Below are 57,671 nucleotides of genomic sequence, written 5' to 3' on the forward strand. Positions count from 1 at the left end.
ATCAACAGTCATTTTATTACTGAGTTTATAAAGTTCGGAAGAGAAGAAAAGTACAGCGATAATACCTTATACCGTACCATTCATTTTGTCAAGACTATTTTAAATTTTGCAGAAAGAAGAGGTATCAGAACCAACATCAGGGAGATTGAAATTCGACGCGAAAAGCAACAGAAAACCATGACAACTCTCAATGAAGAGGAAATCACGACGATTAAAAAAACAAAGGTTCCGAACAATTTGCAAGCTGCAAAAGACTGGTTACTAATCAGCTGTTATACCGGACAACGTTTTTCTGATTTTATTACCTTTGACCAGAAAAAATTAATCACAATTAACGAAAAGATCTGCGTTAAATTTATTCAGCAAAAAACGAAAAAAGAGATCATTCTACCTCTGCATCCTATTGTCATGAACATCCTCAAAAGAAATCAAAATTCTTTCCCAAAAACAATGGATATTCAGCAATACAACAAAGAGATAAGGTTGGTTGCGAAAGTGGCTGAGTTAAACTGTACAATGAAAGGAAAAAAACGAATAGGACATCGTGTAGAAGAACTAATACTTGAAAAATGGCAACTGCTCAGCAGTCATATCGGAAGAAGAAGTTTTGCCAGTAATTTTTACGGAAAAATTCCAACACCCCTATTAATGGAAGCCACCGGACATAGTAGCGAACACATGTTCCTGAAATACATTAACCCGGCAAATAACGAACGTATTATGAGTTTGTCGTCTTATTTTGAGAGCAAGTAGGTATTTGAATTCAATTACGTAAAAACATAAAAATATACCTTTTTAATTTTCTAATTTTATGTATCCAAAAATTTAAATTACATAAATTGGACGCATTAACTGTATTTTTAATCGTCAGTAGGAATAGAAATTGAATTTACTGAACTTCAATACACAAAGAAAAGCTATAGTATTTTAAAATTTGAGCGATTAAAATCTACATTTTCGCGACGCGAAATCTGTCAATGTACTGTTTAGAAGCGTAAAATATACCGTGATAATCGTTGAATCATCATTATTCAGTTCTTTTATGCTTCACTTTGTAAATTAATTTATAAAGTTGTTTAAATTAGTTATATCTTTGGAAAATACTAGGGACAAGATATTAAATCTTGATTGTTTACAATTGTATTCTTTATATTACTTTTTTTAATTCACCGGTTGACGTAGTCAATTTAATTAACTTTTGTATTTCTAAAATATATTCTTGTAAGATTTAGCTTATGTTAAATATGTTTTAGAATCAAAATTCTATTCTTCTCTAGATTTTAAATCAATTACGTACTTATTTAGTTCGTAAAAAAGTTATTCTATAATTCCATATATGGCAGATTCAACATCTAAAAAAGAAAACAGCAAAAAAAAAGCTTTAAAAAAAATTGAGAAAAGAAATAAAAGAGAAACTAGAAAAGACAATAACAACAAAGGAAAATCTTTAGAAGAAATGATTGTTTATGTTGATGTGTTAGGAAACTTTACAGATATTCCTCCTCATTTACAAAATAAAGAAGAAGATTTATTAAATAATAAACGCTTACAATCGGAAAAAGATGCGTATATTGAAGGCGTTGTAGATGTTTACAATGAGTCAAAGGGTTTTGGTTTTATAAAAGTCGCCAATTCAACCAATAAAATATTTTTCCATTTTAAAGAATCAAAAGAATTACTTAAAGTTGGAGATAATGTCCGATTCAAAAAAGAAATTACAGAGAAAGGCTTCAGAGCTATTCAAATAACAAAAAAATAATTAATTAAATATATACAAATGCAAGAAGGAACAATTAAATTCTTCAACGAATCAAAAGGTTTTGGTTTTATTTCAAATGCTAACGGAGGTGAAGACATCTTTGTTCATGTATCAGGATTAATAGATAAAGTATCTGAAAATGATAATGTTACTTTTGATATTGAGAAAGGTAAGAAAGGTCTAATGGCTGTTAATGTAAAAAGAAAGTAATTTCTTTTAATTTGCTAAAACAACGTTAGATAATCAATGAATACAGACAGATAAAGAACACTTCATTATGAATGTTCTTTTTCAATCTTCTATTAATATGGTTATCTAACATTATTTCCTTTTAACGGAAATACGTTATTTCAAATTAGGGCATTGCCCTGTTGATATAAAGTACGCTAGAAGCAAGAAATAGTGCGGCAGTAAAGATGATACAAATCTCTAGTTGTAGATCAGATTATCTTTCTACCTAATTTCTACTAGAAAAATATTGATTATTTTATATAAAAATTTATTTTATTTTCTTGATTACAAACTGATTTCAAATAAATGATCAGTTATTTTATTCATGTATTTTCAAAATCAACAAAAAGCTCCTTTTCGGAGCTTTTATTTTTTTAAATTATAAATGTCTTGGCATCAAATTTAATACGGTTGCATGCCTTCTTTTTTTATTTTCAGGAAATTTGACTTGAATAAATTTAGGACTACATTAATTATAAATAAGATACCCAATGACAGTCAAATTCCATCATTGGGTATACTAATAGTTGGTTTAAGTTAAAAAATTTTCCTATTTTATTTCCAATAGTTCCAATTTGTTCCATCAAATACAGCGAGTGTTTTACTCACTGTATCATAACACATCATTCCAGCGTACGGACTTTTGACAGTTAAATGAGGATTCGTAATTTTTGGCAAGATCATCGCTTTATCCGTAGCCTCTAATACTAAAATGCCTGTTGCTGCAGAAGTTTCAGCACCCATAATGACCCCATTTCCTATATCATTGGACGTATTTGAAATAAGATTTGATGTACTTCCTGCATCACTCAGGTCTTTCCATACATTATTTTCAACCATGCGTACTTTTTTTGTATTAATGTCAAAGACAAATGTTCCATTGGTTAGTGCAACATTGGTTGCATTGGTTACAGCAGGTAAAATAATGCCTTTTGAATTTGTTGGACTTTGATCAAAATCCAACAAAGTGTTTGATCCTACTACGGCTGTTTTTCCTATCGCTATTTGAGCTTGAGAAAAGCCACTCAAAACTAAAATTATATAAACAAGATTTTTCATAATTAAAACAGTTATTCGTTACAAGATTTTGCAATACATTTCCAAGTCGCCCCATTGTACAATTTGATACAACTCGCACTGGTATCATAAATTAACATTCCTTCCTGTGGCTGCAGTACATTTGCCGGATTAGATACTCTCGAAATGACAAAACCTTTATTCTTAGACTCTAATACAACAAAGCCATTTGGTACATCCGCAGGCCATGTTGATCTTGGAGAGGCTAAAGACGATATTCCTACACTTGTAGACGGTATACCTGCAGTTGAAAAATCCCCTTGTTTAACACATACATTATTTTGGCAAATTAGATTTCCATCGTTCGCAGTCGGATTACTTGCATCTATTTTAAGATTATACACTTTGATGTTATTAAAAGCACTTATCAAAGAAAAGACCTCAAATTTAACCTCATCAAATGGCTTAGTCGCACGGAATCCATAATTTCTTTTTCCTGTTCCAATTGATAATATAATCGATAAATCCAGTAAACTTGCATCATTTGCTACCTCTTGCAAAACACCGTTTAAATATGTTTTAACAAAGAATCCTTCCAAAACATCTGCCTGAAGAAGATAAGGCACATCTTCTATCGTAAATCCTACGAAAGTACCACTCGGGTATCTGTTCGTTAAATCCAATACGCTTATTCCTACTGTACCTCCGGCTCCAACATTCATGTTTAACGTAGCATAATCTGTAGCTGACGGAGTAATTAAATTCTGAGCGTTATCAACGCCACACAGTGCACAAGCAAGTCCTTCAGGTCCTGTTTTAAACTGATTAATAACTACCGGATGAGTAGGTGTATTCTCAATCGGATGATTGGTACTACAATCCATTGGATTTTGACATGGATTCATAAGATATAGATCGTATATCTTAACAGTTCCCAGCGAAATTCCTACTGGTTGTTCATAAATTAATTGTATTTCATCGAATACAGCAGGCGCTTTAAATCCTAATGTCTTTCGGATGTTTGTTGCGACATTTGCTCCCAACAGGAAATTACTTCCCTCTATTATGCCAACTTGTGCGTTATTTCTTAATAATCGAAGTTTGAACTTAGGCAGAACAGCTACATTAATGAGACTCGTAAACTCTACATCAAAAGAAACATAAGTTCCTGCATTAAAAGGTGTCAATTGTTTGTGTATAGCTATAGTCGCTGTACTAAGCGCTCCTACCGGAATATTAATACTGGCATAGGTTAAAGGGTTATTATCTAAAATATGATCAATATCTACGATATTACCGACTGTTGCAATACCTGTAACCCCTGTATTATTACCAATACTAACCGGATACTGATTCTTCCCTATTAATGTATTCGTATTACATGCAAATGCCGGCCCTTCACAGAATTGTTTGACAATCATATTATAAATTCTTGTCTCACCCAACAGATCAACACTCAATAACGTTGACATTCTAAATTGAACCTCATCAAATGGTTTGGTTGTAACAAAACCGACAACACTGCGTGGCGCACTACCTAAAACACCTACATTTAATAATAACGTATTTGAATTTGATGTTTCTTGCTCTACTCCATTTAAATAAGTTCTGATTGAAATCCCTCCTAATAGATTAACATTTAACAAATTTGCATTCGAGATTTCAAATCCCGCAAAATGCCCTGCATTAAATTGCTGACCACTTGTCGCTACAGATAAGGTTGCTGTACCTGCTAAAGAAGCTGTTACGTTAATTGAAGCATAATCACTTGTGTCACTATTCACAACATTATTTGAATTGCTTACTGAAGCAACAGATACTCCTCCCGTACCTGTACGAATTTGTTGAACAACCGCCGGATAGGTAGGAGCTATAATTCTAGTATCTACATTACAAGCCGGAGCTGGTCCGTTACAATTACGTTTTACCACCAAATTATAAATCTGGGTTGATCCAAATACATTAAGTCCTAGCAGATTTGTCTGTACATATTGAACCTCATTAAATGGTTTGGTTGTCGTGAATCCTACTTCAGCCCTGTTAGCACCTCCTAATAAAGACAAACTAACGAGTAAGGCATTGCTATTCGAAGTTTCCTGTAAAACACCATTCAAATAGGTCACGATTTTTGTTCCATTTAATAAATCTACATTGAGCAGATTAGTGTTCGAAATCTCAAATCCCGCAAAAGATCCTGCATCATATGTTTTATTCAAATCTTTTACCGATACTTGTGCCGATGCGCCTACCGCAACCCCTAAAGACATTGTAGCAAAATCGGTTGTATCGCTATTGACAATGTTTCCAAGATTTGTAATGTTGCCTACTGTTAGCCCGCTAGTTCCTGTTCTGTTGTTCTCATAATTAACGACAGCGGCAAAATTATTTTCTATAATTCGAGTACTTGTATTACAGACTAAAGTCTGCGGAGTTGTACAAGGTGTAATGGTATAAACATAATAAACTGACGTCGTTGATATTCCTAACGCTGTGACTGTTACCCTTATTTTATTAAACGGTTTAGTTGAAGTTACTCCAAGGTTTCTATTAAAAGCAGAAACCGCTGCTATAGGTACAGTAACTTCTATATGATCACCAGTCGCAACAGTATTTAAATAGGTTTCTACTCGGTAAGTTGTTGATAAAGCAACCGTACTTGTTTCAGATAAAACAACACCGGCATAAGTACCGGCAGGATATGAAGCTGTCGTAGTATTTTGTACTTCAATGTAAGCACTTCCTGCAACAAGTGCTGACCATGAGGAAGCATTTGTTAAATCGTTATCTGTTAACCTGTTTTTATTCGCAAAATGATCACCGAGACCTTGCGATGAATTTACAGTAAGCGCATTTGGTGCAAAATTATTATTCGTCCAGGTAACCGGAGAATTACATGTTCCTTGTCCGTATGCCCAATTAAACAGGCAAAGAGATAGGAACAGAAAAAAATTCTGTATAATATTTTTCATGTTTATAGTAGTTGTTTAATTAATAAATCTTTGGTTGGCAGTAGAAATATTAATTAACTAAATAAACATGGAAGGTGAGCGTATTTCTAAATGAGACAAGCATATTGCATAATCGCAAAAAATATAATGATAATATGTTTTTTTGTAATGAATAGTATGAAGCATTAAATTCTTAACAGTGCTGAAAAAAACTGCAGCATGCGTACTAAATACTTCATGAAAGATACCTGAAATAGCAGGTTTATATAAATTAAAATAGCTTTGTGGTGTATAAGGTAAATAAGTAAGGTTCTTTTGTTTCTGAATAAGTTTAGGTTGATGCAAGTGTTTTATTTTTTTTGCTTCTACCTTATTTTTAAGTTTTTTTGAAACATTCTTTTTAATATCTTCTTTTTCATGATGCCCACGAATATCTGTTGCTTTATTTTCTTTTATGTTTAAATTTTTGGTCGTGGTATTTTCAGAAATATAAAATATGGTATGCTCTTTTATTGTTACGATAGAATGTTTAGAAGAAGGCAAAGAATCTTTGTTGCTCTCTAGAAAATCAGTACTAGAAGCCCAAGCAGAAGTTGTAAAAAAAACAACTAAAAAAAATAGGTATGTAGATTTAGTATGATTGAGATAAAGTATAAAATATCCTATCGTCATCATAGTAGTGGTTAATCATGATAAATATACATATTAAAATTTAATTTTTATTATTAATTTCTTCAATTTCAAAAAATAAAACGTTTTTACATGAAAAAATCCAGGTTATTCTTAACCTGGATTTTTTTCTTCATAAAACTAAAACTTATAAACCTGAAGATTGTTTAATGATCGGATTTACAACTGCTTCATTACAATTTTTTAATTTTACTCTTAAGTATTGTGGATTTCCATAATCTTTTCCCTGACGTTTTGTTTGTACTTTTACCAAGATTATTCCTTCATTTTCAAATTCGGTGTACAATCTATCAATCCTATAATACAATAAATTTGCACCGTAATGACTAAACATAAGGTCAGAATTCGGAATATCTTCTACTTTCGTAATGGTTTTTATCGGGTTACCATCTGCATCCAATAACGGCGTATCATCTTCATTTTTATACGCTTCTCCAAATTCGATTACTTTTGCAAATGAAATATCATACGTTGTACAATAATCAGGGCTCTGAATAGCTAAAAAGTCTGCCGCACAAATCGTGGTAACATCTTTCGAATCATTTTGTCCTTCAAATAACATCATAGGCGCAATTCGAATATCATGTATATGCAAACCATCTCCCAAGTTAACATTTACGGTATTAAATTGTTCTATCTCGAACGAATCAAAAGGAATCGTAATCGGTCTTGAAATAACCGCTCTACGTTTATCTTTAAAGTTAAATAAACCAATATCTAATATTCTAAATTTCTCCATTCGTTCTTCACCTACTTTTGTATCTCCTAAATAATAAACGATTTTAAAATTCCCCAGTTGTAATAAACTTAGGTTTAAAACATTAATATTTGGATAAGCCAAGGTCACTTGAACCTGATCTCCCGGACGAGCCGGCTGTTTTAAATGAGTGCGAAGAAATTGTTGATTCAATACGCCAGCCGTAGCATTAAATAGAGTATAACTATCATAATTATCATCAACGGCATAATACGGATGAACTACAGAAGCCAAACCACTTGCTACATTCAACACTGCCGAACGATTTCCCCATGTTACATCATGTGTAAATTCGTTCAATTTTATATTCTTATTCTCAATACCTGTTAACTTCGTTCCGTCAACATCTCGTTGCTCTGTTGGATATAAAAGGGATGAAGGTGGACTTACGACAATATCTCCTTCGGGTATAAAATTAGGATCAGTCGTTTTTTCTTCTTCTTCAATATAAGCATGGAAAACTGTAGCTAAATCAGCTACTCCCAGCAAAGATCCTAACTGTATACGAACCCCATTAAAGTCCGCATCTTTTCCTGCTCCATCTTTCGGAATAAAAGAATATTCAAATACATTATCACCTTTTAACAGATCTAACAATCCTCCCTTTACAGCTTTAAAACTTCCTGAATTGGACGAATTTAAAAGTGTAATATTACCGGCTGTAACTCCAGCATTTGTCTTACGACCTACCACACTTAACCCTCCGGCAAGTTTTAATCCAGAGTATTGTTCTCCTAATTTTATTGTAATCTTTTTTCCTTTCAATTCTGAAGAAGAATATAATACACGGGGCGAATTTGGATTATTCGGATCTGATAATTTTGTAAAATACAAATCAATTCCAACCGTTCCAATTCCTAAGATGACTAATCCTCCTGTTATGGTTGCATAATTTCCTCGATTTCCATTTACAGCATTCTCTTTATTAGCAACACCACTCGCTCCTGAAGTCCAACTCACTACATCTGTAGCAAAAATCTTTTTCGTGACAGTATTACAGTCTTCTAAATCATATACAATTAATTGAATTGTTGTAAACGTTTCACAACCAACAAGAGGTGCACCAGCAGTTGTAGTCGCTTTTATTGTATATGAGTATTGTCCTTTTTTTAAGTCTGATATTTTATTTTGAACCTGATTACCTTCAGCATCAAGAATTGTAATTGTCGAAGGAAATTTTGTAGAAACGGTCGGAAAAGTAAAACTCTTCCCCTTTTCTACAGCAAAAGAATTTATATTATCCGGCAAAGAAATACTATTTTCTTCTGTAGGTTTCACTAAAACAGGCGCAGTATAGGCATAGCGTGATAAACCTTTTGTCTTTGCTTGTCTTCTTACTAAAATAGATTTCTTTAGTCCGTTGATTATTAGTTTATCTCCTTTTTGGATCACAACATCTCCTAAGGATGATTCGTCTCCCTCTCCTGAATTTTCATCATCCGAAAGATTTCCAAAATCTTGCCATGTCGCTCCATTATCTATACTTGCCTGCCAGTTGTATGACATGAGGTACAACAAATATTTGGCCTTTTCCACATTCATTACATCAATAGAACCATTGTAACACGTTTCCCCGTTCGATGTAATACTTCCTGGATAAAAATCTCCTTCATCACCTAAAAATGTGACCTGTACATCCTGACATTCACCTGCCATATTACAAAGAGTGTAATAAATGGCAGTCGTTGGTTTAACAATTTCTTTATCCACAACAATTTGTCCTAAAGTATTAAGTGATATTCCAGCAGGCCATGAATCTTTCATTGAAATCATCATATTCTGATTTGGACCAGAAAAAATGAAACCTTCTCCTTCCTTTCCTCCATTGTAACTGTCATTTGCGATAATATCAAATGTTTGTGCAGCAGAAGAATTCCAGTAATAACTGTCTATTTTTCCTAAAAACGGAATGCCTTTATCTTTTTCCAAAATTATTTTTGCAGAAGTACATACACCTAATAAATTACAAACTTGGTAGACAAGTGGAACAGTTGGCTGGGGTGTATTGGGAGCAATGACAAGAGCTCCACTCTCATTTAAACTAAAACCTACCGGCCATTGCCCTACAGCTCCAATCGTTGCATTTTTATTGTTTCCAGAAAATATAAAATGACCTTTAACCTTATTCAGTTCATCATTTGAGGTAATGGCATAGATTCCTCCTTTTGATGTAAAAGCATATAGATCATCAGTCGCTTTTATAAGCTCATCGAAATTGGTATTCTCATTGTTACAATCAATTACCGGCGCATTTGGATTGATAACTTCTTCTAAGACAATATCGTCAAGATAAATATCATTTCCATCTACAATCGGATAATCATTTCTTATTGAAATAGCTACATTCGTAGAACATTCTGTAGAAGCTGGTGTTCTGAACGTATATTCTTTTTTCTCCCATACGTTATGTTTGATTACACTTAATTTGGAAGAAGTTCCTAACGATTTTTCAGAGATAATGTTTTGTACTTCAATTTTTGCCGCAGATAATACACTACTATTGGCATTTCCTGAATTACTCATTACATAATAAGAAACTTTGTAAGCTGTATCTCTCTTTAAATTAACTGCACGGCGATAAAATTGATTGGTTATTTCTCCGGCATTAAGAATAAGCGCTGCTCCATTTGTATCATTTGGGGTATGATCTTCTACTTTTTGCCACCATCCTCCTGTTGAACCTAAAGAAGCTTCCAAATGTTGAGGATCGATAACGACATAATAACCATCGCTAATGTTTTTTAACCAGCTATTGTAACTTGAAAGATTTGAACCATTGCAATTTGGCATATTTTCAGTTGTATACAACTGGAGTGCTGCCCTGTAATAAGAGGTACAACTGTAAGGAGATTTTTTTAACGTTAAATCCTTACCTCCTTGCGGTATATACTGAGATGCCCTACGAACTGTAGACTGTCCGAAGTCTTCATGAAATACTACTTGTGCATTAGCTTGCTGCAAAACAACCAAACACAAAAAACTGTATATCTTCTTTTTTATATTGATTTTCATATTGTAATTTTTAAAGATTTAATAAATGATTAACTTCTGTTAATTACTTCACCTTTAATACAATATTCATAAAAGAACCATTTCTTATTATTGCATTTGGAGCAGTTTTATAAGTAAGAATTCCTGTCGAATTAATTTTAATATCTGTAAACACTGAATTGTCCGCAAAGGTTACAAAATAGTCATATTTATCTGAGTCTAAAACAAATTCTTTTAAACCAGATATAGATGAACTAGATGCCACCGGAACATTAAATTGAGCTTTAAACAAGTCGTATAATTTTACTGTATAGATGGCGGAAACCGCATCATAAGAATAGGACAAATTACTTGTATCTAAAATTCTCGCATCATTACTTATGGTCGGTAAAACAATAGAAGGCATGTAGAAAAAACCCGGAGTACTATTCCCAGATGATATTTTCACCCAAACTGTACCGTCAAAATAATAAAACCCTTCCGCATCTATATTAATCGCAGTTTCAGTCTGAGTTCCTGTTGTCACTTCATCCACATAAATCATTGTTGATTTTTCAACGTTTCTCATTGATCGAGCTCTCTCTCTATCAACTCTTGGTATTAAAACTCCTTCTACATTGGCACTTGTTCCTTTTGGCTGAACTGCTGTAACGTCTAAAGTAGCTTTTGGATTTTCTGTTCCAATCCCTACTTGAGCTTTAACATGAACAGTACTAATTGTTAATGTTAAGGCGAATAAAACTTTTTTCATAAATTTTCTATTAACTAAACCACAACAAAGGTAGTAAGTTATTTAAAAAATCATTGTTTTCTAAAAAAACAAGATTACAAAATAGTATATAAACAGCTACTTATCCGTTTTTTAAATAAATAATTAACTAACTATAAATACTTAATAAGATTTATTGTTTTTTAAATGATTTAAGTCATTTGAAAAACATGTGTGTTCTATTTTTTTATGAATTTAATTTTCAGTATTGTTATCCTCTCAAATTATTTTGTTAATTATTTCTAACATTATAAGACATTAACTACCTAAAAAAACAAAACCATAAAGTCCTATATTTTTCCTATCATAATTCTAAAATACAAAAATCGGCTAATCATGAAAGATTAGCCGATTAACGGTTAAGTTTTAAGTTTAATTAGATTATGCTTCTTATCAAAAGAGCCTAAATTCTTTATATTATATATAAACACCTATCGTGCAAATTATCACACCATCTATCTAAAAATTATGGTTTTTCTAAGACCAAAATTACAGATGAAGTCTTCGCCATTTCGTTATTTAGATTAGTAGTGATAATAGGTTTACCTATATTTAAGGTAGTACCTGTTGGTATATTTCTCTCAGCACATGCAAATTTTATAGTATGCTCTCCAAGTGCCATATTTGAAAGCGTCGCATTCAAATTCAATGTTCTATAATTACCTACTCCCGCATTTACAGTACCCAATCGAACAAAATCTAATTTATCATCTAAATATATTCCACAGGCAAAACTACCGTTCTGGCTACTTGTTTGAATTAATGTTTGAATAGAAACCGTTACCAAGTTCACTGATTTTGATATTTTAATTTTCTGATTTAAATCCGAAAGCTCTTTCCAATGTGAAGCCATTGCTTGTCCTTTAGTATATGGTACAGCAAGTGTACCGGAATTGTTTGTTCCGGGAAAACTTACTCCATTAAAGGTTGAATTAACATAAGATCCGGTTAAAACCATTCCTTCCAAAAAACCCTCAGGTAAATCAAAATTCTTCCAGAAATTGTTATTTAAGGCATTTCCTGAAATTAAATCGCCTTGTTTACCAGCTGTTCCAATTTTTGCATCTGTTCCGTTGAATCTGATTTCTTTGGAAACATTTGTCGTACCATTTATATCCAACGTGGTATGAGGTTTCTCAGTTCCTATTCCTACCTGAGAAAATAAATTTGGACTGATTGCGACTAAACAGATAAATATCTTATTTTTCATAATGGGTTAATTGTTAGTTATAAACAGGTTCATTATTATTAGGATCTGGTATTTCCAATACTTCTACTCTTAAAGTTGACTGCGCCATAAAATCGTTAATATTTGAACGAACGGCTTTTCCAACTCCAAAAGTACTTGTTGTAGTATTTGTGAATCCACCTATAGAGGCTCTTCTTCTACAAGCAACTTTTGCCGTATATTCCTTTTTAGGAAGATTCTCAGCTGAACCAAGTAAAGTAAATGTATAAAAAGGTCCTACAGAAGCAGTCGGTTGATTTAATGTAAATGTCCTTACTCCTTTTAATTGATCGTCCACAAATACCCCGCACGCAAAATCAACACCTTGATTTGTTGCTGATGAATTGATATGAACCACCGTTTCAAAAACTAACCCGACTTTATTCACAGAGTTGTTTACTTTGAATGTTTTTGTTAATCTATCAATTACTCCACTACTATCCGCAGAGCTTCCTAAGAAATTGGATAAAGGCATATTTTTTGTGTACAGTGTTCTACTCTCTGTATTATTATACTTTAATTCCAACCCAACATCAGTACTAGACGCCTCATAGTTTATAAGATAATACGTTTCAGGCTTGAACTCAGGTCGTCTTAAAACTTTCCACGTCGGAGGTTGGTTCGCTCCTTGAGAGACTAAAACCGATCCTACTTCTCCTAATTTTCCAATAGTTGTTTCGTCTCCTCCCAAATAGATTTTACTTCTAATCCCTAAATCTCCCTGAACATCCAAAGTCGTTCTTGGTGTATTGGTATTGACACCTACTTGAGCAAATAAAGAAGAACTAATAAATACTAAATTTATTAGTAGTATTTTACTGAATATTTTCATACTTAATTATCTTGTTACTTTTACTAATTCGCTCACATCAAATTTCAATACAGATTGTAACATAAAATTATTTGTTACTGCTGAAGCATTCAATGCGCGCCCTATTACTAAATCCACATTAGTACCTGATGTAGAAATTCTTCTACATCCTACTTTCAATGTATGTTCACCGGTAGTTACATCATTTACCGTATAATTTAATGTATAAATAGACTGATTGCTGGCTCCTTTACCAGGAATTCCGTCAATTTGGTCCGCTCTTAATGCAACCAAAACATTATCAATAAAAATACCACACATAAATTTTATGTTTTGATTTGCAGAAGTCCCAGTGTTTCCTGATTCAACTCCTGTCTGAAACATAATGTTGACTTTATTTTTTGGATCATCTACAGTAAATTTTGCGCTTAAATCGGATGACAATTCTTTCCACTTAGATGATGTTGTCACTAATAGTTCTCCTAAAGAGCTGGTCGCGATGCCATCGTTGCTATTCGTATCAAATAACAGCCCATTCTCACTTGTATTGATAAAACTACTCGTGGTTCTATATTCACCATCTTCATAAAATCCGACTTTAGCATTTTTCCATAATGGAGCATTGCCATCCCCCTGAGATACAAGGATGTCATTGTAATTACCGGCATTACCATCAGTAGTTTTTGAACCTCCTACCTTTAGTTCTTTTCTAAGCATAATATTTCCATTAACATCAAGAGAAGATTGTGGTGTTCCGGTTCCAATTCCTACTTGTGAAAACACAAAGGTTGACATGGAGAAAAGTAAGTAAGAAACTTTTGACTTTTTCATTGTTAATTATTAAATAGTTGATAATAAGGTGGTAGTAAAAAGGGACACAAATGTATACTCGCATATTTATACATGAAATGATATCCATCATATTTAATTAATGTTATTTTATCATACTCCAAAATAATTACTTAAAACACACTTAAATAATTGTAAAACAATAATTTAGTATTTAATGTTAAATTTCTATTTTTTTTATAAATGGCTAGCTGATAAAACACATATAATCCTTCAAAAACTTTAAGAATATGCTTAATTTGGTGATTCTTAATTATCTTTAACACACTGTAAGTAGAAACATGAAGCATACCATCCAAAATAAAGTACATATAGAAAATAGTTGGGGACTATTCGTTGGAGAATTAAATGATAATATATTGCATCGGCATTATGCCTTGCAGATTACAGTTACTTCAAATCAAGAATTCAGAATTACAGATAAAAATAACAAACAAAATTCTTACAAGGCTTGTTTCATTAACAATAATATTGAACATCAACTCAATAGCAGTGAAATATCTTTAATTATTCTCATAAACCCTATTAGCTGTATTGGACATCAGTTTCACAACAACTATAAAAATGCTAAAATTGTAAGTTTAAAAGATGATTTTCATCTGCTCTCGAATATGTTAGATGAGTATTTACAGAACAATTCTGATTTTGATCATCTCACTAAAAATATCAACCGTTATCTTACAAATTTTAAATGTCAATGTGAACGAGAAAATCATTTTGATGACAACCGAATTTATAATACTATCGCATATTTAGAAAGAAACAGTGATCGTGTTGTATCTCTAAAAGAAATTGCAGCTTTTTGTTTTCTTTCGGAAACTCGTTTTTTGCATCTTTTCAAAGAAAAAACCAATATCAATTTCAGACGATATCAATTGTGGAACAGGCTGATTAAGTCACTTCCTTATTTAAAAACGCATTCCATTACTGAAACTTCACATCAATTTGGGTTTACAGACAGTTCTCATTACAACAGAACATTTAAAGAAACATTTGGACTTTCTCCTAAATTTTTATCTTCTCTAAAATAGCCGGTTTATACAAGTTTGTCTTTACAAAGTTTTTCATTTTTGAACTGAAAAAAAATCAAACACTTTTTACTTCATTTAATAATAATGATTAAACTAAATTTAAACACAGACGATATGAACAATTATCTTGTAGAAACCCAACTCCTTGATTATTCTCATCCATCTATACAAGAGTTAATAAAACAACGACAATGGAAAAAACTTGACACAACTGAAAGAATAAAAGCGATTTACAACTTTGTTAGAGATGAAATAAAATTTGGGTACAATATTTCAGATGATATTGCTGCTTCATTAGTATTGAAAGATGGCTACGGACAATGCAACACCAAAGCTACCTTATTAATGACTCTACTAAGAGCAACAAAAATCCCAAGCCGTCTTCACGGTTTCACTATTGACAAAACATTACAAAAAGGTGCAATTACAGGTATAGCCTATTTACTTTCGCCACAAAATATTTTACACAGTTGGGTGGAAGTTTTGGTGGAAGAACAATGGTATTATCTAGAAGGAGTTATTTTAGATAAATCATATTTAATCAAATTGCAACAAAAAAACAACGATTGTAAAACCACTTTTTGTGGTTATGGTGTTTACACTGATAATTTTGGCAACCCTCCTATAGAATGGGATAAAAATAATACGTTTATCCAGAATAAAGGAATCAATCAGGATTTTGGTTTATTTGCTACACCCGATGAATTTTATACCAAGCATCAGCAAAAATTAAATCCTTTTCAAAAGTATATTTTTAGAAAATTTGTGCGGCACAAAATGAATAAAAATGTAGAAAATATAAGGAACAACAATTAAATATTTTGCAATTCTGTTCTGTATCCAAAAATAGGCTCCTTTAGGAGCCTATTTTTAATTAATTCTTTTCTTTTTTAATTATTCATGTGTGCTTTCTTCTTCATAACCTTCTTCTTCAATCTGGAAGGTTGTATGAGTAATCTTAAAATTATTCATTGTTTCATCTGTAAGAATTTTCAGCAGGAGATTATAATTAGTTTCTTTATCTCTCACAATATGCACACTCATTGCATTCACACCTGAGGTAAGTGACCATACATGCAAATCATGAAGACTTTTTACTCCGGGAACCTGCTGCAAAGCATGACGCAGTTGATGAATATCCACATCTTTGGGCGTACTTTCAAGCAATACATTAATTGCTTCTTTAAGGAGACGCCACGTTCGTGGAAATATTAATAATCCAATCGCCGCAGAAATAATAGGATCAGCATAATACCAATTTGTCATCAACATAATAATCCCTGCTATCATGACCCCAACAGAGGTAAGCATATCCGACAATACTTCAAAATAGGCTCCTTTCATGTTGAGACTTGCTTCAGAATCTTTTCTCAGAATCATCATTCCGACAATATTTACCAATAAACCTATTCCCGCAACAATCAACATCGATTTGCTTTGTACTTCCGGCGGATTCAGAAATCTTTTATACGCTTCGAAAAGAACATAAATGGAAATTCCTAATAAGATTACTGCATTAATTACCGCAGCTAAAATTTCCGTCCGATAATATCCATACGTCTTTTTAGCATCTGCTTTTCGCTCACCTATTTTTATTGCTATGAAAGCTAAAAGTAAACCCACTACATCAGTAAGCATATGAGCAGCATCTGCAAGCAAAGCCAAACTATTGGTGATAAGCCCACCGATAACCTCAGCGATAAGGTAGGTTCCGCTTAATACCAAAACAATAAGAAGATTCTTCTTGTGCTTACTTGCTGCCGAAAGTGTTTGATTATTCTTATTCATCATTACTCAAAATTGTGTTAAACTTGTTACATTTCGTAATACAAGGGATTTTCTTTTTTCAACGGAACGTTCTGCTCTCCAATCATTTGTCTCAGGTTGATTTCTATGGTTTGTGCCAGAGAAGTCATCGGAGTATCCACAGGAGTATTTTCAAATGGATCCTGCATAATGATTGAAGTTCTCTCAATCGCAATGAATAAAGTAGGAACCAAAATGGTGATGACTACTTCAACCACTAACTGGCCATCATCTAATCCAAAAGGTAATATCGCAGCAAATACATAAATTAGAATATGTACCAAAATACTATAGGATCTTGGGAAAACTGTATTTTTCAGTCGTTCACATTTTCCCATACTATCACAAAGCTTAGTGATAGCTTCATTCAGCTGTAACTGCTGAAACTCTGAAATTGATTTTAAGGATGACAATTCCTTTACCTGCTTAGAATGTTCGTCCAAAAGTGCATTGGGAATATTGAATGCATTTATAGAATGTACATCTAAATACCTCTGTACTTTTTCCGAAAATGGCACTCTTCTCAATGATTCCCCCAATGCAAACGTCCATACAATCTGCCTTGCGGCAAATTCCTTCGCTTCCTCCTCTGGTAAAAACTGTAGAGCCAGCCTTATCAGTGTACGTGAATCATTGACAATAGCTCCCCAAACAATTCTTGCTTCCCACCATCTCTCATAAGACTGCGAAGTACGGAAAGCCAATAATAAAGATACTGCTGTACCTACCAATGCAGGTATATTCAATGGCAATGATATCTTGCGAAATCCGGGAAGTAAATCTAAAATTCCCATGCATATAGCAAATATAAAAATGAAAAAAACCTGAGATTTTATTTCATTGATGAAATACCAAATAGAGACTCTTTTATTTAACAACATAATTATTTTCTTTATTGATTATGACCTTTCATTCTCCAAGTAAGTTGTCTTCATCTTCATTATTTTAAGGATAATATAAATGAACATCGTAACAACAGTCCCATAAATGAACCATAAATTATAATCCGAATGATTTTTCATCCACTCTCCCAATAAATCGAACACCATAAAAACCAAAAACATGGCAAAAAGACCATTCTTTTCTTTCTTTAATACCTTTCTTATACTAAAAGGAAGTTTGTTCTTTATAAATAACTTTAAGTTAGGAATAAAAACCGGTACTTTGGATGCCCATATCCGGTATTTTTTCCCGAATTTCTTTTCTAAAAACTGTTCTTCTGCATAAATAATTCTTTCATAATAAATCCAGTAAAAAAGAATAAATGCAACAATAAACCACAGGTTCTCTGTAAACATTGCCGGCCCCAACCACATGAAAAAGTTGCCTAGATATAATGGATTTCTGACAATACTGTAAATTCCTGTTGTGTTCAATGTATCTGCTATTTGTCCTTCTGAAGTATTTCTTCCTGATGTATTTTTAGGAGTATGACCTACTGTATAGACTCTGATTCCCAATCCTAACAGACTCACCAATAAACAACTTAACTCATAATAAAACGTACAGTTTGAGGCTGTTTTCATTAGACTGGTCTGAACAGAAACTATTAATCCTATAACTAAAATTCCTACCGGTAAAACACTTCTGTATTTAAACAGCCAACTTCCTTGCTTTTCAAGTTCTTCTTTTAAAGCCATTTGTTATTTTTAATGATTAATGCGAGTGATCTTCTGTATTACTCAATTTAGCATTAATAAAGAAAGCTCCTTTTATCACTATTTTTGCTCCCTCCGGAATATCTTTAACAAGCGTTATCGCTGTGTACCCCATATCTGTTGTACCTTTTACCACTTCTATTTTCTCAAAATTAAGATCTTGAGCTTGTTTTTTTGCATGATCAGCAGCTTGTTTCTCGTTCTCATGTTGATGTTCTGTTTCACCTTCATCATGTGCATGTCCGTGATCGTCATCAGCAGGTTCCTTACTATGATCTTCTGCTTTTTTGTTGGTTTGTACAAAAATGTAGAATTTACCATCCGCCTCAACAATAGCATCATTAGGAACTGCTTTGGTTAAAACATTTGAAAGGCTAACCTGTCCAATCACATTCATGCCATCTATCAATCCAACTTTATTCCCTATCACTTTACTATGAACAGAAATAGTTTTACTGCTATTTTCAAAAGACGAACCAATACTATAAACTTGTGCCTGGTAAGATATTTCGGGATTATTCGTTAATCTAAAATTGATGATTTGCCCAACTTTCATTTTAGGTAAATCTTTCTCAAACACGTGTAAGTCTAAGTGAATAGAACTGTTATCAATTATCTCAGCTACAGGCGTTGAAATATCAACATAACTTCCTATTTCTGTTGTAATACGGCTTACAATTCCGCTAATAGGCGATGTAATTGCCATCCCATTTCTTAAATTCTTATTCGAAACACTACCTGGATTAATTCCCATCATCTGCAATTGACGGACTAACGAAGCTTTTTGAGCTCTCAGCGTTTTTAATTCTGCTGAAGCAACTTGTAAATTTTTCTTTGCTCCGGCGTCATTATCGTACAATTCTTGTTGTCTTCTACTCTCTTGCTCAGCATAGGTAATTCGACTTAAAACCGTTAAATATTCTTCTTGTTTTAAAATATAATCCGGGTTTGAAACTGTCGCAATTACTTGTCCTTTTCGGACATAGTCACCTTCTTGTATACGTAAAGTTTGTATAATTCCTCCAAACATAGCCGCAACACTCGCTTTACTATTATTCGGAACACGCAGCAACCCATTGGCTTTTATACTAGAAGTCAGCTCTTTCATCTCTATTGTGCCTAACTGTAAACCAATAGATTTGATTTGTTCTTGGTCTAATGTTGCAATGTTAGAAGGAGTTTCTTCGTGTTGCTCTTCTTTCTGTTCAGGAGTTTTTTGCTCTTCTGTTGTTTTAGAACAGCTAAAGAAAACAGTTAAAGAGAAAATGATATATAATGCTATTTTAAAATTTTTCATTATTATTGATTGATTATAAAGTTAATAACTACAACGGATTGATTGACTTGTTGTATCGATTCTAAATACTTTAATTGAATGTTGGTTGCAGTTTGCAATGCAAAAAGATATTCAACATAAGAAATTTCTCCCGTTTTGTATCCTAATTGTGCTGCCTTTACAATTTTTTCAGCATTCGGAATTGCCTGGTCAACATAATAATCGTATTGGCTTTTATCCTGTTGATATTGTTTTATTGCGTTGTCTAATTGCGTTTGTAGCTGTTGCACTTGATACTTCGCATTAATTTCCGCCGCTTGTTTATCATGGTCTAATGCTTGGATACGTGCTTTTGTTGCACCAAACGTAATCGGAATCGCGACACCTACATTAACCGAAGTGAAACGATTCAGTCCGCCATAATATTTCTCAACACCGTTGACATCATAATTCCCTCTTATAGATTGATTAACAACCCCTAAAGTAAATTCAGGTAATCCTTGTGCTTTTTCTACTTTTTTATTCTTTTCAGCAATTTCCATGTCTTGATAAAATGCCTGAACCAATGGATTATTAGCCAATGTAACACTGTCCATTATAATATCCAGATTAAGAGGTTTGTATTTATTCTCTTTTACAATTTCCAAATCTTCCGTTGTATTCAGCAATACTTTCAAATTTTTATAAGCATTTTCCAGATACACATTGTTTTGTCTTAAAAGCAAATTAATTTCACCCTGTTGCGTTTCAGCTGTATTAATCTCTATTTTTTTGATATCACCCGCTTTGTAGCGTATGGTAGCAATACGTATAAAATCTAGATAGAGATTGTCCAAATTCATTAATTGATCTTTGTTATATTGCAAATACTCTATTTGATAATAGTATGTTCTCACTTGCCTTAGGAGCTCATTTTTAGAGATTTCTTTGTTTATTTCTTTGCTTTTAACATTCGCCTGTAATAATTCTTTTCTTGCTTTAAAGATTGTTGGAAAAGGTATACTTTGGGCAATGGTAAATGAATTATCAAATTTTGGTCCTCCATTTTGACCAAGTTGTGCTTCAAAATTTAACTTTGGCAACTCGCGATACGTTTTCACCAAAGATTCGCTTGATAAAACTTCTTGGTTGTTCGACTTTAATAGAAGGTTATTTTCAATTGCCATATTTTGGACTTGGAATAAATCTATTGATTTAGTCTGTCCTTTTACCATCTGTCCTAGAGAAAGTACACCTAGAATTAATAAAGGAGTTATTTTTCTTGGATTAAATTTTAATTTTGTTGAATTGAAAATTAAATATAACATAGGTAAGACAAATAAAGTTAAAAATGTTGCTGTTATTAAACCTCCTATCACCACTGTTGCCAATGGTTTTTGTACTTCTGCTCCTGCCCCTGTTGAGATTGCCATTGGTAAAAAACCAACAGATGCTACAGTAGCTGTCATCAATACAGGTCGAAGTCTTATTCTTGTACCATTGATCACACGACGAAACATATTTTTCTCTCCTTCTTTTTCTAATTGATTAAATGTTCCGATTAATACAATTCCGTTCAATACAGCGACTCCGAATAATGCAATGAATCCAATACCGGCACTAATACTAAACGGCATATCTCTGATCATTAATGCAAAGACTCCTCCTATGGCACTCATTGGTATAGCAGTAAAAATCAAAGCAGCTTGTTTCGTTGAATGAAATGTAAAATACAACAACATAAAGATTAAAAATAAGGAAACAGGAACTGCTATCATCAAACGTTTACTCGCCGCTTGCAGATTCTCAAATTGTCCGCCATAAGTATAATAATACCCCGAAGGTAATTTTACCTCTTTATCTAATTTTTGTTGAATATCTTCTACAACAGATTGTACATCTCTCTCTTTGACATTGAACCCGATTACAATTCTACGTTTTCCCTCTTCACGGCTTATTTGAGAAGCGCCTAACTTGTAATCAATATTCGCCACCTGAGATAATGGAATCTGAAAACCTGTATTTGTCGGAATCATAAGATTTCTAATATCATCAATATCCGTCCGATGCAAACTATCTAAACGAACAACCAAGTCGAATCTTCTTTCATTCTCAAAGACCTGTCCTGCTGTTTTTCCTGCAAATGCCGTACTCAAAATATCATTCACATCTTTTACATTCAAACCATAGTTTGCCAATCTTATCCTATCATATTCCACATTAATTTGAGGAAGACCACTGACACGTTCTATTTGCGGTGAGGTAGCTCCATTAACAGACTGTATTACTTTACTTGTTTTATCGGCATAATAAGCCAAGGAATCTAGGTTTTCTCCAAAAATTTTAACTGCAACATCCTGTCGAATACCTGTCATCAACTCATTAAAACGCATTTGTATCGGCTGATTTTTTTCAAAAAATACACCAGGAATAACTTCTAATTTTTCCATGATTTCATTGCCCAATTCTTCATAAGACTTATCAGTTTTCCATTCTTCTTTAGGTTTGAGAACAATGATCATATCTGTTGCTTCCGGAGGCATTGGATCTGTAGGGACTTCAGCAGATCCCGTTTTTCCAACCACCATTTTCACTTCATCAAATTCTTTGATAATACGAGATGCTTTCATTGAAGTTTCAATGCTTTGTGATAACGAGCTTCCTTGTGGTAAAATACAGTGAAAAGCAAAATCACCTTCTTGCAACTGGGGTATAAACTCACCACCCATGTTTTTGAACATAAAAATTGTCAGTGCGAATAAAGCAACTGTTCCTCCAACTAACCAGTATCTGATTCTGATTGCTTTCTTCAAAAGTGGCTGATAAATTTTATATAATTTATTCATTATTTTATCCGAAAAATTTTCTTTAGTCGCTACTTTCTTCGATAAAAATAAAGCGCTCATCATTGGAATATAAGTTAAAGAAAGAATCAATGCTCCAAGAATTGCAAATCCTACAGTTTTTGCCATTGGTGTAAACATTTTACCTTCAACCCCTGATAAGGTAAGAATCGGAATATAAACGATTAGAATAATGATCTCTCCAAAAGCAGCACTATTTCTAATTTTTGAAGCGGATAGAAATACTTCTTGATCCATCTCTTTTTGGGTTAACCTTTTTTTAGATTTTATCATACCCAAATGATGCAAGGTGGCTTCGACAATAATCACCGCTCCATCTACAATTAATCCGAAATCTATCGCTCCGAGACTCATCAAATTGGCACTCACACCAAAAACATTCATCATACCTAATGCGAATAGTAAGGATAATGGAATTGCTGAAGCCACAATTAATCCCGCTCTCAGATTTCCTAAGAAAATTACCAAGACAAAAATTACAATTAAAGCACCTTCTATCAAGTTTGTTTCAACTGTACTGATGGCTCTGCTTACTAAATTTGTTCTGTCAAGAAAAGGTTCTATTATGACATCATCCGGTAAAGATTTTTGTATCGTCGGAATTTTTTCTTTGATGTTATCTACAACCTCGTTGCTGTTTGCTCCTTTTAACATCATCACAACTCCTCCTACGGCATCAACTTCTCCGTTGTATGTAAGTGCTCCATATCGTATAGCACTACCAAAACGTACCTCTGCAATATCTTTTATATAAATAGGAATAGTTCCTGTATCGTTCTTTACCGGAATAGCTTTAACATCCTCTAAAGAAGTCACCATACCAATACCTCTAATAAAATAAGCATTGGGTTTTTTGTCTATATAAGCTCCTCCTGTATTTTGGTTATTAAGCTCTAAAGCATTGAAAATATCCGTTACAGTAATGTCCATTGCTCTAAGTTTATTAGGATCTATAGCGACTTCATACTGCTTTAGCTCTCCGCCAAAACTATTAATTTCTGCAACACCGGGAGTTCCGTTCAACTGCCTCCTTACAATCCAATCTTGCATTTCGCGTAATTGCTTGGCATTGTATTTTTTTTCACTTCCTTTCTTGGCATGTAAAATATACTGATACACCTCTCCCAGCCCTGTACTCACAGGAGCTAATTCCGGTGTTCCAACTCCATTCGGAATTTCTTCCTCCGCTTGTTTCAATTTTTCAGTAATGAGCTGCCGTGCAAAGTAGACATCGACATCTTCATCAAAAACAACTGTAATAACAGATAATCCAAAACGAGATATACTTCTTATTTCTTCAATATCAGGAACATTTGCAATACTTTGCTCTATTGGAAAGGTTACTAATTGTTCCACTTCTTGTCCTGCTAACGTTGGACTAACGGTAATGATTTGTACTTGATTATTTGTAATATCAGGGACTGCATCTATTGGAAGTTTTGTTGCACTCCATACACCCCAGATAATCCATAACACTGTAAATATCCCAATAACAACTTTGTTTTGGATACTAAATTTTATGATTTTATCTAACACAGATTTTATATTAATTGTATGAACAAATGCATCTATTTTTTTGAAGAAAAATAAACGCAATATTATATTCTACTTTACTTTACAGTAAAGCATAAGACCAAAAGCCTTATCCTGCAATTAATATTTTTGGAGGTTGCCAAATATCGGCATACAACTTATTCTGAAAAAAATCTTTTCTCAATAGTATTTTTTCTGAAGAAAAAATTTCAATAAGATTTGGTGTTGTAATGATTTGAGGAAATACGATGGAAGAAATTGTAATTTGACAACAATTACAACTACATAAAGGACTACAAAAATCTTTATGAGACGAATTTTCTTTTGTATGAGAAGCTTCTATTTGTTGCACACCAACATTGCTTACTGATTCGATGTCTTTACAAGGAATTACAGAAAGAATGATAATGTAGACAGCTATCAAATAAGTTAATATCTTCATACGGCACAAATATAGCAATTTTATCAAAAATGTACAAAAGAATTCGCTTCAAAACTAATTATTTTTGTACACAATACCTCTACTTTCCCTTTTTCAAACTTGATGATTCAGCCTTGAGTAAATAATTTAGCTCACCAATGCAATATTTTGATAAAGTGATAGTTTTTTAACCTAACAATAAATAAAAATAATCTTTCAAATAAATGAATACACAGCGAATCTCTTTTTTAACTTTTGTCTGCCTCCTATTCTTTCAAATTTCAAACGCGCAAAAAATTTATACAACTGATGTTTCTAATTTTTGGAAAGCATACGATAGTATTCAAAAGAATCCATCACATAAAAGTGAAATTATTGATCATCTTTTTTTAGACAAGAAAACAGCTGGATTGAAATCATTTATGGACATTAAGAAATTCGGAAAATACGACTATTTAACCCTTATCGAAAAGTACCCTAAATTCTGGAATTCTATTCGTCAAAACACCATAATTGATCAAAAGAAAATTAAACCCATTACCAAAGCATTCAAGAAATTTGGAAAACTTTATCCTCATACTTCTAAAGGACGTATTTATTATACCATTGGAGCTTTAAAATCAGGAGGAACAACCAATCATGAAGATTTGCTTTTGGGCATTGAAAAAATAGTTGGAGATAAGAATACAGATGTAACCGAATTTGAAAATGAGAATGCAAAAAAAATGTTTTCATTTACAACTCCTTCGTTATTGGAACACGTAACGGTACACGAATTTATCCACACATTTCAAAAAGAAGGTGAAATTAATGTTTTATCAAAAGCAATTAAAGAAGGTTCTTGTGATTTCATTGCAGAATTAGCACTAAACAAGCCATTTACCTCGCACTATATTGAGTATGGATTCAAGAATTATGACCACGTAAAACTAGAATTTAAAAGCGAAATGTTTAGCCAAAACTTTTCAAATTGGTTTTATAATAGCCATGCCAAAAATCCTGATCTTGGTTATTTTGTGGGATATGTGATTTCTAAAAAATATTACGAAAACTCAACAAACAAAAAAATAGCAATTAAAAATATCATTGAATTGGATTTTAATAATGAAATCGAAGTCCTTCAGTTTTTTGCAAAATCAAATTATTTTGAAGACAACAAAACAGCTGATCAAATCCTCGTGGATTATAAAGCAAATCGACCAAAACTGAGACGAATTGTTGAATTTGAAAATGGAAATCAGAATGTAAATATCAATACAAAGAAAATACAACTTATATTCTCAAAACCAATGCATGACAATGTTTCTATTAATTTTTCTAAAAATGGAAAAGAACATTTTCCTTTGAAAAACATTGCTGGTCTAGACAATACAAAGACTGTCTTAACATTAGAAACAATCGATTTACAACCCGATACAACGTACGATTTTTATCTTACAGACAGAGTTACAAAATCAACTGATGGGTATCCTTTTGCAGAAACAGAATATAAAATTTCATTCAAAACCGAAAAATAATTAGAAGAATCATTCTATTTTAGAGAAGCTGTTATTCGTGCATACCATGAATAATCGTAAATGTTTAAGATATAAAGTTTACATCTACACTATTTATAATTTTATGAAAAAACGGCTAAAATAATTAGTAAATTTGTTTCTTCTAATTCAGCTCAAGAGTGGTTAAAGTACTTATAATAGACGATGAAGAAAAGTTGAGAAATTTACTTTCAAAAATCATCAGTTTTGAAGGATTCGACGTTTTCCAAGCATCCACTATCAAGTCGGGATTGCAACGATTGCACCTAGACGATATTGATGTTGTCATCTGTGATGTTAAACTACCGGACGGAAGCGGTGTGGAAGCAGTTAAAGTTATAAAGGAAAAGTACTCTGAAATAGAAGTTATTCTTTTAACAGCGTTCGGAAATATTCCGGATGGCGTTCTGGCAATTAAAAATGGCGCTTTTGACTACATAACCAAAGGTGATGACAACAATAAAATCATCCCGCTTTTGTATAAAGCAAGTGAAAAAGTGGCTTTAAACAGAAAGGTTCAAAAATTAGAGCAACAATTGGGTGAAAAACATTCGTTTGATAAAATCATTGGGAAATCCAAAAACATTCTTCAAGCAATTGAATTGGCTCGAAAAGTAGCCAATACAGATACAACTGTTTTATTGACAGGAGAAACCGGTACAGGTAAAGAAATTTTTGCACAAGCTATCCATCAAGGCAGTCAGCATGCTAGCCATAATTTTGTCGCTGTAAATTGTTCCGCATTTAGCAAAGATTTATTGGAAAATGAATTATTTGGACACAAAGCAGGAGCCTTTACAGGTGCGATGAAAGATCAAAAAGGATTGTTCGAAGAAGCACATAACGGTACTATTTTTTTAGATGAAATTGGTGAAATGGCGCTGGATTTACAAGCTAAAATTCTGCGTGTATTGGAAACCGGAGAATTTTTGCGTGTTGGAGATGCTAAACCTATAAAAGTAAAGGTACGTATCATTGCTGCAACGAACCGTAATTTGGAAGAAGAAATAGAAAAAGGACATTTCCGAAGCGATCTTTTCTACCGATTATCTGTTTTTAGTATTCATCTCCCGGCTTTAAGAGAGCGTCCCAAAGATATTCGGTTATTAGCAGAACATTTTGCAGGAATATTTGCTTTAAAATCAAATAACAAACTTATATTATTGACTGATGAATACATTACCGCTTTGGAAAATAACACATGGAAAGGAAACATTCGTGAATTGAAGAATGTGATTGAACGAAGTGTTATTTTAGCAGATACCGAAATATTGAATTTAGAAACATTGCCTGTAGAATTTCAATTCAAACAAAACGGATCAAAATTACTTTCTGCATTTTCCATGGCCAGTGCTGAAAAATTACACATTCAGAAAATCCTTAATCATACCAATGGAAATAAAGCAGAAGCCGCCAGACTTTTAGAGATTGGAGTGGCAACGCTTTACCGAAAAATTGAAGAATATAAAATAAAGTAAACCACTATTCTGATTTGCTTTTTGCAAACTTCTGCAAATCTTCGTTCGCCCCATAAATTACAATGATATCATCACGCTGAAGTACAGTTGTCGGTTCGGGAATACCCTGCACATTTGCTACGGTTTTACTTCGACCTAAGAAACTTTTTTCTTGTGTATCACGAATAATAGTCAGAATCAACACATTATGATCTTCACGGAATTTTACTTCTTCAATGGTTTTTCCTATATATTTTTCAGCAACAACAATCTCTACAATGCTGAAGTTCTTATTCAGTTCAAAGGAATCAACCACTCCTTTTAAACATAATTTTTTTGCCCATCGTTCCGCAGTTTCCTCTTCCGGACGTACTATTTCATTTACTCCGAGAGCTTGTAAAACATTTTCGTGCAATGGATTAATCGAACGACTGATTAACCTTTTTACTCCTAAATTTTTAAAGTGAGCTGTCACCATAATATTAGCTCCTTCATCTTCCCCTATACAAACCATTACAATATCTGTATTTTTTAATGGAAGATGTGTAATCGCAGATTGATCTGTTGCATTCATACAAACGGTGTGTGATAATTTATCTTTTAAAGCAACTACTTTTTCATCACGTGAATCCACACCTATTACCTCGTTTCCTTGCTGGGTTAGTTTTTCAGCCAATGCTCCGCCAAAGTTTCCTAATCCTACTATAATAAATTTCATTTTAACTTCTTTTTTAATTGATTAATATTTCGTCTGAAGGGTAATGATAATTTGCTTGTTTTACCTTCTTAAAAAATGCAATGAGAATAGTCAACATACTTACTCTCCCGATAAACATAGTTGCGACCAGCACCATCTTGCTTTCACTACTCAAATCTCCGGTAATACCCAAACTTAATCCTACAGTACTGTAAGCCGAAAAACTTTCGAACGCTATATCCAAAAGCTTTACATGTTTATCATAATGTGAAATCAGAAAAACGCTGGCTCCTATTATTAATAACGATAAACTCATTACAGCAAAAGCTCTTCTCACAGAAATATCGGCAATTTCCCGACGAAAAACTTCTATCTTACTCTTTCCTCGTGCCAAGCTCAGATAATTCAAAGTGGCAATGGCAAATGTACTCGTTTTAATTCCTCCTCCAGTTGATGCCGGAGAAGCCCCAACCCACATGAGAAAAATAATGATAATAATTGATGAAAAATGTAACTGACTAAAATCGATTGAATTGAAACCTGCTGTTCGAGGTGTAGTAGCAGTGAATAATGCCGTAATAACTTTTCCAACACCTGCATGACCTTCAAGAACATTATAATATTCTTTGATGTAAATAATCAATGTTCCTGCAACAATTAATATCGATGTAGTCAACAGATTTATTTTATTACTTAATGTCAAAATCCATGGACGATAATTATTTCTTTTTTCTACAAATCGAAGAATATATCGTGCGATAAGATGCTTTAGGTACCGAACAGAATTAATTACAATCGGAAATCCTAATCCTCCAAATACAAAAATAACTACAATGATAAACTGTAATGGATAATTGTATACATAACCCGATTCCATCATTCCATTTGGTAAAGTTGAAAAACCTGCATTACAAAATGCAGAAACCGAATGGAATACAGAAAAATATATTCTGTCGTAAAAGGATGGAATTAAAGATTTATCTAAACTGAAAAAGATAAGTATTGCTCCTATGGATTCAATCAAAAAGGTAATGACTAAAATCCGTTTTACTGTAGTAAAGACTTCTCCGATTTTTTCTGAATTAGTCATATCGCTCAATGCCAATTGATTTTCGTAAGTAGAACCTCCTTTGAAAAAATAACTAAAGTAGCTGGCAAATGTTAAGATACCTAATCCTCCAACCTGAATCAGAAGCATAATGATGGTTTGTCCAAAAGGTGTAAAATAACTACTTGTGTCAACTACAATGAGACCTGTTACGCAAACTGCACTGGTAGAAGTAAACATTGCATCTACAAAACTAATCCCTTGATAGGTTGCTTTTGGTAACATTAGAAGTAACGTTCCTATTAATATTAATCCCATAAAACTAATGATGAACAATTGCGCAGGATTCAGTAAAGATCGTTTATAGCTCAGCCTAGGGCGCGTGAATTCCCTTATCAGTTTCAAAAAAACCGCTAACCTTATCCAATGTGTAATTTCTGATAATCCTCCTGTAGATAGTTGTTTACATAAACAATAAAGCACAAAAAGGACACTTAGAACATCAAAAATAAAAACACTTAAGATGAATTCTTTTCGATGATAGTAATATTTTAGAATGGTAAAACAGACACCTATTACCAATACAAAAATGTACAAGGTCATTATACTTGCGAGTATATTTGGAGTTAGTGTAAAACCATAATCTACGACAAGTGCCGTAAGTGCTGCCAAATGCAATAGAACAACGAATTGCTGTACCCATTTTGCATATAAAAACTCTTTCATTTTTTATTCTCTTTCTGACTATTCTGTCTGTGTATCTTGCACAAGTAATGTGTTCTTGACATTAAGCCGTTCATTCAGCCATTTCTTTATCTTTGTTTTATCCGGCTCTTTTGTTCCTTTTTCCAAATGATATAATACCAACCATTCTACTTTGGCACTATCAGTTCCTGTCATTTTTTCTATCTTACCGAGAGAAACATCCTTAAGCTCAGGAAACAAAACATTCAACTCTTTTACTAAACCTGGTTCAGTTACTTTATATTTATTGAGTTCCTGTCTCAGATTATTGATTGCAACATCTTTTTCAGATAGCGATACATCTTGTTTATTCAATTCACTGAGAATTTCCGATTTAAGATCTGCATCATCCTGTCTAAAATTTAAAGTTGTATTGTGAATCCCTTTTTCTTCCAGTAATCTATTGTACATCTCCATTTCTTCTTTGTTCAATTTTTTGTTCAAAAAAGCGATATCCACATTTTTAGGATTTGCATTATAGTTCAGTTTTTTATATATTACGGTATATCCTTTATTATTAAACTCCGAATTAATAAATTCTTCTACTGTCTTCGTGAATTTTTTTTCTTCAAAAAGATTATACGCTAAATAAAAACTAGGGACAATCATTACCATCATTAAACAGGTAATACTATACCGTATTCGTTTTTCCTTCTTCGAATCAATTGCGGATGATGCAGGATATTTTAGGTATTTAATGACTAAAAAAGTAGCAATACAAATAAAGAAGCAGTTAATCGTATACAAGTAAAATGCTCCAAAAAAATAACTAAAATTAAAGGTCGCTAAACCATACCCAGCGGTACATAAAGGAGGCATCAATGCCGTAGCGATTGCGACACCTGGAATTGGGTTACCTTTTTCTACCCTTGTAATGGCGATGACTCCTACTAAACCTCCAAAAAATGCGATGAGTACATCATAAATATTGGGAGAAGTACGGGCAAGCAGTTCAGACTGAACATCTTTGAAAGGACTTATATAAAAGTAAAAAGCAGATACCAATAAACTGACAACTGTAGCGATTAATAAATTTTTAATGGATTTTCGTAAGAGCAAGAAATTATAGGTTCCCAATGCAAATCCTGCGCCCAAAATAGGTCCCATTAAAGGGGATATTAACATCGCACCGATAATTACAGCAGTAGAATTTACATTTAGCCCCACTGATGCTATAATAATAGCACAAGCCAATATCCAAAGATTAGACCCTCTAAAAGATATATTAGCCGTTACATTTTCTAAAACCTTTTGTCTATCCTCTTCTCCATTGTGCAGGTTGATAAAATCCCATAATTTTTTGCTCACCATATGCTTATAAATTAAGGTTATTTTTTCACTTCTTTGCTCAAGACATAATACCCTAATATACCTCCTATAATAGATGCTACAAAAATTCCAATTTTAGCCTGTGTCATATATTCTTCATTTGAGAAGGCTAAAGATGTAACAAACAGTGACATTGTAAATCCAATAGATGACAATAACCCCAAACCAAATAAATTTCTTACATTCATTCCTTCCGGAAATGAAGCCACTTTCAGCTTTACAAATAACAATGTAAAACCTACCACACCTACTACTTTTCCAACCAAAAGCCCTAACGCAACTCCAAGAGCCACATTCGTATTGAATAAATTTTCTATATCAATTGCAAGAGAAACACCCGCATTAGCCAATGCAAAAATCGGAATAATCAAAAAAGTCACCATCGGATGCATGGCATGCTCTAATTTTTGTAAGGGTGGAGTTGCAGCTACAACACTATTTTGAATTCCTTCCAAAATATGTAATTGCTCATTGGTTAGAGTCGGTTTACTGTTATCCGGATCAATCCCATTAAACTTGTCTAACAATCTTTGGATATTATTACTCAATATTTTTTCATTGATTTTCACATCAGCCGGAATCGTAAATGCAGCTAATACCGCAGCAATAGTAGCATGTACTCCAGACAGTAAAAAAGTTGTCCAAACTCCACCTATTCCTAGAATAGCGTAAAACAAAATACTTCTTACTCCCATTTTATTACCAATATACATCGCTAATAATACTGAAGCTCCGATAATTAAATGAAACATCGAAATTTCGGACGTATAGAAGAAGGCAATTACCAAAACTGCTCCCAAGTCATCCACTATTGCTAACGCAGTTAAAAATACTTTCAGAGTAAGCGGAATTCTATCTCCTAACAAATAAAGAACGCCTAAAGCGAAAGCAATGTCTGTCGCCATTGGAATTCCCCAACCACTATGTACTTCTCCGATTGGATTTAAAAATAAATATATCGCTGCCGGCACCACCATCCCTCCAAGGGCTGCTGCAATAGGTAACAATGCTTTACGTGGATTGGATAATTCGCCTCCAACAATTTCTCGCTTCAATTCCAAACCGACTACAAAGAAAAATACAGCCATTAACCCATCATTAATCCAATGATGTAAATTATATTCAAAATAAGTATTTCCGTCTAATTGAAATCCAAATTTATGCTCAAGAATATGATGATATTCTTCTGCTAAAGGTGAATTCGCAAATATCAATGCAAGAATCACGCTAATTCCCAACACAATTCCACCCGATTTTTCCTGCTTAATAAAGCTCTGAATGGGTGATACAATTTTTTCAATAGGAGTTTTCTTTACTGTATTCATTTTTATTTGGTTATCTTTTTTTTGTTGCCTTGAAGAATAAGTTAGAAAATACTCATTCTTTAACTGATAAAGTACAAAAGTATAAAATTCAAAACGATTCTCCTTATTCATCAAGGTAATATCATCCAATAAGAATCCTTCTTTTTAAAGAACTGCAACAAGCTATCATTATGATAATAACCTTATCAAAATGATACACTTTTCCATTTTTAAAAATAACGAAAAAACACTTAAAAAACTGATTTACATACCCTCACTAAAAGTTTACTTCTACTGGAATAAATTTTGGCATGTTGAATTTTAAATAATTCGTAAATGAAAAAAACAAATGCTGAATACAAACAAAGAAAAAAAACATCACTTCCAAAATGGCTAAAATCCTATCATTTATTGCTATTTGCACTAGTCATCCTATTCATTTTTGGTGCTTTTATGAAGCATCTAAGTTCACTTTAAAAAACAAATAAAAATGATAACAATAGTTTTAGTAATTGCAGGTTTGGCCTGTTTTGTTTTGTTCATAAAATCAATTGACTTTTTTGAGAAAATTTAAAAAAAGATGAAAACAAAAATCATAAATACGATACAACAATGGATCCCGGAAATCGTAAACTTTTTCCCGGATATTGACAAGTTGGATGATACGCTCGCAGACTATCAGCTGCTTCACAAATTAGGAGAAATATGTATGAGTAAAATTTGTTCCGGATTAGAAGATGAGCTGGAACGCGTACAGGAAATCGTTAAAGTAATCAATTTACTTTATCAGGGAGGAAACCAATATACCCGAAATGCGATTGAAAATGAATTTTTAACAACATTATCACATGAAGAGAGTCCGGGAAGTCTAAGAACACATCTTCACCTCTTCCCTTCTGAATTAAGAAAAGGATATATCAAAATAATTTTAGAGAATTAGTTTATGGGGATAAAGTCAGAAGTGAAAAGCCACCTTACCTCTAACCTCTTCCCAAAATAAAAAAGAAAATTTATGACAGCATTATTCATCGTAGCCATAGGTGTATTTGTTTACATCTGCTACGTATTACTTAAACCGGAAAAATTTTAAAATAATAATGGGGAGGAAATAAGAAGTGAAAAATCATCTTACTTCTTACCCAAGAAAACAAACAACAAATGAGCACAGAAATTTTAGGAATAATCGTCATGTTTACTTTATCGGTATTCTTAGCAATACCATTGGGTAAATACATTGCAAAAGTCTATGGTTGTGAAAAAACGCTGCTTGATCCGATTTTTAATCCCATAGAACGGATCTTTTACAAAATCAGTGGTATCAATCCACAGTCGGAAATGAACTGGAAAGAACAAATGGTCGCATTGATTACCATTAATATGGTCTGGTTCCTATTGGGTATGCTTATCCTGATGACCCAGGGGAGTCTTCCATTAAATCCGGATAAAAACCCGAGCATGTCGGCAGACCTTGCATTTAACACCGTCATATCATTTGTGGTAAACTGTAATCTGCAGCACTATTCAGGAGAATCAGGTTTAAGCTATCTGGGGCAATATTGGTTAATGTTCTTACAGTTTGTAAGTGCCGGAACCGGAATGGCAGCAGCAGTCGTATTATTCAGGGCATTCAGAGATAAATCAGCTGATACCTTGGGCAACTTTTACAACAATTTTGTAAAATCATGTACCCGTATTTTACTTCCTATATCATTTGTAGTCGCGATCATACTTACGTTTGAAGGTACTCCGATGACTTTTGAAGGAAAAGATACGATTACGACTTTACAGGGAGATTCGGTAGAAGTGTCAAGAGGACCGGCAGCTGCCTTTATAGGGATCAAACATATAGGAACTAATGGAGGTGGATTTTTCGGAGTCAACTCTGCCCATCCCTTTGAAAATCCATCCTATCTGTCCAATATGGTCGAAATGATTGCCCAACTGATTGTACCATTGGCTATGGTTTTCGCTTTTGGCTATTTCATTAGACGAAAAAAACTTTCGTGGATAATATTTGGCGTAATGACAGTAGGATTTTTAATGTTGACCATTCCAAATATACATATGGAAATGAACGGAAATCCTGCCATTGCAGCCATGGGTATCGACAATTCATTGGGAGCTATGGAAGGAAAAGAAATCCGTTTGGGAGCACCGGCATCGGGATTTTGGAGTATCGTTACTACCGTGATTTCTACAGGTTCAGTGAACTCCATGCATGATAGTTCGATGGCGTTATCCGGAATGAATGAATTGCTGGCGATGATGATCAATGCATTTTATGGCGGTGTTGGAGTCGGTTTATTAAACTTCTTTATTTTCATCATACTAGCTGTATTTATCAGTGGATTAATGGTAGGAAGAACTCCCGAGTTCCTAGGCAAAAAAGTAGAAGCAAGAGAAATGAAAATCGCCATGATTATTGCCTTGTTACATCCGTTCCTGATACTCGTTGGAACAGCATTGGCAACTGCTTTGCCTCAGTATACTGCTGATTCTCTCAATAACCCGGGATTTCACGGACTCAGCGAAATACTTTATGAATATACTTCATCATCAGCGAACAATGGTAGCGGATTTGAAGGACTTGGTGATAACACGCCTTGGTGGAATATCAGTACGGGATTTGTACTTCTCCTTTCACGGTTCTTACCGATCATAGGTCCTGTGGCAATTGCGGGCTTATTGGCACAAAAAAAATTCGTACCGGAAGGAGACGGAACATTAAAGACCGATACAGCTACTTTCGGACTGATGATTTTTGCCGTAATTGTTATCATAGCTGCTTTGGCATTCTTCCCTGTATTGGCATTAGGTCCGATTGCAGAATATTTTTCACTTTATTAAACTGATTAAAGAATTTTAGAAATGAACAATAATACATCATTGTTTCAAAAAGATATGGTTCAGGAAGCCTTGAAGCAATCTTTTGTGAAACTCAATCCGAAAATCATGTTCCGCAACCCGGTTATGTTTACTGTATGGATAGGTACACTTGTCATGTTAATTGTCAGCCTGTGGACATTGTTTGGTGCACAGGGGCAAGGAAGCTTTATATACAATCTCGTTGTATTCATCGTCCTTTTTAAAACACTGTTGTTTGCTAATTTTGCAGAAGCCATTGCCGAAGCAAGAGGTAAAGCACAGGCGGAAAGTTTACGTAAAACAAGAGAAGAAACTCCGGCAAGATTAAAAAACGGGAAAACCATTTCATCCGCCGAGTTACAGAAAGGCGATGTTTTCATCTGTAAAGCAGGCGATATCATTCCATCTGACGGAGAAATTATCGAAGGCCTGGCTACTATAGATGAAAGTGCCATTACCGGAGAATCTGCTCCTGTGATCCGTGAAGCAGGGGGCGATAAAAGCTCCGTAACAGGTGGTACCAAAGTTTTATCAGATAAAATCGTGGTACAGGTAACAGCGCAACCCGGTGAAAGTTTCCTGGACAAAATGATTGCTTTAGTAGAAGGTGCTGCCCGACAAAAAACACCGAATGAAATCGCTTTAACGATTTTATTGGCAGGGTTTACATTGGTATTTATTATTGTCTGTGTAACGCTGAAACCATTTGCTGATTATGCGAATGTTAACATCACAATCGCATCCTTTATCTCTCTGTTTGTCTGTCTGATCCCTACCACTATCGGAGGCTTATTGTCAGCCATCGGGATTGCAGGGATGGACAGAGCCCTGAGAGCGAATGTAATTACCAAAAGTGGTAAAGCAGTTGAAACCGCTGGTGACATTGATGTTTTGTTATTGGATAAAACAGGAACAATTACCATCGGTAACCGTAAAGCAACCCATTTTCATTCTGCCAATGGTATTGACGAGAAAAAACTCATAAAAGCCGCTGTACTAAGCTCCATGGCCGATGAAACACCGGAAGGAAAGTCGATTATCGAACTTGCCGGAGTTAATCCATTAAGCTATGAAGCAAGAAATCCTCAATTCATAAAGTTTACGGCGGAGACAAGGAGTTCAGGTATAGACTATGAAAACACACGTATCCGAAAAGGAGCAACTGATGCCATTAAAAATATCGTTACACGAGCAGGCAATGCGTTTCCAAAAGAAGTTGAGGAAAAAGTTAAAATTATTTCTTCAAATGGTGGCACTCCGTTGGTTGTATCAGAGAATGAAATCGCTTTGGGCGTGATTGAATTACAGGATATCATTAAACCCGGTATCCGGGAACGTTTTGAACGTCTGCGTAAAATGGGTATCAAAACCGTTATGGTAACAGGAGACAATCCTTTAACTGCAAAATTCATTGCTGAAAAGGCCGGTGTAGATGATTTTATAGCCGAAGCTAAGCCTGAAGACAAGATGAACTACATCAAAAAAGAGCAAAGTGAGGGCCGTTTGGTTGCGATGATGGGGGACGGAACAAACGATGCGCCAGCATTGGCTCAGGCTGATGTAGGCGTTGCAATGAATTCCGGTACACAAGCAGCGAAGGAAGCCGGCAATATGGTGGATCTGGACAACGACCCTACCAAATTGATTGAAGTGGTGGAAATCGGCAAACAGTTACTCATGACCCGTGGTACATTGACCACTTTCAGTATTGCGAATGATGTGGCCAAATATTTCGCTATCATTCCGGCATTGTTTATTACAGCTATTCCGGCATTGCAAGGGCTCAATATCATGAATTTACACAGTCCGGAAAGTGCTATACTGTCGGCCGTTATTTTCAATGCGATCATCATTCCGATGCTAATTCCATTGGCTTTAAAGGGTGTTACCTACAAGCCAATCGGAGCAAGTGCTTTGCTCCGTAGAAACCTGCTCATCTTTGGTCTAGGAGGTATCCTGGTACCCTTTGCAGGAATCAAGCTGATAGATATGCTTATATCAGTTTTCTTTTAATCAATTTTAAATAAGAGTAATGAAAAAACATATTTTGCCCGCAATAAAATTAACCACTGTTATGATGCTGTTCTTTACAGTCATTTATCCACTTGTAGTCTGGGGAATTGCACAGTTTGCTCCCAATGCCGGAAAAGGAGAAATTATTGAACATAACGGAAAGAAGCATTATGTGAATATTGGTCAGTCTTTTACAGACGACAACTATTTCTGGTCAAGACCATCCGCTGTGGATTACAATGCTGCCGGTTCAGGAGGCAGTAACAAAGGTCCTTCCAATGCCGAATATTTAGCAGACGTTCAGGCCCGAATTGATACTTTTTTAGTACACAACCCGGAGGTTCATAAATCTGAAATACCTGTTGATCTGGTGACAGCCAGCGGAAGCGGATTGGATCCAAACTTTTCCGTTCAGGCTGCAAAAGTACAGATAAAACGGATCGCTAAAATAAGAGGTATTGATGAACTGAAATTAAATCAATTAGTTGATCAGCAAACTGAAAAACCTTTATGGGGCATATTCGGCCCTGAAAAAATAAATGTATTGAAACTAAATATCGCGTTAGACGGGTTAAAGTAATTGAAAGTTGAAAATGAAACATTGAAAGTAAAGTGAATAAATTTAAAATAATAGCAGTATTGATAATTATCAATTGTCAATTATCAATTGTCAATTCAGCAAAAGCTCAAGAAACCGAAAAAAAACCGTTGACCATCAGCGGATATGCAGAAGTCTATTACCAGCAGGATTTCAATAATCCAAAGTCGAATACGAGACCCGGATTTGTTTACAGCCATCACCGTAACAATGAAGTGAGTTTAAACTTAGGTTTTATAAAAGCTGCCTACGAAACAGATAAAGTGAGAGCGAATCTGGCGCTTGGAGTAGGCTCTTATATGAATGCCAACTATGCCGCAGAAGAAGGTGTACTTAAAAACATCTATGAAGCCAATGTAGGTATGAAGTTGTCAAAAACCAAAAATCTATGGCTCGATGCCGGTATTTTGCCCTCACATATCGGTTTTGAAAGTGCTATCGGAGCAGATTGCTTTACACTGACCAGAAGTATCATGGCCGATAATTCGCCCTATTTCGAAACAGGAGCTAAACTCTCCTATGCAACCGACAACGGCAAATGGAATATGGCCGTATTGATATTAAACAGTTGGCAACGCATTCAACGTGTAGAAGGAAATACGACACCCGCTTTCGGACATCAGTTAACTTTCAGCCCGTCAGATAAAGTTACCCTGAACAGCAGTTCATTTATAGGCAACGATTTTCCGGATGATGAACGCAGAATGCGTTATTTCCACAACCTGTACGGACAATTTCAGATCAGTAATCAATTTACCCTGATTGCCGGATTTGATATTGGAGCACAACAGAAAGAAAAGTCAAGTGATGACTATGATATATGGTACACACCCGTTCTGATAGCGAAATACAGCCCTACTGAAAAAGTAAGTATCGCTGCAAGAGGAGAATATTACCACGATAAGAATGGTGTTATTATCTCATCAGAAACGGAAAACGGATTTCAAACATTTGGAGCTTCGCTGAATGTAGATTATCAAATTTTACCCAATCTGATTTGGCGTACCGAAGTCAAAAGTCTAAATAGCAAAGATGCTATTTTCATAAATAGAGATGCTAATATGAAAAAAGACAATGTAATGGCAGTTACATCGCTAGCGATACGTTTCTAATATTTCCATGTACACAAATTCCCCTTGACAATTTGTCTAAGGGGAATTTATAAATTTATATAACCAAACAGATTGTATGGACGAAAGAAAAAGTGCAGAACATTTTTTGGAGCTGATCCAAAAATCCCGAAGAGGAAAATTCAAGCTCTACATCGGGATGAGTGCCGGTGTGGGTAAAACCTATCGAATGTTACAAGAAGCACATACACTATTGCGTAATGGCATCGATGTAAAAATCGGATATATTGAGACACACAAAAGACCTGAAACCCATGCTTTATTGGAAGGACTTCCATTAATCCCCAGACGAAAACTTTTTTATAAAGGCAAAGAACTGGAAGAACTGGATTTACAAGCTATTATCAATCTACGTCCCGAAGTAGTTATTATAGATGAACTCGCACATACTAACATAGAAGGAAGCAACAATGAAAAGCGCTGGCAGGATGTCCTTGATATTCTAGAAACAGGTATTAATGTCATCAGTGCGGTCAATATTCAGCATATAGAAAGCCTGAATGAAGAAGTACATGAAATTACAGGCATTGATGTACAAGAACGTATTCCCGACAGTGTAGTTACCCAGGCAGATGAGGTGGTCAATATTGACCTTACAGCAGAAGATTTGATAGACAGGCTAAAAGCAGGAAAAATCTACGAAAGTTCTAAAATAGCAGCCGCTCTCAATAATTTTTTTAAGAGTGAACACATCTTACAGCTTCGGGAGCTGGCGTTAAAAGAAGTCGCTTCACAAGTACAGCGAAAAGTGGAAACAGAAGTAATATTGACAAGAAATATTAAGAAAGAACGTTTCTTGGCTTGCATCAGTTCAAACGAAAAAACAGCCAAAAATGTTATTCGTAAAACAGCTCGATTAGCGAACTATTACAACAGCAAATGGTATGTGATGTATGTGCAAATCCCTAAAGAAAATCCGGATAAAATTGCTCTGGATAAACAACGGCATTTGATTAATAATTTTAAATTAGCGACAGAATTGGGAGCAGAAATAATTAAAGTAAAAGCAAAAAATACAACCAAGGCTATCATCAAGGAATGTGAAGATCGTAAGATAACGACAGTTTGTATCGGTAAACCGCACATTACCCTCGTTAAAATTATTTTAGCAACCGACACATTCAATGCCCTGCTGAATAAATTATCACATGAAAATATAGATTTGATAATACTTTCGTGAGAAGTTGTCAGTGGGAAGTAAGAAGGACTTTTTACCTTTCACTTTTCTCCTCTCACCCAAAAAACAAAAAAATGAAAATTAAAGCAAAATTAACCATCGGTGTCGGCGCCCTGTTTTTGTTGATCTTGACACTTGCAGTTGTAAGTGGCTGGTTCGTCAACCAACTCAAAAAAGATACCAACAATATCCTTGTTGCCAATTACAATACACTGCAGTATTCGCGAAATATGCTGTTAGCACTCGAAGATATAACGAAAGACAAAACTGCTTTGGGCATTTTTGAAAAGAACCTGAACTTACAACATCAAAATGTTACAGAAATAGGTGAAAAAGAAGCCACACGTTTGATCATCAAACATTTCAATTCTTTAAAACAGCATCCTGATAATATCGAATTAAATTCATTCATTCGGAAAGATATCACAGAGGTCATGCGTCTGAACATGGAGGCCATCAACCGGAAAAGCGACATTGCGGATGATACCGCTCAGAGAGCAATTGTGATTATCTCTGTTACAGGAACATTATGTTTTATTATTGCATTCACTTTGTTAATCAACCTGCCATCCAATATTGCCGATCCGATCAAAGAGCTCACAGAAAGTATAAAGGAAATTGCCGGGCAGAATTATAAAAAACGGGTACATTTCGAAAGTCACAATGAATTTGGTGACCTGGCAAAATCATTCAACACCATGGCTCAAAAACTGGAAGAATATTCTGAAAGTAAATTGGATAAAATTCTGAAAGGCAAAAAACGAATTGAAACATTAATTGACAACCTGCATGATCCGGTGATTGGTATTGATGAAAACAAAAAAGTACTCTTCGCCAATGAAAAAGCTTTAACGATTTCGGGTTTACGAAAAGAAGAATTCATCGAAAAAAGAATACAGGATATCGCCGTGACAAACGATTTGATCAGAACCATTATCAAAAATCTTTTCCTTCCGAAAGATGAGAATACAAAATCAGAACAGTTAAAGATTTATGCCGACGGCAAGGAAAGTTATTTTGAAAAAGAAGTTGTAGATATTAATATCATTCCAACCGGAGAAGCAAACAGTGAGTTTATCGGTCAGGTCATTCTTTTGAGAAACATTACGCCGTTTAAAGAGCTTGATCTGGCAAAAACCAATTTTATGGGAACCGTTTCCCATGAATTTAAAACACCCATTTCTTCTATGCAAATGGGCATTCAACTTCTGGAAAATGAAAAAACCGGAGCGTTGAATAACGAGCAAAAAGGATTGATAAACGGCATAAAAGATGATACGGACAGACTGTTAAAAATCACAGGGGAATTATTAAATATCACGCAAGTTGAGAGTGGAGCAGTTCAGATAAATTTAATTTCTTCAGAAATCAAACCCATGATTGACTATGCTTTAAATGCCAATAAATCTGCCGCTGAACATAAGAACATTCAACTAGATGTTAACATTCAGGATGATGAATTAGTGCTTGCTGACAGTGAAAAGACAGCTTGGGTACTCACCAATATTATTTCTAATGCTATCCGGTATTCTTATGAGAATGCCACAATTTTGATCAAAACAGAGAAAGAAAACCATCAAATTAAATTTTCTGTAACCGATACAGGACAAGGAATACAATCACAATTTTTAAATAAAATTTTTGAACGCTATTTCCGAATTCCGGGAACCAAAAAAGACGGGACCGGTTTAGGTTTGAGTATAAGCAAAGAATTTATTGAAGCTCAAGGTGGAAAAATATGGGCAGAGAGTGAATACGGTGCAGGAAGTACTTTTTATTTTACACTTTACACCAATTCAAATAATTTTTCGAAATGAAATAACGAAAAATTATATAAACAATAAAATTCTATCTTTAAATACTTTATTTACTAAAGAAAATTCGATAATAATTTCATTCGAACTCATATTTTTTAATAACTTAATACAAGTAAAACGATTTATTTTAACACATAAATTATGCTTGACGATTTACTACATCAGATACATCATTGTAAAGTTTGTGAAGATTTTTTACCCTTGGGTGCAAACCCTATTGTACAAGCTGATTCCAAATCCAAAATTGTAATTATTGGGCAAGCGCCGGGATTAAAAGCTCATCAATCAAATATTCCATGGAACGATGCCAGCGGAGATCATTTACGTAAATGGCTAGATGTAACTAAAACTCAATTTTATGACCCCAAGCTCTTTGCACTCATCCCCATGGGATTTTGTTATCCGGGGAAAGGTAAGTCGGGCGATTTACCTCCCCGAAAAGAATGTGCTCCTTTATGGCACCAACGTTTGCTCAACGAAATGCCAGAAATAAAACTCACTTTGCTTATAGGAAGATATGCACAAGCATATTATTTAAGGGAAGCAAAGCACAAAACAATCACAGAAAATGTGCTGTGTTTCGAGAGCTATTTACCCTATTTTTTTCCTTTACCTCATCCTTCCCCGCGGAATTTCATCTGGATGAACAAAAATCCATGGTTCTCAGAACATGTTCTTCCCGAATTAAAAAATAAAATTGCGGATATTTTGTAACAAATACTAATCATTACCGTCTATTAAAGAAAATGTATTTTTATGATTCGATTTTTTCTATTTATTTGCTCTTTTTTCTGTTTGATATCTGTTCAAGCACAAAATTTTAAAAATGATAGCATTCGATCATTTTTAGATCAAGCGATGAATATTATAGAAGCAAACTCTATTCATACAGAGAATTTAACATCTATTAAACATAAGCTTTATAAAAACTCAAAAAATTTGAATTCTTTAGACGAAGTCGCTCCTTTATTTGAAGAAGTTTTTGAAGCGCTCAATGATTATCATGGCAGTTTAAAATACAAAGGAAAAACTTATGGATGGACTAAGGATACATCTTATGTAAATGCTTACTTAAAAAGTAAATTAAAAGAAGAAACGAACGTAAGTAGTTTCATTCTTGATCAAGATGTTGCCTATATAAGAATTCCGGGAAATAATGATTTTGCTTTTAAGAAAGTCGACAGTTTAGCAAATGATATTGTTTCACACATCAATCAAGTAAATTCTGACAAGATCAAGGGGTGGATTATCGATTTAAGAATGAATACCGGAGGAAATATGTATCCAATATTATTAGGGTTAAAGGAATTGATTGGAAATGAACTCGTTTTTGGTGGTTTTATCAATTCTAAAAATCAATCTACCGGAATTTGGGAAATAAAAGAGAATAAACTATCCATTGATCATATTACACTGGAACGAAAAACAATTTTAAATTACCCCCCTCCTAACACTATTCCAATTGTAATTTTAACAAGCGGATACACAGCAAGCGCAGGTGAAATGACTGCTATTTCATTTATAGGAAGAGACCACACTTACATCGTAGGCGAACCTACAGCCCATTATACTACTGCAGTTCAAGGATTTGAAATTAATCAATTTGCAGCCCTAAATCTTTCCACAGATTATGTCGTAGATCGAAACAAAAAAGTTTATAAAGGCCGTATTATTCCGGATATTGAAATTACAAAAGGAGACAATTTTGAAGAGTTGAGAAAAGACACAAAAATAAGTCAAGCCTTGAAATTATTAAAAAGTAAATAATCTATAAAACGAAACATACAACAATTCTCTTTCGTAATTGATGGCTATTTAAACAGCTCATCACAAAAAATCAACAATTCGGTGACTAATTCTTGTTATAAATGAGTCGAAAAGATAATTTCACTTAAAAATATAACCATGAAAAAATTATTCAAATTTTTAAAAATTACTTTCTTTTCTTTTTTAGCGCTAATCATTCTGTTGTTCCTTTACTTTTTTAGCTCAAATAAACTATTTCTGGGATCAAAAAATCAGGAAAATATAGATTATTTGACTCAAAACAATGTACTGATGAATGATTCGATTAATGGAAAATTATTTGATGAAGACTTTTACAAAGCCAAAGTTTTTCTTTTAGGAGAAATTCATGGATATGCAGATAATCAAAAATTGGATAAAGCGCTTTTTCAATTCTTAAATAAAAAAATTGGTGTAAAATATTATATCGCTGAAATGGATAGCTTAACAGCCAAAAAACTAAATCTCTTTTTATCTGAAAAGACAAAAGATGAAGCTAAACTAAAAGAAGTTGTTCAGTCTATTGGCAAACGAATTCCTCAACAATCTAGTCAGGAGTTATTTAACAAATGGAGTGAGTTGTATGAGTACAACAAAACTTTAAACGATTCTATGAAAATAACTGTTATTGGAATTGACACCGATTTTGATAAAAATGATTCAAAAATCTCACGAGATTCGGCAATGCTTGTAAATTTTCAGCATGCTGTTAAAAACTTAAAATTAGAAAACGAGAAATTTTATGGTCTTTTTGGCTTTTTCCATGTTTTGCAAAAGAATGTCGAGAATGGAAAGGCACCTTTTGCAGAAAGGTTGAAGAAATCAGGAATAGCAACCAAAAGCTTTGTGAGTTACACCTTGGAAAGTGAAATGTATCTTCCTAAAAATCCTCAGTTTCCAACTCCTCCTGATGAAAAAATAGATTGGATAAATGCAGATGGTCCTCTTATGCTTGTGAAAGGAATAAACGATTTAAAAAAATTGAGCCAACAAAATTCTGTGACACTTTTTAAGTTAGATTCGAAAAATTCTCCTTATTTTAAATCCCAAAATCTGATTAATGTGAAATCTCGGGTTTTTGGAGAAAATATAATTCCTGCACAAAATTCAACTACAACAGATTATTTTCAATACGTTTTTCTTCTTAGAAATTCTAAAGCTTTAACAAAACTCAACTAACCCCATATAAAAAATGAATCACCTTAAAATTATCACATTTTATGAAACCGGAACACAATTATATCCAAATAAATAAACACTCTTGGAACAATAGAACAGACACACATTTGAAATCAGATTTCTATAATCTGGATGGATTTCTAAAAGGTGAAACTTCACTAAATCCGATCGAATTAGAGCTACTTGGTGATATCAAAGGGAAAAGTATTTTACATCTGCAATGTCATTTTGGACAGGATACCATTTCATTAAGCAGACTTGGAGCGGAAGTAACCGGTGTCGATTTATCTGACAAAGCAATTGAGAATGCGAAAAAAATTGCCAAAGAAACTCATTCAAATGCCCAGTTCATCTGCTGCGACTTATATGATTTAGCCAATCATTTGGAGCAACAATTCGATTTTGTTTTTACAAGTTACGGAACCATTACCTGGCTACCTGATTTAGATAAATGGGGAAAATTAATCTCAAAATTTTTAAAACCAAATGGTCAATTCATTTTCGTTGAATTTCATCCTGTCGTTTGGATGTTTGATGATGATTTTGAAAAAGTGGGGTATAATTATTTTAATGTTGCGCCAATCGTAGAAACTGAAAACGGAACCTATGCGGATAAGAATGCTGACATTTCACAATCTTCTGTTACTTGGAATCACAGCATGAGCGAAGTGATCAGCAGTTTGATCAATCATTCTTTGGAACTTATACAAATTAAGGAATATGACTATTCTCCTTATAATTGCTTTAATGAAACGATTGAATTTGAACCTAAAAAATATAGAATAAAACATTTGGAAGACAAAATTCCGATGGTCTATTCTATCGTTGCGAAAAAAAAGCTTTGAATTATAACGTAAATGACTTAGATTTTACAACCTAAGTCATTTATCTACCATTTCCCTATTGGGAGGTCAGTTTTGATTTACGCCAATTCTAGAATTAGTAAACTAACACCATCAGGCGAAAATGGTTTTTGTTCCAGGCTTTTTGGGACAATGACACATTCGCCTTCTTTTATTTCTTCCACTTCCTTAGTTGGAAACTCAAGAAATAATGTTCCTTCCAATACATAAAATAGTTTATCGCCTTCATCATGTTTATGCATTTCAAACTCACCTTTCAATTTTATCATCTGCAGGCGATGATTGTTGACTCGACCAACTTCTTTTAATTTCCAAAGTTCTGAAATGGAATCTAAGGTTGATTTTATATTAATCTTAGTGACTGTCATTTGATTTTCATTTAAATTACTCTCTAGTTATCCTTAAGAATTTTTTTCCAAATGACGTTCTTCTACAGATTTATCTTCTGCAACACCCGACTTCCAATACGAATAAGCGTATAATTCCGTATTCGACCAATTCAATTCTTTTCTAAAATACATTCTCAATTCTTTTACTGTTGCAAATTCTGCTGCTACATACGCAAATTTTGTACAACCTTCCGGAACCGAAATCATTTTTACATTTTCTGCCAGCTCACTTCCCTTCTCCGGATGTTTATTATGCAACCAGACAATTTCAATATTTTGAGGTTTTATCAACTCTAACTCATCTTCTTTCCCAAACGTTTCCAGGATGACAATTCCATTCGCATCTGCAGGTAAAGCTTCCAAAATGCAACTAATCACAGGAATTGCAGTCGCGTCACCAATCAAAAAATACCACTCTGCAGTAGGATGTAAAGGTTCTGATTTTAATTTCATTGCAACCCCTATTTCAGTTCCTATTTCTGCATGCATCGCCCAACGTGAAGCTGGTCCATTTTCTCCATGATTGACAAAATCAATCATCATCAAATTATTTTCTGTATCAATCGCTCTGTGTGTGTATGTTCTTATACTTGGACGAACTTCTATCGGAGGGAGTATTAATTCTCCTGTTACAGGATCATTTTCAGAAAAATAAACTTTTTCAACGCCTACAGGCGGAACAAAAATTTTGTTATTCACACCAAGTGTACACATTTTAAAAGGGCTTACATCATCACATTTTAATGTGACCCGAATAAGATGAGGTGTAAGGTTTTGTTTCCGAACAAGATTAAACTTTGTTCTTAATATCGGTATATTGTTCATCTTTTTTATGTTTGAGTTATTGTATAGCTTTTTTTATATCTTCAATCATTTGTTTGGTAGACGTAATTCCTCCTCCCGAAATATACCACACTTGTGGATTCAAGTAAATGATCTTTCCGTTTTTATACGCATTTGTTTGCTTGATTAATACATTTTCGATGTCATTTTTATTGGTCTGAACTTTATTCATCATGGCAGAACGATCTACAACAAACAAATAATCAGGATTAACACTTTCTATAAATTCATTGGAAACAGGTTGTCCGTGGACAGCCACTTCTAAATTTTCCGAAACAGGTTTTATCCCCATTACATCATGAATAAATCCAAATCGGGAATTCTTCCCATAGGCACTGAACTTTCCATTATTGTAAAGAATAATTAATCCTTTTTTATCAATTTTATCAATATTTTCTTTATCGGTTTTAACTTCTGCTTTTATCGCTTCAACCTCTTTCTTCATCTCCTCTTCTTTGTCAAAAATTTTACCCAAAGTCAACGTATTTTTTTCAAAAGAATTCATGTAATCCAATGGGTCAACCTGCATCGAAATTGTTGGAGCTATTTTCGACAGTTCATCATAAAATTTATTTTGACGATCGGAAATAATGATTAAATCTGGATTTAATGCATTTATTCTCTCTAAATTTGGTTCTACCAGAGAACCTACATCTTCTATCGAAGGATCGTTCCCCAAAACTTTTAAATGTTCGGGAATATGATCTTTCGGAATTCCAGCCGGCTTAATGCCTAACTCTTTTAGACTTTCTAATGCTCCCATATCAAAAACAACAACACGTTGCGGATTTTTAACAACATTCGTTGTGTCCAATTTATGAATGACTTCTATTTGATTTTCTGCATCAATCGTGTCTATTTTATTTTCTTTGTTACAAGAACTTAAAAAAGCTATTCCCGTCAACAGGGAAATTTTAATCCAATTTTTCATATAAATAATTAAGGTGTTATAAATTAAAATAATTACAAATTTTTTTTCCGTTATGTTCAATCACTTCAAATTCTAAATCAAACATCTTTTCAAGATTTTTTGCCGTGATCATAGCTGAAGTTTTACCATGACTCATAATTTTTCCATTCTTCATTCCAACAATATAATCCGAATAGTTTGCTGCAAAATTGATTTCGTGAATGACAATAATGATTGTTTTATTCTTTTCTATTACTAGTCGTTTCAGTGTTTTCATCACCTGAACCGAAAGTTTCATGTCCAAATTATTGAGCGGTTCATCCAACAAAATATAATCAGTATCCTGTGCAATCACCATTGCTAAAAAAGCACGTTGCTGTTGTCCTCCACTCAATTCATCTAAATATTTTGTTTTAAGATCATTTAAAGAACAAAAAGTTAATGCTTCATTTATTTTCTCTTTGTCTAAAGTTGTTAATCGACCTTGCGAATATGGAAAACGACCGAACGCCACTAAATCTTCAACCGTTAACCGTAATTCAATGTGGTTTGTTTGTTTTAGAATCGATAGTTGTTTTGCCAACGTTCTGTTTTTGAAACTGAACAAATCTTTCTCATTTATAAATATTGAACCATTGTCTTTCTCGATCAAACGGCTTATAATTGAAAGTAACGTACTCTTTCCAGCCCCATTAGGTCCAATTAATGAAATCAACTGATTTTTAGGAAACTCTAAATTAATTTCCTCTAAAACTGTATAATTGTTGTATGCTTTGGTAATATTTTTTAATTGAATCATTTTTTCTGAGTTGATTGAAGAATAAGATAAATAAAGTAGACACCTCCTATAAAATTGACAATAATACTTGTTGTTGTGGAGAAGTTAAAAACATGTTCGACCAATAGCTGTCCAATGAACAATACAATACATGCAATTACCGAGGTTAGCCAAACCATGTACGTATGCTTGGACGTTGCAAAAAGTTCGTAACAGATATTTGTTACCAAAATTCCAAGGAAAACAATCGGCCCAACTAAAGCAGTAGAAACTGAAACCAATACCGAAATTATCAGCATATAAATTTGAATCAATCGGTTATAATTTAAGCCTAAATTAATTGCTTGATCACGTCCTAAAGCAATCACATCCAAATATTTTAGATAACGTTGAGCAAAAATCAACGTTAGAGCAGTTATGACAAGACTTATTGTGAGTAACTCTGTATTCATTCTATTGAATGAAACAAACATATGCGATTCGACCATTGAGAATTCGTTAGGATCAAGAATTATCTGTACAAACTGACTAATTTTATCGAATAATGTTCCTAAGACTAATCCTATTAACAAAAGTTGGTAAATGTTGTTTTTTCCTTTTTTGAACAACAAAAAATAAATCAAAACAGAAAATAACATCATGAAGAGTATGGCATAAATAAAATTGGCTTTATCTGATATTACCTGAAAAGTTTTATCTCCATATAAAAACACCAAAATAGTTTGGAAAAGAATGAAAACAGCTTCGTATCCCATTATAGATGGTGTCAAAATTTTATTACTGGTAATTGTCTGAAAAATTAGTGACGAATAGCCTACACATACTCCAACTAATATCAATGTTATCAATCGGATAAATCGTTTCGGTATGACATAATCTAAATTATTCCCTGTGTTGAAAAACATAAATAATATCGCAAACACAATGAATGTAACGAGTAAAACTGATGTTCTACGAGCAAGTGTTTTCATTTGTTATCTACGTTTTAAGATTAAGATTAAAAAAAATATTCCTCCTAGGACTCCAACTGTTAAGCCTATTGGCAATTCATAGGGATAGATAACCAGCCGACCAATAATATCAGAAAACAATAAAAAGATAGCACCAAAAATTGCTGTAATGGGTAAAGTACGTTTTAAATTATCGCCATATATCATACTTACGATATTCGGAACAATTAATCCTAAAAAAGGGATAACCCCAACAGTAACCACCGTAACACTAACTGTAAGCGCAATACAGAATAAACCAATGTAGACAATATTATGGTAGCTGATTCCCAAGTTTTTTGAAAAATGCTCTCCCATTCCAACCACCACAAATTCATTGGCATATAAGTAGGAAATAACAACTGCTGGTAAAATAAAATAAACCGATTCGTAATTTCCCTGTAAGACGGATGAAAAATCTCCCATCATCCAGCCTTGCATATTTTGTACAATTCGATTTTTGTAGGCAAAGAAAGTTGCAATCGCATTGAGAATATTTCCATACATAATTCCAATAAGCGGAATAAAAATGATATTCTTCGTACGTATTTTTCTTACCATTAAAATAAACAATACACATGAGAGCAGGGTAAACAATAAAGCGATGATTGTTTTTCCGAAAATTGATGTTTGCTGGAAAAAAATAATACTGAACAAGATACCCAATTTTGCAGCATCTAAAGTTCCTGCTGTAGAAGGGGAAACAAATTTATTTTGTGAAATTTGTTGCATGATAAATCCTGCTATACTTAATCCTATTCCGGACAAAATCAATGCGATGGTACGAGGGAAACGGCTCACCCCCAATATTCTCATTTTTTCTTCGTCTAAATTTAAAATATCTGCAATCAACACTTCTTTGGCTCCTACAAACAGGGACAAAAAAGCTAAAAGAAATAATAATATAACCAATAGTAAATAACGCATTTTTTATTTTAAATATTTATTTAGACTAAATATAAATACGAAGATACATATTTATTCCCGCATTCATTCAAGATAAATATCAGGTACCATAGAATCATAAGTTTTATACTTAGAATATTGAATAAAAATGAAAAATTCTGACAAGGAGAAAGCAACGAGTACGTTTCTTAAAAGTAAAAAGCGAATCTAGAAGATTCGCTTTTTACTTTTTTTTATTTCCACCAATAGTAATAATTGTGATTTCCATCGTATTCAAAACCACAACGCGGGTATAGTTTATTACCAATGTCATTTGTTTTTTCTGTTTCAAGCATCAGCCCGCAAGCTTCTGTCTCATCACACCATTGTTTCGCTCGATCTATCAATGCGACCGAAAGCCCTTTACCCCTATAATCGGGATGCACAAACAAATCGCTCAAGAGCCATTGTTTTTCTAATTTAATGTAATGGTAAAGTTTGTATAACTGTACAAAACCAACTGCTTTTTCTTCAACATAGACTACAAAAATATGGGACTGATCATTGCTCATTCGTTCTTTTATAAATGCTTCACATTTTTCATAATTATCCGCCTGACGATAGAAAATACGATAAAGATTAAATAATTCCGCTGTTGTCTTTAATTCTTTTAAACCTACTTTTTTAATGTTGTAATTCATTTTTTTTATTATTTGATTTGCGAGGTAAAAGTATAGGCTAACAGGATGAGAAAAGTGGTGCAGTTTATAGATATTTCAGTAGTCCAGGTTTTCTTTAATTTACACAAAAAATGAAATAATCAATCGTATTCAAATCGTTCATGAACTAACTTTTCCATTTTCTTAGAGCTGTATAGAAAATAAAAAGCCCGAAAATTATAACAACTTTCGGGTTTACAAAGAGAATTTATCTTATACCTATACCTCTCTTTTTATTGCTGATAGAATCATATTCAGCTCATGTATTTCAGCTTCGTTCAATGGTTGCAAAGGGCCTTTAAAATGCCCTCCATTTATTCCTAATAAATCTAAACCAGCTTTTATGGAACGCGGTAGTCCTTTTGCGACAATAAATTTTAACAAATCAACTTGTTTGTAAAATATTCTTTGCGCTTTTTCCAAATCATTCTCTTGTACGGCTTCATAAAGAGCAATATTTAATTCCGGAATTAAATTGGGGGCTGCTGTACACCATCCGTTTGCTCCTGCCGAAAAAGCGGCCAAAGCCAACGGATTAGAGCCATTATAGAATGCGACTTCCTCACCTAATTCCTTTCTCAAATAATACATCCGCTGAATGTCTCCTGTGCTTTCTTTTATCATAGTTACATTGGGTATTTCCAACAAACGTTTCAATAAAGCAGGTGACATGTCTACACCTCCGGTAGCAGGATTATTATAAGCCATGATTGGAATTGAGATTTTAGAAGCAACAGTATCATAATGTTGTACGATTTCATCATCTGTTAATTTCCAATAACTCATAGGAATAATCATGACTGCTGTCGCTCCTGCTTTTTCAGCAAACTGTGCATGATAAACTGTTCGCTCCGTTGTAAGGTTAGAAACACCAACCAATGTAGGCACTCTACCATTTACTTGTTGTATACATGTTTCGGTTAATTCTTCTTTTTCAGTGTCGTTAAGATAAGGCATTACTCCTGTACTTCCAAGTGGAGCAATTCCATGACATCCTGCTGTAATCAAACGCTCGACCTGCTTTCTGAATAATAGAAGATCAACATTCTCATTTTTGTCAAAAGGTGTAACAGGATATGCAATTACCCCTTTAAATGGTACTTTATTCATTTTCTTTATTTTTTAATTAAAAATCTCTCCCCTCCTCTTCACGTAATGCAACTCCCAAATTTTGTAATTGAGGAGCATTTTCACATGCAATATATTTAGCAGATTCAGTATCGCTCAAGTTTTGATGTTGATGCCATGCCCAAGAAGGAATGTACACAGCATCACCTGCTTTCCATTCTACAACTTCATCTTCAACACGTGTCCAACCTTTTCCTTCTATGACATATAAAACTGTTTCATAAGTGTGGCGATGTAGATGTGTTTTTTGTCCCGGCAATAAACCTCCGATCGTCATACTTACATTTTTACTCGGCAAATCGACAAAGAAAACCGGGTGTTTTCTTTCCTCTGAAAATTGGTTATGAACCCCCGCATTCTCAACATTTTTATGAATAAGATGAGAAGGTTTCACATAGGTTGGTCGTGCAAAAGTCTGATGAAAATCTTTAGAACTAAATTGTTTCTGTTCTGCATGAATAGTCTTTTTTACTTCTGTCGAAGTTTCTGATTTTGACATAATTGATCCTATTTTAATGTTTAATGCATTATTGCTATACAAAAGTATTGTACCTTTGGACTATTAATATGATACAGTTTTTATAAAAATAAATAGTCCAGATGTTAAGAAATTGGAAATTTGAGCTACAGCTAAATAAACAGGCAGATCAAGCCATTTATTTGCAAATAGCAGATGCGATTATAAAAGATATTCAATCCGGAAGGTTGAAAGCAGGTGATGCTCTACCCGGAAGCAGAAACCTTGCACAGCTTTTAAAAGTAAATCGAAATACTGTTGTAGAAGCTCTTAATGTATTAATTATTGAAGGGTGGTTAATTTCCAAAGAAAGAAAAGGAACTTTTGTTTCCGAAACCTTACCCGATCTTAAAAGTGTACAAAAAAATAAACCAACCATTTTTTCCGAAAAAAGAACGTCAAATAAATCTTTTCATTTGCAATTTGATGATGGAAGCCCTGATAGTAAAATTGCGCCTGTTACAGAATTAGCAAGAGCATATCGTCAAATATTTAATCAAAAAGCAAAATGGCAAATGATGGGATACGGCAATGAATTAGGCGATTTAAAATTTAGACAGTCAATTGTGCAAATGCTCAATCACCAAAGAGGTATGCAGGTAAACGAACAAAGTATTTGTATTACCCGTGGTAGTCAGATGGCAATGTATTTAATAGCTCAATGCTTATTCAGTGAAAATGATTATGTTATTGTAGAAAACCCTGGTTATAAGCCTGCTTGGGCTGCATTTGAACATGCAGGAGCAAAATTACTACCCGCTGGCGTAGACAAAAATGGTTTATTGATTGAAGAAGTTGTTTCTTATTTAAAATCCGGTATCAACATAAAAGCAATTTACGTTACACCACATCATCAATATCCAACTACTGTAACACTAAGTTTGAAAAGAAGGTTAGAATTGATACAGCTCTCGAATGAATATAATTTTACAGTCATTGAAGATGATTACGACAATGAGTTTCATTTTGGTTATCGTCCCATATTACCTTTATCAAGTTTTACGGAATTAAAAAATTTCGTGTACATCGGCTCAATGAGCAAGGTTGTTGCGCCTGCTTTACGTATTGGTTATTTAGCAAGTAATGATTATACTTTAATTGAAAAGATTGCTCATCTACGAAAGATTATTGATGTACAGGGGGATAGTATTATGGAAGAAGCTGTTTTACAGCTTATCAAAGAAGGCACAATAAAACGACATATCAAGAAAGCCACGAATCATTATAAAGTCAAAAGAGATTTTATGACAACTATGTTAAATAAACATCTTTCAAAAAAGGCTATTTATGTCATTCCTGAGGGAGGCTTGGCTTTTTGGATCATCCCCAATAAACAGGTCAACTGGAACCAAACTTCTAAAAAACTGAAAAGTAAGGGAATCACGATCATCACACCTGATACCTATAGTTTTGATAAATCCGTAAACGGAATAAGATTAGGATATGGTTCTCTTTCAAAAGATGAATTAGAAGAAGGAATTGTTGCATTATCTGAATTGTTATAAATCTATCCATTTTTAACAATTCAAAAAAACAAAATCCAATTATGTATTTGTACACAAAGAAGTTATACTTAATCTCTTTATACTTTATTCCCCTAAAAAATTATATCATTTTTATTAAATTATTTAACTTCGTTTTCGCTTCATGAACTTATAGAATTCAAACCATAAAACTGATATTGAAGAAATTAAAATCGTTGAACCTATTTCTTTTACATTTAGCGGAGCAATTTGAAAAAAATTCGCAAAAGGGGGTACATATAATAACGTGAAAAGTAAGACTAAAGTTGCTCCTATCATAATCGGAAACAAGTTATTTTTATTTTGAAAACTTTCAAAAAAGCTGTAGTAAAATGAGCGATTGGTAAGACTTAAAAAAATATTAGCAAAAATCAAGGTCGTAAAAACCATAGCCCTGGTTTTTTCCTCATTACCACCGTTTTGTAGAGTATATTGATAGATAAACAATATACCAAGAGTTATAACAAGACCTTGAATAATACTGATAACTAATTCTTTAAAACTAAGAAAAGTGTCTGTCATTTTTCGTGGTTTTTGTTCCATTGTGTTCTTCTCCATTGGTTCATTTTCATATACAATAGAGCACGTTGGTCCCATGACCAATTCTAAAAATATAACATGTACAGGTGTAAAAATTTGAGGATAGGCCCAGCCTAGAAAAAGAGGAAGAGAAACGGTAAGAATAATTGGAATATGGATAGAAATGATATATTGAATCGCTTTCTTAATATTCGCATAAATTCGTCTGCCGGATGAAATTCCTACAATTAATTTGCCTAAATCATCATTGGTAATGATTAATGCTGCTGCCGCTTTTGCAATTTCTGTTCCTTTTGCACCCATCGCTACACCAATATGAGCTGCTTTCAATGCCGGACCGTCATTTACACCATCTCCAAGCATTGCTACAACTTCTCCATTTTCCTTCAACGCATTAACTACTGCAAGTTTTGCTTCAGGAAACATTCGAGTAAATAATGTTTTTTCCTCTACTACCCGTAAAAGTTGTTCTTCTTTATATTCCATGACTTCCTTTCCTTCTATTGCTGTGCTCGCATTCATAATCCCAGACTGTACCGCAATACTTTTAGTCGTATCAGTATTATCTCCCGTAATTACTTTTACTTTTATTCCTGCATCGTATATTTGACGAAAAACTTCCTGAATTCCTTGTTTAGGAGGATCATAAAATACTGTAAACCCTATAAAATCAAAATTAAAATCTTGCTGTTTCTCTGGAAAATTATAGCCTTCAAAATGTGATTTTGCAACTCCTAAAACTCTAAATCCCTGCTGACCAAACTCTCGCACAAGTTTCCTTAATTTTATTTTTTCCATCTCTGAAAGTGTAGAAACGTTAAGAATAGCTTCTGGAGCTCCTTTTGCTGCAATAATTTTTTTCCCTAAACCTTCAAAAATATGTGTCATCATAGGTGGTTTTCCTTCTAACGGATACTCATGGATCATTTTAAAATCTTTCCGTTCATCTTTCCATTGTGTTTCTCGGTATATTGTGTGAAGTGTCTTTTCCATCGGATCAAATGGTACTGGTTCACTACTCCACATTGAGTAATCGATCAAAGAAGAAAGAGCTTTGTCATTAAAATGTTTCTCATCAAAAATTTTATCCATCTTATAATCGTAAAGATGTTTAAGACGCATTGTATTTTCAGTGATTGTCCCTGTTTTATCCGTACATATAACTGTTGTACTTCCTAATGTTTCCACAATACTGCTTCGTTTGGTGATAATACCTTCTCTCATTAATTTCCAAGCACCTAATGCCATAAAAGTTGTAAATGCTACTGGTATTTCTTCCGGTAAAACAGACATTGCTATCGTAAGGCCATTAAGCAAACTATCAATCAGGTTATGTGTATGAATGTAATTCACGATACAAATCATTACAAAAACAACGACTCCAACAATTGCCATCGCTTTAACAAACTTCCGTATCTGAATCTGTAGAGGAGAATCTTCTTCTTTTATATCAACTAATGAAACACCTATTTTTCCTAAACGAGTTTCCTTTCCTATATTCTTCACTTCAAAAATAGCTAATCCCGACACAACCAAAGTTCCGCTGTATACTAGATTATCTTTACTCCCGGCATCTTTAAAGACAGATAAACTCTCTCCTGTTAACGAAGATTCATTCACAGAAAAATCGTTACTGTACACAATTTTTCCATCAGCATTAATCATTTTTCCTTCTTCAATTATACAAAAATCTCCAACTACAATTTCGTTCGTTGGGATCTCTATAAAGGTCTCATCACGGATCACTTTACTTAAAGGTTCGTTCAACTTTTTCAAAGCTTCTAGTGCTTTTTTACTACGTGTATCCTGATACAATGAAATTGCAGAAACAGCTACAATCGCAAAAAACATAAAAAAAGCTTCTCCATATTCACCTATAATAAGATAAATTACAGCAATTGAAAAAAGTAATATTAACATTGGTTCTCTTATTAAACCAACAAATAATTTCAACCCTGTATTTTTATCATCAGCATTTATCTGATTATAACCATATTTTTTTCTTGAGATAATAACTTCATCATCATTAAGCCCTTTCCAATCTTTGGGAATATTATTATAAGACATGATTTATCAAAATTTAAATGAATGAAATATATTTACTACATCATTTTATTCTCAAAATAAAATGATACTGAAAATAAGAATTTGAAGAGAGTAGCTCGATTTCTTTTTACTTTGATTCCATCAACTAGAGCAAATCTAATTAAAAATATAACTTATTTTACTTGAGTTACTTATTTGAATTTATTCAAAATAGAAATTAAAAAATCTTAACTTATAAATAATTT

General features: G+C 33.6%; 48 protein-coding genes. 20 read left to right on the top strand and 28 right to left on the bottom strand.

What is annotated here, in order from left to right; all coding sequences use genetic code 11:
* From H277_RS0116270 to H277_RS0116280, 3 genes are all read left to right on the top strand, one after another.
* Positions 1-753 (top strand): tyrosine-type recombinase/integrase (locus H277_RS0116270; RefSeq protein WP_019976685.1); only part of this gene is annotated, 753 nt, incomplete at its 5' end.
* Positions 754-1,336: 583 nt separating this feature from the next.
* Positions 1,337-1,759 (top strand): cold shock domain-containing protein, encoded by a 423-nt coding sequence (locus tag H277_RS0116275; RefSeq protein WP_019976686.1) that lies wholly within the window; start codon positions 1,337-1,339, stop codon positions 1,757-1,759.
* Between the two features lie 18 nt (positions 1,760-1,777).
* Entirely contained in the window at positions 1,778-1,969 is a 192-nt protein-coding gene (locus tag H277_RS0116280; protein WP_019976687.1) for a cold-shock protein, read from the top strand.
* A gap of 576 nt (positions 1,970-2,545) precedes the next feature.
* Here H277_RS0116280 and H277_RS0116285 read toward each other — a convergent pair.
* The 8 genes from H277_RS0116285 to H277_RS0116320 all read right to left on the bottom strand — a co-directional run bounded on the left by H277_RS0116285 (position 2,546) and on the right by H277_RS0116320 (position 14,032).
* Positions 2,546-3,049, bottom strand: coding sequence for a hypothetical protein (locus tag H277_RS0116285; protein ID WP_019976688.1), 504 nt, complete (start codon positions 3,047-3,049; stop codon positions 2,546-2,548).
* 11 nt (positions 3,050-3,060) lie between these two features.
* A complete protein-coding gene (locus H277_RS0116290) occupies positions 3,061-5,976 on the bottom strand; it encodes a hypothetical protein (protein ID WP_019976689.1) in 2,916 nt (971 codons plus the stop codon).
* Between the two features lie 57 nt (positions 5,977-6,033).
* The gene (locus tag H277_RS0116295) at positions 6,034-6,630 is read right to left on the bottom strand and encodes a hypothetical protein (protein WP_146810547.1); all 597 of its coding nucleotides are present in this window, start codon (positions 6,628-6,630) and stop codon (positions 6,034-6,036) included.
* A 142-nt stretch (positions 6,631-6,772) separates the two neighbouring features.
* The gene (locus H277_RS0116300) at positions 6,773-10,414 is read right to left on the bottom strand and encodes a hypothetical protein (protein ID WP_019976691.1); all 3,642 of its coding nucleotides are present in this window, start codon (positions 10,412-10,414) and stop codon (positions 6,773-6,775) included.
* 43 nt (positions 10,415-10,457) lie between these two features.
* Positions 10,458-11,144, bottom strand: a complete 687-nt coding sequence (locus tag H277_RS19860; RefSeq protein ID WP_019976692.1) for a hypothetical protein — start codon at positions 11,142-11,144, stop codon at positions 10,458-10,460.
* Between the two features lie 484 nt (positions 11,145-11,628).
* Positions 11,629-12,372, bottom strand: coding sequence for a hypothetical protein (locus H277_RS0116310; RefSeq protein WP_019976693.1), 744 nt, complete (start codon positions 12,370-12,372; stop codon positions 11,629-11,631).
* 13 nt (positions 12,373-12,385) lie between these two features.
* Entirely contained in the window at positions 12,386-13,222 is an 837-nt protein-coding gene (locus H277_RS19330) for a hypothetical protein (protein ID WP_019976694.1), read from the bottom strand.
* Between the two features lie 6 nt (positions 13,223-13,228).
* Positions 13,229-14,032, bottom strand: coding sequence for a hypothetical protein (locus tag H277_RS0116320; RefSeq protein WP_146810546.1), 804 nt, complete (start codon positions 14,030-14,032; stop codon positions 13,229-13,231).
* A gap of 299 nt (positions 14,033-14,331) precedes the next feature.
* Between H277_RS0116320 and H277_RS19865 the strand changes: the two genes are divergently transcribed.
* Both H277_RS19865 and H277_RS0116330 read left to right on the top strand, forming a co-directional pair.
* Positions 14,332-15,081, top strand: a complete 750-nt coding sequence (locus H277_RS19865) for a helix-turn-helix domain-containing protein (RefSeq protein ID WP_019976696.1) — start codon at positions 14,332-14,334, stop codon at positions 15,079-15,081.
* A 114-nt stretch (positions 15,082-15,195) separates the two neighbouring features.
* Entirely contained in the window at positions 15,196-15,897 is a 702-nt protein-coding gene (locus H277_RS0116330) for a transglutaminase-like domain-containing protein (protein ID WP_026357674.1), read from the top strand.
* Between the two features lie 78 nt (positions 15,898-15,975).
* On the opposite strand, the gene H277_RS0116335 is transcribed toward H277_RS0116330, so the two are convergent.
* From H277_RS0116335 to H277_RS0116360, 6 genes are all read right to left on the bottom strand, one after another.
* Positions 15,976-16,872: a cation diffusion facilitator family transporter gene (locus H277_RS0116335; protein ID WP_019976698.1), complete on the bottom strand. Its 897-nt coding sequence runs from the start codon at positions 16,870-16,872 to the stop codon at positions 15,976-15,978.
* Between the two features lie 23 nt (positions 16,873-16,895).
* Positions 16,896-17,768: a bestrophin family protein gene (locus H277_RS0116340; protein ID WP_026357675.1), complete on the bottom strand. Its 873-nt coding sequence runs from the start codon at positions 17,766-17,768 to the stop codon at positions 16,896-16,898.
* 18 nt (positions 17,769-17,786) lie between these two features.
* Complete coding sequence (locus H277_RS0116345; RefSeq protein ID WP_019976700.1) at positions 17,787-18,527, bottom strand: methyltransferase family protein; 741 nt, start codon at positions 18,525-18,527, stop codon at positions 17,787-17,789.
* Between the two features lie 16 nt (positions 18,528-18,543).
* Entirely contained in the window at positions 18,544-19,842 is a 1,299-nt protein-coding gene (locus H277_RS0116350; RefSeq protein ID WP_019976701.1) for an efflux RND transporter periplasmic adaptor subunit, read from the bottom strand.
* 2 nt (positions 19,843-19,844) lie between these two features.
* Positions 19,845-24,200 carry a CusA/CzcA family heavy metal efflux RND transporter gene (locus H277_RS0116355; RefSeq protein ID WP_026357676.1) on the bottom strand — a complete coding sequence of 1,452 codons (4,356 nt, stop codon included), beginning with the start codon at positions 24,198-24,200 and terminating at the stop codon, positions 19,845-19,847.
* 106 nt (positions 24,201-24,306) lie between these two features.
* On the bottom strand, positions 24,307-24,639 hold the full coding sequence (locus H277_RS0116360; RefSeq protein ID WP_019976703.1) for a DUF6660 family protein: 333 nt from the start codon (positions 24,637-24,639) through the stop codon (positions 24,307-24,309).
* Positions 24,640-24,842: 203 nt separating this feature from the next.
* Between H277_RS0116360 and H277_RS0116365 the strand changes: the two genes are divergently transcribed.
* Together H277_RS0116365 and H277_RS0116370 are read left to right on the top strand one after the other, a co-directional pair.
* Entirely contained in the window at positions 24,843-26,135 is a 1,293-nt protein-coding gene (locus tag H277_RS0116365; protein WP_019976704.1) for a DUF2268 domain-containing putative Zn-dependent protease, read from the top strand.
* Between the two features lie 158 nt (positions 26,136-26,293).
* Positions 26,294-27,631 carry a sigma-54-dependent transcriptional regulator gene (locus H277_RS0116370; protein ID WP_019976705.1) on the top strand — a complete coding sequence of 446 codons (1,338 nt, stop codon included), beginning with the start codon at positions 26,294-26,296 and terminating at the stop codon, positions 27,629-27,631.
* 4 nt (positions 27,632-27,635) lie between these two features.
* On the opposite strand, the gene H277_RS0116375 is transcribed toward H277_RS0116370, so the two are convergent.
* From H277_RS0116375 to nhaA, 4 genes are read right to left on the bottom strand one after another with little or no spacing between them, the layout of a single operon-like run.
* A complete protein-coding gene (locus H277_RS0116375; RefSeq protein WP_019976706.1) occupies positions 27,636-28,328 on the bottom strand; it encodes a potassium channel family protein in 693 nt (230 codons plus the stop codon).
* 13 nt (positions 28,329-28,341) lie between these two features.
* A complete protein-coding gene (locus H277_RS19340) occupies positions 28,342-30,081 on the bottom strand; it encodes a TrkH family potassium uptake protein (protein WP_026357677.1) in 1,740 nt (579 codons plus the stop codon).
* Positions 30,082-30,099: 18 nt separating this feature from the next.
* Entirely contained in the window at positions 30,100-31,410 is a 1,311-nt protein-coding gene (locus H277_RS0116385) for a DUF389 domain-containing protein (protein WP_019976708.1), read from the bottom strand.
* A 17-nt stretch (positions 31,411-31,427) separates the two neighbouring features.
* Entirely contained in the window at positions 31,428-32,753 is a 1,326-nt protein-coding gene (gene nhaA, locus H277_RS0116390; RefSeq protein WP_026357679.1) for a Na+/H+ antiporter NhaA, read from the bottom strand.
* Between the two features lie 559 nt (positions 32,754-33,312).
* Between nhaA and H277_RS0116400 the strand changes: the two genes are divergently transcribed.
* The 12 genes from H277_RS0116400 to H277_RS0116450 all read left to right on the top strand — a co-directional run bounded on the left by H277_RS0116400 (position 33,313) and on the right by H277_RS0116450 (position 46,141).
* On the top strand, positions 33,313-33,672 hold the full coding sequence (locus tag H277_RS0116400) for a DUF7674 family protein (RefSeq protein WP_019976711.1): 360 nt from the start codon (positions 33,313-33,315) through the stop codon (positions 33,670-33,672).
* Between the two features lie 72 nt (positions 33,673-33,744).
* Positions 33,745-33,822, top strand: a complete 78-nt coding sequence (gene kdpF / locus H277_RS20635) for a K(+)-transporting ATPase subunit F (RefSeq protein WP_081623247.1) — start codon at positions 33,745-33,747, stop codon at positions 33,820-33,822.
* A 68-nt stretch (positions 33,823-33,890) separates the two neighbouring features.
* Positions 33,891-35,579 carry a potassium-transporting ATPase subunit KdpA gene (gene kdpA, locus H277_RS0116405; RefSeq protein ID WP_019976712.1) on the top strand — a complete coding sequence of 563 codons (1,689 nt, stop codon included), beginning with the start codon at positions 33,891-33,893 and terminating at the stop codon, positions 35,577-35,579.
* Positions 35,580-35,600: 21 nt separating this feature from the next.
* Positions 35,601-37,610 (top strand): potassium-transporting ATPase subunit KdpB, encoded by a 2,010-nt coding sequence (kdpB, locus tag H277_RS0116410; protein ID WP_019976713.1) that lies wholly within the window; start codon positions 35,601-35,603, stop codon positions 37,608-37,610.
* 19 nt (positions 37,611-37,629) lie between these two features.
* Positions 37,630-38,190: a K(+)-transporting ATPase subunit C gene (locus tag H277_RS0116415; protein ID WP_026357680.1), complete on the top strand. Its 561-nt coding sequence runs from the start codon at positions 37,630-37,632 to the stop codon at positions 38,188-38,190.
* A 32-nt stretch (positions 38,191-38,222) separates the two neighbouring features.
* Positions 38,223-39,320, top strand: a complete 1,098-nt coding sequence (locus H277_RS0116420) for a porin (protein ID WP_019976715.1) — start codon at positions 38,223-38,225, stop codon at positions 39,318-39,320.
* 76 nt (positions 39,321-39,396) lie between these two features.
* Positions 39,397-40,518, top strand: a complete 1,122-nt coding sequence (locus H277_RS0116425) for a histidine kinase (protein ID WP_019976716.1) — start codon at positions 39,397-39,399, stop codon at positions 40,516-40,518.
* Positions 40,519-40,589: 71 nt separating this feature from the next.
* Entirely contained in the window at positions 40,590-42,332 is a 1,743-nt protein-coding gene (locus H277_RS0116430; RefSeq protein WP_019976717.1) for a HAMP domain-containing sensor histidine kinase, read from the top strand.
* Between the two features lie 141 nt (positions 42,333-42,473).
* Positions 42,474-43,046 carry a uracil-DNA glycosylase family protein gene (locus H277_RS0116435; protein ID WP_019976718.1) on the top strand — a complete coding sequence of 191 codons (573 nt, stop codon included), beginning with the start codon at positions 42,474-42,476 and terminating at the stop codon, positions 43,044-43,046.
* Positions 43,047-43,190: 144 nt separating this feature from the next.
* Positions 43,191-44,099: a S41 family peptidase gene (locus H277_RS0116440; RefSeq protein WP_159156240.1), complete on the top strand. Its 909-nt coding sequence runs from the start codon at positions 43,191-43,193 to the stop codon at positions 44,097-44,099.
* A 138-nt stretch (positions 44,100-44,237) separates the two neighbouring features.
* Entirely contained in the window at positions 44,238-45,296 is a 1,059-nt protein-coding gene (locus tag H277_RS0116445) for a hypothetical protein (RefSeq protein WP_019976720.1), read from the top strand.
* A 41-nt stretch (positions 45,297-45,337) separates the two neighbouring features.
* The gene (locus H277_RS0116450; RefSeq protein WP_019976721.1) at positions 45,338-46,141 is read left to right on the top strand and encodes a class I SAM-dependent methyltransferase; all 804 of its coding nucleotides are present in this window, start codon (positions 45,338-45,340) and stop codon (positions 46,139-46,141) included.
* 77 nt (positions 46,142-46,218) lie between these two features.
* Here H277_RS0116450 and H277_RS0116455 read toward each other — a convergent pair whose 3' ends face one another.
* The 9 genes from H277_RS0116455 to H277_RS0116495 all read right to left on the bottom strand — a co-directional run bounded on the left by H277_RS0116455 (position 46,219) and on the right by H277_RS0116495 (position 53,299).
* Positions 46,219-46,527 (bottom strand): cupin domain-containing protein, encoded by a 309-nt coding sequence (locus H277_RS0116455; RefSeq protein ID WP_019976722.1) that lies wholly within the window; start codon positions 46,525-46,527, stop codon positions 46,219-46,221.
* Between the two features lie 33 nt (positions 46,528-46,560).
* Positions 46,561-47,373 carry a siderophore-interacting protein gene (locus H277_RS0116460; protein ID WP_026357682.1) on the bottom strand — a complete coding sequence of 271 codons (813 nt, stop codon included), beginning with the start codon at positions 47,371-47,373 and terminating at the stop codon, positions 46,561-46,563.
* A gap of 16 nt (positions 47,374-47,389) precedes the next feature.
* Entirely contained in the window at positions 47,390-48,322 is a 933-nt protein-coding gene (locus H277_RS0116465; RefSeq protein ID WP_026357683.1) for a siderophore ABC transporter substrate-binding protein, read from the bottom strand.
* 16 nt (positions 48,323-48,338) lie between these two features.
* Positions 48,339-49,100 (bottom strand): iron ABC transporter ATP-binding protein, encoded by a 762-nt coding sequence (locus tag H277_RS0116470; RefSeq protein WP_019976725.1) that lies wholly within the window; start codon positions 49,098-49,100, stop codon positions 48,339-48,341.
* Positions 49,097-50,050 carry an iron chelate uptake ABC transporter family permease subunit gene (locus H277_RS0116475; protein ID WP_026357684.1) on the bottom strand — a complete coding sequence of 318 codons (954 nt, stop codon included), beginning with the start codon at positions 50,048-50,050 and terminating at the stop codon, positions 49,097-49,099. The genes H277_RS0116470 and H277_RS0116475 overlap by 4 nt, the downstream gene beginning before the upstream one ends.
* A gap of 3 nt (positions 50,051-50,053) precedes the next feature.
* Positions 50,054-50,995: an ABC transporter permease gene (locus tag H277_RS0116480; protein WP_019976727.1), complete on the bottom strand. Its 942-nt coding sequence runs from the start codon at positions 50,993-50,995 to the stop codon at positions 50,054-50,056.
* A 212-nt stretch (positions 50,996-51,207) separates the two neighbouring features.
* Positions 51,208-51,654: a GNAT family N-acetyltransferase gene (locus H277_RS0116485; protein ID WP_019976728.1), complete on the bottom strand. Its 447-nt coding sequence runs from the start codon at positions 51,652-51,654 to the stop codon at positions 51,208-51,210.
* A gap of 237 nt (positions 51,655-51,891) precedes the next feature.
* Positions 51,892-52,782: a dihydrodipicolinate synthase family protein gene (locus tag H277_RS0116490; RefSeq protein WP_019976729.1), complete on the bottom strand. Its 891-nt coding sequence runs from the start codon at positions 52,780-52,782 to the stop codon at positions 51,892-51,894.
* Between the two features lie 16 nt (positions 52,783-52,798).
* Positions 52,799-53,299 (bottom strand): cupin domain-containing protein, encoded by a 501-nt coding sequence (locus H277_RS0116495; protein WP_019976730.1) that lies wholly within the window; start codon positions 53,297-53,299, stop codon positions 52,799-52,801.
* A gap of 101 nt (positions 53,300-53,400) precedes the next feature.
* Between H277_RS0116495 and pdxR the strand changes: the two genes are divergently transcribed.
* The gene (gene pdxR, locus H277_RS0116500; protein ID WP_019976731.1) at positions 53,401-54,822 is read left to right on the top strand and encodes a MocR-like pyridoxine biosynthesis transcription factor PdxR; all 1,422 of its coding nucleotides are present in this window, start codon (positions 53,401-53,403) and stop codon (positions 54,820-54,822) included.
* A 123-nt stretch (positions 54,823-54,945) separates the two neighbouring features.
* Here the strand turns inward: pdxR and H277_RS0116505 are convergent, their stop codons facing one another.
* Positions 54,946-57,447 (bottom strand): cation-translocating P-type ATPase, encoded by a 2,502-nt coding sequence (locus H277_RS0116505; protein ID WP_019976732.1) that lies wholly within the window; start codon positions 57,445-57,447, stop codon positions 54,946-54,948.
* Positions 57,448-57,671: the final 224 nt, after the last annotated feature.

The organism is Empedobacter brevis NBRC 14943 = ATCC 43319, assembly GCF_000382425.1.
Lineage (GTDB): Bacteria > Bacteroidota > Bacteroidia > Flavobacteriales > Weeksellaceae > Empedobacter > Empedobacter brevis.

Excerpts from the sequence above, each read along its gene's own strand:
- H277_RS0116340 (WP_026357675.1), bottom strand. The coding sequence starts at position 17,768 with ATGTTGTTAAATAAAAGAGTCTCTATTTGGTATTTCATCAATGAAATA.
- H277_RS0116435 (WP_019976718.1), top strand. The coding sequence starts at position 42,474 with ATGCTTGACGATTTACTACATCAGATACATCATTGTAAAGTTTGTGAA.
- H277_RS0116295 (WP_146810547.1), bottom strand. The coding sequence starts at position 6,630 with ATGATGACGATAGGATATTTTATACTTTATCTCAATCATACTAAATCT.
- H277_RS0116345 (WP_019976700.1), bottom strand. The coding sequence starts at position 18,527 with ATGGCTTTAAAAGAAGAACTTGAAAAGCAAGGAAGTTGGCTGTTTAAA.
- kdpB (WP_019976713.1), top strand. The coding sequence starts at position 35,601 with ATGAACAATAATACATCATTGTTTCAAAAAGATATGGTTCAGGAAGCC.
- H277_RS0116280 (WP_019976687.1), top strand. The coding sequence starts at position 1,778 with ATGCAAGAAGGAACAATTAAATTCTTCAACGAATCAAAAGGTTTTGGT.
- H277_RS19330 (WP_019976694.1), bottom strand. The coding sequence starts at position 13,222 with ATGAAAATATTCAGTAAAATACTACTAATAAATTTAGTATTTATTAGT.
- H277_RS0116290 (WP_019976689.1), bottom strand. The coding sequence starts at position 5,976 with ATGAAAAATATTATACAGAATTTTTTTCTGTTCCTATCTCTTTGCCTG.
- H277_RS0116275 (WP_019976686.1), top strand. The coding sequence starts at position 1,337 with ATGGCAGATTCAACATCTAAAAAAGAAAACAGCAAAAAAAAAGCTTTA.
- H277_RS0116475 (WP_026357684.1), bottom strand. The coding sequence starts at position 50,050 with ATGAAAACACTTGCTCGTAGAACATCAGTTTTACTCGTTACATTCATT.
- H277_RS0116505 (WP_019976732.1), bottom strand. The coding sequence starts at position 57,447 with ATGTCTTATAATAATATTCCCAAAGATTGGAAAGGGCTTAATGATGAT.
- H277_RS0116440 (WP_159156240.1), top strand. The coding sequence starts at position 43,191 with ATGAATATTATAGAAGCAAACTCTATTCATACAGAGAATTTAACATCT.
- H277_RS0116335 (WP_019976698.1), bottom strand. The coding sequence starts at position 16,872 with ATGATGAATAAGAATAATCAAACACTTTCGGCAGCAAGTAAGCACAAG.
- H277_RS0116485 (WP_019976728.1), bottom strand. The coding sequence starts at position 51,654 with ATGAATTACAACATTAAAAAAGTAGGTTTAAAAGAATTAAAGACAACA.
- H277_RS0116495 (WP_019976730.1), bottom strand. The coding sequence starts at position 53,299 with ATGTCAAAATCAGAAACTTCGACAGAAGTAAAAAAGACTATTCATGCA.
- H277_RS0116310 (WP_019976693.1), bottom strand. The coding sequence starts at position 12,372 with ATGAAAAATAAGATATTTATCTGTTTAGTCGCAATCAGTCCAAATTTA.
- H277_RS0116365 (WP_019976704.1), top strand. The coding sequence starts at position 24,843 with ATGAATACACAGCGAATCTCTTTTTTAACTTTTGTCTGCCTCCTATTC.
- H277_RS0116480 (WP_019976727.1), bottom strand. The coding sequence starts at position 50,995 with ATGCGTTATTTACTATTGGTTATATTATTATTTCTTTTAGCTTTTTTG.
- kdpA (WP_019976712.1), top strand. The coding sequence starts at position 33,891 with ATGAGCACAGAAATTTTAGGAATAATCGTCATGTTTACTTTATCGGTA.
- H277_RS0116375 (WP_019976706.1), bottom strand. The coding sequence starts at position 28,328 with ATGAAATTTATTATAGTAGGATTAGGAAACTTTGGCGGAGCATTGGCT.
- H277_RS0116455 (WP_019976722.1), bottom strand. The coding sequence starts at position 46,527 with ATGACAGTCACTAAGATTAATATAAAATCAACCTTAGATTCCATTTCA.
- H277_RS0116350 (WP_019976701.1), bottom strand. The coding sequence starts at position 19,842 with ATGAAAAATTTTAAAATAGCATTATATATCATTTTCTCTTTAACTGTT.
- H277_RS0116445 (WP_019976720.1), top strand. The coding sequence starts at position 44,238 with ATGAAAAAATTATTCAAATTTTTAAAAATTACTTTCTTTTCTTTTTTA.
- H277_RS0116460 (WP_026357682.1), bottom strand. The coding sequence starts at position 47,373 with ATGAACAATATACCGATATTAAGAACAAAGTTTAATCTTGTTCGGAAA.
- pdxR (WP_019976731.1), top strand. The coding sequence starts at position 53,401 with ATGTTAAGAAATTGGAAATTTGAGCTACAGCTAAATAAACAGGCAGAT.
- H277_RS19340 (WP_026357677.1), bottom strand. The coding sequence starts at position 30,081 with ATGAAAGAGTTTTTATATGCAAAATGGGTACAGCAATTCGTTGTTCTA.
- H277_RS0116300 (WP_019976691.1), bottom strand. The coding sequence starts at position 10,414 with ATGAAAATCAATATAAAAAAGAAGATATACAGTTTTTTGTGTTTGGTT.
- H277_RS0116425 (WP_019976716.1), top strand. The coding sequence starts at position 39,397 with ATGGACGAAAGAAAAAGTGCAGAACATTTTTTGGAGCTGATCCAAAAA.
- H277_RS0116320 (WP_146810546.1), bottom strand. The coding sequence starts at position 14,032 with ATGAAAAAGTCAAAAGTTTCTTACTTACTTTTCTCCATGTCAACCTTT.
- H277_RS0116285 (WP_019976688.1), bottom strand. The coding sequence starts at position 3,049 with ATGAAAAATCTTGTTTATATAATTTTAGTTTTGAGTGGCTTTTCTCAA.
- H277_RS0116470 (WP_019976725.1), bottom strand. The coding sequence starts at position 49,100 with ATGATTCAATTAAAAAATATTACCAAAGCATACAACAATTATACAGTT.
- H277_RS0116415 (WP_026357680.1), top strand. The coding sequence starts at position 37,630 with ATGAAAAAACATATTTTGCCCGCAATAAAATTAACCACTGTTATGATG.
- H277_RS0116400 (WP_019976711.1), top strand. The coding sequence starts at position 33,313 with ATGAAAACAAAAATCATAAATACGATACAACAATGGATCCCGGAAATC.
- H277_RS0116430 (WP_019976717.1), top strand. The coding sequence starts at position 40,590 with ATGAAAATTAAAGCAAAATTAACCATCGGTGTCGGCGCCCTGTTTTTG.
- H277_RS0116490 (WP_019976729.1), bottom strand. The coding sequence starts at position 52,782 with ATGAATAAAGTACCATTTAAAGGGGTAATTGCATATCCTGTTACACCT.
- H277_RS0116360 (WP_019976703.1), bottom strand. The coding sequence starts at position 24,639 with ATGAAGATATTAACTTATTTGATAGCTGTCTACATTATCATTCTTTCT.
- nhaA (WP_026357679.1), bottom strand. The coding sequence starts at position 32,753 with ATGAATACAGTAAAGAAAACTCCTATTGAAAAAATTGTATCACCCATT.
- H277_RS19860 (WP_019976692.1), bottom strand. The coding sequence starts at position 11,144 with ATGAAAAAAGTTTTATTCGCCTTAACATTAACAATTAGTACTGTTCAT.
- H277_RS0116450 (WP_019976721.1), top strand. The coding sequence starts at position 45,338 with ATGAAACCGGAACACAATTATATCCAAATAAATAAACACTCTTGGAAC.
- H277_RS19865 (WP_019976696.1), top strand. The coding sequence starts at position 14,332 with ATGAAGCATACCATCCAAAATAAAGTACATATAGAAAATAGTTGGGGA.
- kdpF (WP_081623247.1), top strand. The coding sequence starts at position 33,745 with ATGACAGCATTATTCATCGTAGCCATAGGTGTATTTGTTTACATCTGC.
- H277_RS0116330 (WP_026357674.1), top strand. The coding sequence starts at position 15,196 with ATGAACAATTATCTTGTAGAAACCCAACTCCTTGATTATTCTCATCCA.
- H277_RS0116385 (WP_019976708.1), bottom strand. The coding sequence starts at position 31,410 with ATGGTGAGCAAAAAATTATGGGATTTTATCAACCTGCACAATGGAGAA.
- H277_RS0116465 (WP_026357683.1), bottom strand. The coding sequence starts at position 48,322 with ATGAAAAATTGGATTAAAATTTCCCTGTTGACGGGAATAGCTTTTTTA.